Annotated in this window: 52 protein-coding genes and 1 tRNA gene (1 of these 53 only partly in view); 33 read left to right on the top strand and 20 right to left on the bottom strand. The window is 62.6% G+C overall.

All coding sequences use genetic code 11. The features are described from left to right. The 9 genes from GSQ75_RS08255 to GSQ75_RS08215 all read left to right on the top strand — a co-directional run. Positions 1–420 carry the 3' end of a hypothetical protein gene (locus GSQ75_RS08255; protein ID WP_158754080.1) on the top strand. It extends 645 nt beyond the left edge of the window, so only the last 420 of its 1065 coding nucleotides appear in the window; its start codon lies beyond the left edge, outside the window; its stop codon occupies positions 418–420. Positions 421–588: 168 nt separating this feature from the next. Further along, positions 589–1395, top strand: a complete 807-nt coding sequence (locus GSQ75_RS08250) for an SDR family oxidoreductase (protein WP_158754079.1) — start codon at positions 589–591, stop codon at positions 1393–1395. 31 nt (positions 1396–1426) lie between these two features. Continuing rightward, a complete protein-coding gene (gene thpR / locus GSQ75_RS08245) occupies positions 1427–2035 on the top strand; it encodes an RNA 2',3'-cyclic phosphodiesterase (protein ID WP_158754078.1) in 609 nt (202 codons plus the stop codon). Positions 2036–2245: 210 nt separating this feature from the next. After that, positions 2246–3076, top strand: a complete 831-nt coding sequence (locus GSQ75_RS08240) for an SAM-dependent methyltransferase (RefSeq protein ID WP_174236705.1) — start codon at positions 2246–2248, stop codon at positions 3074–3076. Between the two features lie 106 nt (positions 3077–3182). Beyond that, the gene (locus tag GSQ75_RS08235; protein WP_158754077.1) at positions 3183–3479 is read left to right on the top strand and encodes a hypothetical protein; all 297 of its coding nucleotides are present in this window, start codon (positions 3183–3185) and stop codon (positions 3477–3479) included. Between the two features lie 83 nt (positions 3480–3562). Next, positions 3563–5311 (top strand): GGDEF domain-containing protein, encoded by a 1749-nt coding sequence (locus tag GSQ75_RS08230; protein ID WP_254058504.1) that lies wholly within the window; start codon positions 3563–3565, stop codon positions 5309–5311. A gap of 295 nt (positions 5312–5606) precedes the next feature. Beyond that, positions 5607–5915: a hypothetical protein gene (locus GSQ75_RS08225; protein ID WP_158754075.1), complete on the top strand. Its 309-nt coding sequence runs from the start codon at positions 5607–5609 to the stop codon at positions 5913–5915. A 3-nt stretch (positions 5916–5918) separates the two neighbouring features. After that, positions 5919–7697: a GGDEF domain-containing protein gene (locus GSQ75_RS08220; RefSeq protein ID WP_254058503.1), complete on the top strand. Its 1779-nt coding sequence runs from the start codon at positions 5919–5921 to the stop codon at positions 7695–7697. Positions 7698–7822: 125 nt separating this feature from the next. After that, positions 7823–9526 (top strand): M28 family metallopeptidase, encoded by a 1704-nt coding sequence (locus GSQ75_RS08215; RefSeq protein ID WP_158754074.1) that lies wholly within the window; start codon positions 7823–7825, stop codon positions 9524–9526. 64 nt (positions 9527–9590) lie between these two features. Here GSQ75_RS08215 and GSQ75_RS08210 read toward each other — a convergent pair whose 3' ends face one another. Then, positions 9591–10199 carry a TetR/AcrR family transcriptional regulator gene (locus GSQ75_RS08210; RefSeq protein WP_158754073.1) on the bottom strand — a complete coding sequence of 203 codons (609 nt, stop codon included), beginning with the start codon at positions 10197–10199 and terminating at the stop codon, positions 9591–9593. Positions 10200–10296: 97 nt separating this feature from the next. On the opposite strand from GSQ75_RS08210, the gene GSQ75_RS08205 reads away from it, so the two are divergent. Continuing rightward, positions 10297–11478: an MBL fold metallo-hydrolase gene (locus GSQ75_RS08205; RefSeq protein WP_254058502.1), complete on the top strand. Its 1182-nt coding sequence runs from the start codon at positions 10297–10299 to the stop codon at positions 11476–11478. Between the two features lie 74 nt (positions 11479–11552). Here the strand turns inward: GSQ75_RS08205 and GSQ75_RS08200 are convergent, their stop codons facing one another. The 4 genes from GSQ75_RS08200 to GSQ75_RS08185 form a co-directional block, all read right to left on the bottom strand. Beyond that, on the bottom strand, positions 11553–14309 hold the full coding sequence (locus tag GSQ75_RS08200; protein ID WP_158754072.1) for a M14 family zinc carboxypeptidase: 2757 nt from the start codon (positions 14307–14309) through the stop codon (positions 11553–11555). 164 nt (positions 14310–14473) lie between these two features. Continuing rightward, on the bottom strand, positions 14474–16306 hold the full coding sequence (locus GSQ75_RS08195) for an alpha/beta fold hydrolase (RefSeq protein WP_254058501.1): 1833 nt from the start codon (positions 16304–16306) through the stop codon (positions 14474–14476). Positions 16307–16634: 328 nt separating this feature from the next. Continuing rightward, positions 16635–18938: a transferrin receptor-like dimerization domain-containing protein gene (locus GSQ75_RS08190; RefSeq protein WP_158754070.1), complete on the bottom strand. Its 2304-nt coding sequence runs from the start codon at positions 18936–18938 to the stop codon at positions 16635–16637. Positions 18939–19124: 186 nt separating this feature from the next. Next, positions 19125–20546 carry a hypothetical protein gene (locus GSQ75_RS08185; protein ID WP_254058500.1) on the bottom strand — a complete coding sequence of 474 codons (1422 nt, stop codon included), beginning with the start codon at positions 20544–20546 and terminating at the stop codon, positions 19125–19127. A gap of 224 nt (positions 20547–20770) precedes the next feature. Here GSQ75_RS08185 and GSQ75_RS08180 point away from each other — a divergent pair, with 224 nt between their 5' ends. The 4 genes from GSQ75_RS08180 (at position 20771) to GSQ75_RS08165 (ending at position 23156) form a co-directional block, all read left to right on the top strand. Then, a complete protein-coding gene (locus GSQ75_RS08180) occupies positions 20771–21544 on the top strand; it encodes a class I SAM-dependent methyltransferase (RefSeq protein WP_158754069.1) in 774 nt (257 codons plus the stop codon). A gap of 10 nt (positions 21545–21554) precedes the next feature. Beyond that, positions 21555–21746 (top strand): oxidoreductase-like domain-containing protein, encoded by a 192-nt coding sequence (locus GSQ75_RS08175; protein ID WP_158754068.1) that lies wholly within the window; start codon positions 21555–21557, stop codon positions 21744–21746. 36 nt (positions 21747–21782) lie between these two features. After that, positions 21783–22553 carry an arginine deiminase family protein gene (locus GSQ75_RS08170; RefSeq protein ID WP_158754067.1) on the top strand — a complete coding sequence of 257 codons (771 nt, stop codon included), beginning with the start codon at positions 21783–21785 and terminating at the stop codon, positions 22551–22553. A 93-nt stretch (positions 22554–22646) separates the two neighbouring features. Beyond that, positions 22647–23156: a DUF1993 domain-containing protein gene (locus GSQ75_RS08165; protein WP_158754066.1), complete on the top strand. Its 510-nt coding sequence runs from the start codon at positions 22647–22649 to the stop codon at positions 23154–23156. Between the two features lie 304 nt (positions 23157–23460). Here the strand turns inward: GSQ75_RS08165 and GSQ75_RS08155 are convergent, their stop codons facing one another. Next, complete coding sequence (locus tag GSQ75_RS08155) at positions 23461–24183, bottom strand: rRNA pseudouridine synthase (RefSeq protein WP_158754064.1); 723 nt, start codon at positions 24181–24183, stop codon at positions 23461–23463. A gap of 128 nt (positions 24184–24311) precedes the next feature. Here GSQ75_RS08155 and GSQ75_RS08150 point away from each other — a divergent pair, with 128 nt between their 5' ends. Next, on the top strand, positions 24312–25310 hold the full coding sequence (locus GSQ75_RS08150; RefSeq protein ID WP_158754063.1) for an LLM class flavin-dependent oxidoreductase: 999 nt from the start codon (positions 24312–24314) through the stop codon (positions 25308–25310). A gap of 84 nt (positions 25311–25394) precedes the next feature. Then, on the top strand, positions 25395–26252 hold the full coding sequence (locus GSQ75_RS08145) for a PA4780 family RIO1-like protein kinase (protein WP_158754062.1): 858 nt from the start codon (positions 25395–25397) through the stop codon (positions 26250–26252). A 40-nt stretch (positions 26253–26292) separates the two neighbouring features. Here the strand turns inward: GSQ75_RS08145 and GSQ75_RS08140 are convergent, their stop codons facing one another. Continuing rightward, positions 26293–26724, bottom strand: coding sequence for an FKBP-type peptidyl-prolyl cis-trans isomerase (locus tag GSQ75_RS08140; protein WP_158754061.1), 432 nt, complete (start codon positions 26722–26724; stop codon positions 26293–26295). Between the two features lie 97 nt (positions 26725–26821). Continuing rightward, on the bottom strand, positions 26822–27379 hold the full coding sequence (locus GSQ75_RS08135) for a YaeQ family protein (protein WP_158754060.1): 558 nt from the start codon (positions 27377–27379) through the stop codon (positions 26822–26824). Between the two features lie 86 nt (positions 27380–27465). Between GSQ75_RS08135 and GSQ75_RS08130 the strand changes: the two genes are divergently transcribed. From GSQ75_RS08130 to GSQ75_RS08110, 5 genes are all read left to right on the top strand, one after another. After that, entirely contained in the window at positions 27466–28353 is an 888-nt protein-coding gene (locus GSQ75_RS08130) for a pseudouridine synthase (protein ID WP_158754059.1), read from the top strand. A 109-nt stretch (positions 28354–28462) separates the two neighbouring features. Further along, complete coding sequence (locus GSQ75_RS08125; RefSeq protein WP_158754058.1) at positions 28463–30487, top strand: oligopeptide transporter, OPT family; 2025 nt, start codon at positions 28463–28465, stop codon at positions 30485–30487. A 184-nt stretch (positions 30488–30671) separates the two neighbouring features. Further along, positions 30672–33281 carry a bifunctional lysylphosphatidylglycerol flippase/synthetase MprF gene (gene mprF, locus GSQ75_RS08120; protein WP_254058499.1) on the top strand — a complete coding sequence of 870 codons (2610 nt, stop codon included), beginning with the start codon at positions 30672–30674 and terminating at the stop codon, positions 33279–33281. After that, positions 33278–34072, top strand: a complete 795-nt coding sequence (locus GSQ75_RS08115) for an AcvB/VirJ family lysyl-phosphatidylglycerol hydrolase (protein WP_158754057.1) — start codon at positions 33278–33280, stop codon at positions 34070–34072. Before mprF ends, GSQ75_RS08115 begins: the two co-directional genes overlap by 4 nt. A gap of 91 nt (positions 34073–34163) precedes the next feature. Then, positions 34164–34505 (top strand): carboxymuconolactone decarboxylase family protein, encoded by a 342-nt coding sequence (locus GSQ75_RS08110; RefSeq protein ID WP_158754056.1) that lies wholly within the window; start codon positions 34164–34166, stop codon positions 34503–34505. Between the two features lie 87 nt (positions 34506–34592). Here GSQ75_RS08110 and GSQ75_RS08105 read toward each other — a convergent pair whose 3' ends face one another. Then, a complete protein-coding gene (locus GSQ75_RS08105; RefSeq protein WP_158754055.1) occupies positions 34593–34970 on the bottom strand; it encodes a DUF4087 domain-containing protein in 378 nt (125 codons plus the stop codon). Between the two features lie 166 nt (positions 34971–35136). On the opposite strand from GSQ75_RS08105, the gene GSQ75_RS08100 reads away from it, so the two are divergent. Together GSQ75_RS08100 and GSQ75_RS08095 are read left to right on the top strand one after the other, a co-directional pair. Beyond that, positions 35137–36207, top strand: a complete 1071-nt coding sequence (locus tag GSQ75_RS08100) for a class I SAM-dependent methyltransferase (protein WP_158754054.1) — start codon at positions 35137–35139, stop codon at positions 36205–36207. Further along, a complete protein-coding gene (locus tag GSQ75_RS08095) occupies positions 36204–36911 on the top strand; it encodes a pseudouridine synthase (RefSeq protein ID WP_158754053.1) in 708 nt (235 codons plus the stop codon). The genes GSQ75_RS08100 and GSQ75_RS08095 overlap by 4 nt, the downstream gene beginning before the upstream one ends. Before the next feature lie 15 nt (positions 36912–36926). Here the strand turns inward: GSQ75_RS08095 and GSQ75_RS08090 are convergent, their stop codons facing one another. Next, positions 36927–37259 carry a YkgJ family cysteine cluster protein gene (locus GSQ75_RS08090; RefSeq protein WP_158754052.1) on the bottom strand — a complete coding sequence of 111 codons (333 nt, stop codon included), beginning with the start codon at positions 37257–37259 and terminating at the stop codon, positions 36927–36929. Between the two features lie 60 nt (positions 37260–37319). Beyond that, positions 37320–37913, bottom strand: coding sequence for a DUF1415 domain-containing protein (locus GSQ75_RS08085; RefSeq protein WP_158754051.1), 594 nt, complete (start codon positions 37911–37913; stop codon positions 37320–37322). Between the two features lie 121 nt (positions 37914–38034). Here GSQ75_RS08085 and GSQ75_RS08080 point away from each other — a divergent pair, with 121 nt between their 5' ends. Further along, positions 38035–39594 (top strand): YdiU family protein, encoded by a 1560-nt coding sequence (locus GSQ75_RS08080; protein ID WP_158754050.1) that lies wholly within the window; start codon positions 38035–38037, stop codon positions 39592–39594. Between the two features lie 47 nt (positions 39595–39641). Here the strand turns inward: GSQ75_RS08080 and GSQ75_RS08075 are convergent. After that, positions 39642–39718 (bottom strand) — tRNA-Arg (locus tag GSQ75_RS08075). Between the two features lie 142 nt (positions 39719–39860). On the opposite strand from GSQ75_RS08075, the gene GSQ75_RS08070 reads away from it, so the two are divergent. From GSQ75_RS08070 to murB, 6 genes are all read left to right on the top strand, one after another. Then, complete coding sequence (locus GSQ75_RS08070) at positions 39861–41396, top strand: aldehyde dehydrogenase family protein (protein ID WP_158754049.1); 1536 nt, start codon at positions 39861–39863, stop codon at positions 41394–41396. Between the two features lie 92 nt (positions 41397–41488). Further along, positions 41489–41800, top strand: a complete 312-nt coding sequence (locus GSQ75_RS08065; protein WP_158754048.1) for a DUF4190 domain-containing protein — start codon at positions 41489–41491, stop codon at positions 41798–41800. A gap of 4 nt (positions 41801–41804) precedes the next feature. Beyond that, entirely contained in the window at positions 41805–42581 is a 777-nt protein-coding gene (locus tag GSQ75_RS08060; protein ID WP_158754047.1) for an SDR family oxidoreductase, read from the top strand. A 19-nt stretch (positions 42582–42600) separates the two neighbouring features. Further along, positions 42601–43368 (top strand): class I SAM-dependent methyltransferase, encoded by a 768-nt coding sequence (locus GSQ75_RS08055; protein ID WP_158754046.1) that lies wholly within the window; start codon positions 42601–42603, stop codon positions 43366–43368. Positions 43369–43371: 3 nt separating this feature from the next. Continuing rightward, the gene (locus tag GSQ75_RS08050; RefSeq protein ID WP_158754045.1) at positions 43372–44409 is read left to right on the top strand and encodes a quinone-dependent dihydroorotate dehydrogenase; all 1038 of its coding nucleotides are present in this window, start codon (positions 43372–43374) and stop codon (positions 44407–44409) included. 10 nt (positions 44410–44419) lie between these two features. After that, positions 44420–45508, top strand: a complete 1089-nt coding sequence (gene murB, locus GSQ75_RS08045) for a UDP-N-acetylmuramate dehydrogenase (RefSeq protein WP_158754515.1) — start codon at positions 44420–44422, stop codon at positions 45506–45508. A gap of 186 nt (positions 45509–45694) precedes the next feature. Here the strand turns inward: murB and GSQ75_RS08040 are convergent, their stop codons facing one another. Then, positions 45695–46933, bottom strand: coding sequence for an MFS transporter (locus GSQ75_RS08040; RefSeq protein WP_158754044.1), 1239 nt, complete (start codon positions 46931–46933; stop codon positions 45695–45697). A gap of 133 nt (positions 46934–47066) precedes the next feature. Between GSQ75_RS08040 and GSQ75_RS08035 the strand changes: the two genes are divergently transcribed. Continuing rightward, on the top strand, positions 47067–47867 hold the full coding sequence (locus GSQ75_RS08035; protein ID WP_158754043.1) for a helix-turn-helix transcriptional regulator: 801 nt from the start codon (positions 47067–47069) through the stop codon (positions 47865–47867). A gap of 197 nt (positions 47868–48064) precedes the next feature. Further along, positions 48065–50230 (top strand): polyphosphate kinase 1, encoded by a 2166-nt coding sequence (gene ppk1 / locus GSQ75_RS08030; RefSeq protein ID WP_158754042.1) that lies wholly within the window; start codon positions 48065–48067, stop codon positions 50228–50230. A 42-nt stretch (positions 50231–50272) separates the two neighbouring features. Here the strand turns inward: ppk1 and GSQ75_RS08025 are convergent, their stop codons facing one another. Genes GSQ75_RS08025 through cyoA form a run of 5 tightly spaced genes read right to left on the bottom strand, consistent with a single transcriptional unit; the run spans position 50273 to position 55367 of the window. Then, positions 50273–51112 (bottom strand): SURF1 family protein, encoded by an 840-nt coding sequence (locus tag GSQ75_RS08025; RefSeq protein ID WP_158754041.1) that lies wholly within the window; start codon positions 51110–51112, stop codon positions 50273–50275. A 34-nt stretch (positions 51113–51146) separates the two neighbouring features. Next, on the bottom strand, positions 51147–51539 hold the full coding sequence (gene cyoD / locus GSQ75_RS08020) for a cytochrome o ubiquinol oxidase subunit IV (protein WP_158754040.1): 393 nt from the start codon (positions 51537–51539) through the stop codon (positions 51147–51149). Then, positions 51536–52153, bottom strand: a complete 618-nt coding sequence (gene cyoC, locus GSQ75_RS08015) for a cytochrome o ubiquinol oxidase subunit III (protein ID WP_254058519.1) — start codon at positions 52151–52153, stop codon at positions 51536–51538. The genes cyoD and cyoC overlap by 4 nt, the downstream gene beginning before the upstream one ends. A 13-nt stretch (positions 52154–52166) precedes the next feature. Continuing rightward, a complete protein-coding gene (cyoB, locus tag GSQ75_RS08010; protein WP_158754038.1) occupies positions 52167–54170 on the bottom strand; it encodes a cytochrome o ubiquinol oxidase subunit I in 2004 nt (667 codons plus the stop codon). Positions 54171–54218: 48 nt separating this feature from the next. Beyond that, positions 54219–55367: a ubiquinol oxidase subunit II gene (gene cyoA, locus GSQ75_RS08005; RefSeq protein WP_254058498.1), complete on the bottom strand. Its 1149-nt coding sequence runs from the start codon at positions 55365–55367 to the stop codon at positions 54219–54221. A 27-nt stretch (positions 55368–55394) separates the two neighbouring features. On the opposite strand from cyoA, the gene GSQ75_RS08000 reads away from it, so the two are divergent. Beyond that, the gene (locus GSQ75_RS08000) at positions 55395–56732 is read left to right on the top strand and encodes an MFS transporter (RefSeq protein WP_158754037.1); all 1338 of its coding nucleotides are present in this window, start codon (positions 55395–55397) and stop codon (positions 56730–56732) included. A 63-nt stretch (positions 56733–56795) separates the two neighbouring features. Here the strand turns inward: GSQ75_RS08000 and GSQ75_RS07995 are convergent, their stop codons facing one another. Further along, positions 56796–57251: a GNAT family N-acetyltransferase gene (locus GSQ75_RS07995; protein WP_158754036.1), complete on the bottom strand. Its 456-nt coding sequence runs from the start codon at positions 57249–57251 to the stop codon at positions 56796–56798. Between the two features lie 61 nt (positions 57252–57312). Continuing rightward, positions 57313–57671 (bottom strand): group II truncated hemoglobin (locus tag GSQ75_RS07990; protein ID WP_158754512.1); only part of this gene is annotated, 359 nt, incomplete at its 5' end.

Genomic DNA, 57671 nt, shown 5'->3' with positions numbered 1-57671 from the left:
CTCGATCGCGACGTGTTCCTCGGCGAAGGCGTGGCGCTGGTCCGCACCAAGGGGCACACCGAGGGCAACCACTCGATCGTCGCCTCCACCGACGGCGGCATCCATGTCACCAGCGAGAACGGCGTGTCGCTGGATGCGTATGCGCCGCTGCATTCGCGCGTGCCGGGCGTGGCCGAGTTCGCCCGCTATACCGGCGCCGAGGTGATCCTCAATGGCAACACGGTCGAGTACGGCGTGGATCAGTACATCTCGATGATCCAGGAGAAGGAGATCGCCGGACCATCGCCACGTTTCGACGGCTACCCGAACATGGCGCCCAGCTCGGAGGCGCAGGGGCACTGGCTGTTCCCGCGCACGCACCCCACGGTCAGCGTGGGCGATCTGCATTACGGCACGCTGCAAGCGCCGACGCGTGCGTAAGGGAACCTCGAACAACTCGTTTTTTGCTCGTCATTCCGGCGAAAACCGGGATCCAGTGCCTCTGATTTCAAATGCTTAAAGTCGCTGGATTCCTGCCTTCGCAGGAATGACGGCGGTTTTTCGAGGTTCCCGTAAGCGGCCCAGCCATCCTGGACGGAAACTGAAACGATGAAGACCTTTCTTGTCACCGGCGCCGCCTCCGGCATTGGCGCGCAACTGGCCGCGGCCTTGCTTCAGCGCGGCGAACGCGTCTGTGCGGTGGATATCAATCCGGCGCCGATGGAGGCACTCAAGGCTGCGGCCGCAACGCCCGAACAATTGTGGATTGCCTCACTGGACGTGCGTGATGCGGCAGCGTGGGACGCACTGCTTGATCAGCTGAAGCAGCGCTGGAGCCAGCTCGACGTATTGGTGAACGTAGCTGGCGTGCTCAAACCCGGTTATTGCCACGAATCCACCGCCGCAGAGGTGGATTTTCATATCGACATCAACACCAAGGGCACCATCCACGGCACGCGCGCAGCAGCACGGCTGATGAAGGCGCAGGGCCACGGCCATATAGTCAACATCGCCTCGCTCGCCGGCATTGCCGCGATCCCCGGGCTGTCCTTGTATAGCGCGTCCAAGTTTGCAGTGCGCGGCTATACGCTGGCGGTGGCGCAGGAGCTGCGCGATACCGGGGTCAAGGTCACGGTGGTTTGTCCCGATGCGGTGCAGACCCCGATGCTGGATCTGCAGGTCAACTACGACCAGGCGGCGCTGACGTTCTCCGGCAACCGCTCGCTGACCACGCAGGAAGTGGTGTCGGCCATCCTGGATCACGCGCTGACCAAGGCGCCACTCGAGATCACCCTGCCAGCCAGCCGAGGCTTCGTCAGCAAGCTGGCCAGCTTCTTCCCCGGCCTGAGCGCTTTGGTACTTGAGGGGCTGCTGAAAAAGGGGCGGCAGAAGCAACAGCAAGCCAAGCAACCCTAGCCACGCCTTCCGGGCGTGTTACATAGCATCCATGGCCATTCGACAAACCCTGCCTGACACCCACCAGTCCGATCTGCTCGGCGGCATCGCCTCGACCGAAGTGCACCGGCTGTTCTTCGCATTGATGCCCGACGCCAGCACTCGCGAGCGGCTGGCCGCCGTCGCTGCCGGGCTCAAGGCCGCACGCCCCGGATTGCGCGCTCGCTGGATCCACCCGGACCGCTATCACGCCACCCTGCGTTTCCTGGGCGATCACGCCGCGCTGCGGCCATCCCTGGTCGATGCCGCTGTGGCGGCTGCCGACAAGGTAAGCCTCGCGCCGTTTGCGTGGACGCTGGACAGCGCCGCCAGCTTCCGTGGCCGCGAGCCGCCCTGCGTGCTGCAAGCTGCCGAGGTTTCCGCGCCGCTGCAGCAGCTATGGCTTACGCTGGGAAAGACACTGGCGCTGGCTGGACAGGGTGCGCGCCTCGAACGCAGCTTCACACCGCATGTCACGCTGGCCTATAGCCATGGCACCATGCTCGAGACCGTGGAGGTCGGGCCTGTGACGTGGCCGGTGGCAGAGTTTGCGCTGGTCCATCACGTGGTCGGGCAGGGTGCGTATCAGCTCCTCGGGCACTGGTCGCTGGCAGAAAGCTAGCGGTGGAAAGGCGCAGGAGCGACAGTGCTTGCCCCTGTCTTGCCTTAAGGGATAACGTGGTCGAACTGAGACGTGGGAGGCACGGGTGTCTGCTACGTAGAGCAGGGGATTTCACCAGCATGAGTCAATGCCCCGGGATGCTTCCCGGGCAGTGATATGCGTGTGCTGCAAGACAACTCGACTTCAGATCAGCGACGAGCAAGCAAACAAATGAATTCAGCAAATTCCACTGGCAGCTTGGTCTGCGTGGGCCTCGGCATGACGCTTGGCTCCCACCTCGGGCCGCTGGCGCGCAGCCATATCGAGCAGTCCGACGTGGTGTTTGCAGGGGTCTCCGACGGCGTCGTGGAATTGTGGTTGCAGCGGATGCACGCGGATGTGCGCAGCCTGCAGCCCTACTACAGCGAGGGCACGTCGCGCATGCAGACCTACCGGCAGATGGTCGAGGCCATCCTCGCCGAGGTACGCGCGGGCAAGAAGGTCTGCGGGGTGTTCTACGGCCATCCCGGGGTGTTCGCCTGGGCGCCGCACAAGTCAATCGAGGCGGCCCGCAGCGAGGGTTATCCGGCGCATATGGAGCCGGGCATTTCCGCCGAGGATTGCCTTTACGCTGATCTCGGCATCGACCCAGGCCGCTTCGGTTGCCAGCACTACGAGGCCAGCCAGCTACTGTTCTACCAGCGCCGGATCGACCCGACCGCCTACCTGGTGCTGTGGCAGGTGGGTATCGTCGGCGACCAGTCGCTGGCGCGTTTCAGCACCGGCGCGGCCTACCGCGAGTTGCTGGTCGAAGTGCTGGCGCGCGACTACCCGCTGGAACATGAGCTGATCATCTATCGCACGGCGACGCTGCCGATCCAGCAGGCCAGCATCAGTCGGGTGGCGCTGGGCGATCTGCCAAAGGCGGAGATTGGCATGGCCGATACGGTGGTGGTCCCACCCGCGCGATCCATGCAGGTGAATCACGAGATGAGGAAGCGGCTGGATGTGCTGGACCGAGCGATGACTGATACCGTTCGCGATGCCAGTTGTACAGCCTGACGCAGCGTGTTGCGCCGTCGAGGCCATCGACGTTTTTGAGAACGTTCCGGATCGTTGTACGAGGCAAGTGGTTGGGTGGCAACAATCTACACAAGGGGATCATCAAATGTTCGACGTCATCGATTTTCTTGAAAGCGTGGGTCAGGATGCACAGCTGCGTTACGCTTCTTCGGAGGACGTCGCCGCCGTTCTGGCGGGGCAGTTCATCGATGCAAAGCTGCGCGATGTCATTCTTGCAAAGGATGGACAAGCACTTGGAGTGATGCTGGGGAAGGGGCCTTACTGCTGCTATATCGATCCAGGCAAGGAAGACGAGGGCGAGGAAAAAAAGAAAAAGGACGACAAAGGCAAGGATGACAAAGGTAAGGTCAAGGAAAGCCCGTCAAACCGGCCGAAAAAATGACTTTGATAGTCCCGGTTCTCGTACGGATGTGGGTGGCCCGGTAAATGTCCGGGCCGGGTACAAGGCACTGGCTGCTCTGCACCGTGTTGGCAATCGTGCTGCTTCCACTGGCAGAGGCGGCTGTCGCGGTCGAATTGCGACCTGCGCCTGTGCCCGAAGACCCTGCACAACTCCTCAAGCAGGCTGATGGCCTGGAGTCGTCTGATCCCAGTGCGTTCTCAGTACTCATGCGGCGGCTTGATGGCAGCAAGTTGAAGTTTTCGCCGCAGCAGGAGTTGCACCGGCGTTATCTTGATGCACGGGAAATCGCCTTCCGTGGGGACTTCAAGGCGGCCATTCCATTGATGCAGGTGATCGCGAATCAGTCTGTGGATCCCGTTCTCTCGATTCGGGCTGGCGCAACCGAAGTAGATTTGTTGCTGACGCAATCTCGATATGGGGAGGCGTTCGGACTATTGAGTTCACTTCTGGAAAAACTTCCGCAAATAACGGAAAAGTCGGTTCGCATACAGGTTCTTGGTGCTGCGTCGCAAATGTACTTCGAGGCTGGGCAATACGATTTGGCTGTCAGTTATGCGGAGTTGTTGATCAAGGAAAGCGATAGCCCGAAGGCGGCCTGCATCGGCTGGTTTGACAAGCTTGGCCCGCTTCTTCAAACGGGGCAGCTGCAGGCCGTGGGTGAGCAAATCAGCGACGGCAAGGCTGCCTGTAGTCGCGCTGGCGATGTCCTGATCGCTGACATGTTCAAAACGGTTGTCGCGAAGTTTGACATGCAGCGTGGGATGCCTACTGAAGCCATCAACCTGCTTCAAAACAGCTACGTAGAAGTTCAGCGCAAGCGCTTTCCGCCGCTTATTTCCGATGTTGACGAATTGCTGGCGCAGGCTTACTGGAAATCCGACGATACCAAGTCAGCGATGTTGTATGCGCTTCGCGTCATTGAAACCAACAGGGGCTTTGGCGGTGTATATCTCGCGACAACAGCGGGTGCTTATCAGGTTTTGTACCAGGCTGAGAAAAAGCAAGGCGACCTGGGCGCGGCGCTCGCCTATCACGAAAAATACGTGGCGTCCGACAAGGGCTACTTGACTGACGTCAGCGCCAAGGCGCTCGCCTACCAGACCGTCAAACAGCAGGTGCTGGCGAACAAGCTGCAGATCGAGACGCTGAACAAGCAGAATCAGATCCTCCAGCTGCAGCAGGCGCTCGCCAAAAAGGCAACGTTGGCCAGCCGGTTGTATATCGTCCTGCTGCTGCTGGTACTGGCAGCGATTGCCCTATGGACCTACCGGATCAAACGCTCGCAGCTGCGCTTCATGAAGCTGGCCCGACGCGATGGTCTTACCGGCATCTTCAACCGACAGCATTTCGTCAACGAGGCCGAGTTGCTGTTGCAGTACTGCCGGAAATCGTCGCGAGACGCCTGTCTGGTGCTGATCGACCTGGATCATTTCAAGGCCGTCAACGACACCCATGGCCATGCGGTGGGTGATCGCGTGTTGCAGCGCGCCGTTGCGGCCTGCAAGGGCTGCCTGCGTTCAACCGACATCTTCGGGCGCCTCGGCGGTGAGGAGTTCGGCATCCTGCTGCCCGAGTGCACGCTGGCACAGGTTCTTGTCGTGGCCGAGCAGATCCGCCTGACGATTTCGACCGCCTCGGCTGGCGAGGACGCTCCTGGCGTCCCCATCTCCGCCAGCTTTGGCATCTCCAGCGCGGCTCATTCCGGCTACGAACTGCGCCAGTTGCTGATCCATGCCGACGAGGCGCTGTATCAGGCCAAGCGCGAAGGCCGCAATCGGGTTAACGTGGCCGATTCCCCGGAATGTGCCTGACAGGTTGAATTTCCGGTGAGGCTGCTGGCGGCGTCGCCGACATTCGATTTTCAGGCGTTGCTATGGTGAAGCAAACGGCATACGGCTTTTGAACGAGCTTGGCGGAATGGAACACCATGTTGGCCCAGCGCTTATTGCCGGCGATATGTTGGAAACAAAGCTGTCGCCGGTAGGCACCCGTGATATGCCACAATTCGATATATCCGAGGGGATAGGGGCCTTTGTCGAACCTATCTGGTCAAATCTTTGACCATCGCAGTGTGTTTCAAAACAATCAACTGTCAGGGGGCAGGCAATGACGGACGTCATCGATTTTCTGGAAAGGATGGGACAGGACGCGCAGTTGCGTCATGCATCGCAGGATGAGGTAGAGCTGGCGCTGACCAGTGCGGAGATTGCCCCGGAGTTGCAGGCGGCCATTCTTGCCAACGACCCGGCACAGCTGGAAACGTTGTTGGGACATGTTCCCGCCTGCGGCTATTTGTTACCAGGCGAAGAGCCAGCTGAAGAAGAGGAAGGTGACGAGGACGAGGAGACCCCGTCCAGGGAGCCAGACAGCACTCTCGAGCGTGAAAGGATTCACGCCGTGATTCCGGCGGCCTAGTTGATGTTTTCTTCGGGCAGCCAGCGCCGGGCATGCCATGCCGGCTGGATCCTGCTCGTGGTCATGCTGATGGGCACGGCCGTTGCGGCCGTGCCCATCATTGGCGATCCTGCGCAATTGCTCAAGCAGGCGGACAGCGTCAAGACGTCGGATCATCCCGAGTTCGTGCAACTCATGAAGCGTCTCGGTGCAGAGGTGACCACGCTTTCCCCGCAGCAGCGCATGCGTCTGCGTTACCTCCAGGCATGGGAGGTCAGTTATCAAGGTGATTACGAGGCTGCCACACCGCTGTTGAATGCGGTCATCGCGGAATCCACGGATGCCACGTTGCGGTTTCGTGTGGGCACGACCCTGGTGAACATGCTTTCCAACGGATCCCACTACGAGGAAGCATTTGCGCAGATAAGCCAATTACTGGATCAGCTACCGCAGATTACCGAGAAGGATGCGCGCATACAGGCTCTCGGTGTTGCTGCAACGCTCTACAACGATGCAGGTCAATACGATCTTGGCTTGACCTATGCGAACCAGATGCTCCGGGAAAACCCGGGTGGTGATGGTGGCTGCAAAGCCAGGGTTTTCCAGGTCCAATCGCTGTATGAGAGTGGGAAGTTCGCGAGCGACGAGCAGTCCCGCGAAGCCATTGACGCCTGCAGCAAGGCATCAGAGTTCCTTTATGCCAACGGGGCCCGCCTCTACGTGGCAGGCTTTGATGTTCAACATGGTCAATCAGCCGAGGCGATCAAGCTTTTGCAGAAGCACTACGCCGAGGTTTTGCACATCGGCTATCCAGAGCTGGTCTCGCAGTTTGATTCCTTGCTGGCGCAGGCGTATTGGAACGAAGGCGAGTTGACCCTGGCGCAACAGTACGCCCTTGCTGCTGTTGATGGCGGCCTCAAGCATGAGTTCACCAAGTCGCGGACCAGCGCCTATGAGTTGCTCTATCTGATCAGCAAGAAGCAGGGCGACGTGGATGCCGCGCTGACCTACCATGAAAAATACATGGCGGCCGACAAGGGCTACCTGAACGAAGTGAGCGCAAAGGCGCTAGCCTTCCAGACCGTCAAGCAGCAGGTACTGGCAAAAAAGCTGCAGATCGACACGCTGAACAAGCAGAACCAGATCCTCACGCTGCAGCAGAAGCTTGCCAAGAAGGCGACGGAAACCAGCCGGTTATATATCGTGCTGCTGGTGCTGTTGCTGGCGTCGATTGCCTTGTGGACTTACAAGATCAAGCGTTCGCAACTGCGTTTCATGAAACTTGCTCGCCGTGATGGCCTCACCGGCATCTACAACCGGCAGCATTTCGTCAATGAGGCTGAGCTGCAGCTGCATTACTGCCGTAAATCGTCGCGCGAAGCCTGCCTGGTGCTGATCGATCTGGACCATTTCAAGGTCATCAACGATACCCATGGCCACGCCGTGGGTGATCGCGTGCTGCGGCGCGCCGTCGAAGCCTGCAAGGCGCATCTTCGTTCGACCGATATTTTTGGGCGCCTCGGCGGTGAGGAGTTCGGCATCCTGCTGCCCGAGTGTTCGCTGGATCAGGCCATCGCCCGTGCCGAGCAGATCCGCGTGGCCATTGCGACTGCTGCTGCGGGTGAGGATGCTCCCGGTGTACCCATCTCTGCCAGTTTCGGCGTTTCCAGCTCGGTCCACTCAGGTTACGAACTGCGTGATTTGCTGATGCACGCCGATGAGGCGCTGTACCGGGCCAAGCGCGAGGGCCGCAATCGCGTCAGCGCGAATGACAGCCCGGAAGCTTTTCTTAAAATGGCTTGATTCCTCCGCGTGTTGCCGAGAACTTGCGTCAGGGTCATTGCGGGTCTCTCTGGCATGCCATGCATGGACAGCGGCAGGTGGTCGCGCTAAAACAGCAGTTCGTCCCCCGATGCTGGAGTTCCCCGATGCGCGCCCTGACTACTGCTCTCCTCGTCGCCCTGAGTACGGGCGCGAGCTCGTTGATGGCGGCGGCGCCACCTGCTGCCGCGAATCCGCCGGCCGTCGCGCTGGCGTCGCAGATCAATGCCGCGGATTTCGCGCAGTTCGACAAGACGCTCAGTTCGGACGCGTTTGGCGGCCGCAAGCCCGGCACGATCGGCGGGCAGCGCACCACCGATTGGCTGGTCGAGCAGTTCAAGCGCATGGGTCTGCAACCAGGCAACCATGGCTCCTGGTACCAAGCGGTGCCGGCCGACTCCACCCAGTTGCTGAATACCGATGTGACGCTGGACATCACGGCGCACGGCAAGCCGGCGAAGTTCGCCTATCGCACCGACATGATGGCCGAGACACTGCAGGCGAAGGCCCGGGTCGATCTGAAGAACTCGCCGGTGGTGTTCATGGGCTACGGCGTCGATGCGCCGAACTGGCACTGGAACGATTACCAGGGCGTCGACGTGAAGGGCAAGACGGTAATCGTGCTGGTCAACGATCCCGGCTTTGCCACCGGCGATCCGAAACTGTTCAACGGTCGCGCGATGACCTACTACGGCCGCTGGACCTACAAGTATGCGGAGGCGGCACTGAAGGGCGCAGCTGCGTGCTTCATCGTGCATACCAGCGACGCGGCAGCCGGCTATCCGTTCAGCGTGCTGCAGAACAGCGGCAGCGGGCCGCAGTTGAGCCTGCCCGCCAGCGTCGACCCGTCGCCACGCCTGCCGGTGGCCGGCTGGCTGACCCGCGATGCCGCCACGCGACTGTTTGCCGACGCCGGCCTCGACTTCACCCAGCTGGAAAAGGCGGCGGCGAAGCCGGGCTTCAAACCGGTGTTGCTGGATGCCACAGCCTCGATCAGCCTGAGCAACAAGATCGGCCATCTCGAATCGAAGAATGTGGTGGCGATGGTCAAGGGCAGCAAGAAGCCCGACGAGGCAGTGATCTTCACCGCGCACTGGGATCACCTGGGCACCGATCCCACGCGCAAGGGACACCAGGTCTTCAGCGGTGCGATCGACAACGGCACCGGCCTGACCATGCTGCTGGAGCTGGCCGATGCGTTCGCCCACCAGAAGGCGCCGCCGCCACGCAGCGTGCTGTTCTTCATGCCCACGATGGAGGAGTCGGGCCTGCTCGGGTCGCAGTATTACGCGGCCAAGCCGGTGTTTCCGCTGGACAAGACGGTGGCCGATATCGCGGTCGATGCGCTGCCGATCATCGGCCGTGCCCGTGACATGACGGTGATCGGCATGGGCCAGTCGCAACTGGAGGACATGCTGGCCGATGTGCTGAAGACGCAGGGTCGGGTGACCTCGCTGGAAACCACGCCGGAGAACGGCTTCTACTTCCGTTCCGATCATTTCAGCTTCGCCAAGGCCGGCGTGCCGGCGATGCTGGCCAGCTCGGGTCTCGATCTGCTCGATGGCGGAAAAGCGGCGGGGCAGAAGGGGGCGGATGACTATACGGCGCACCACTATCACACGCCGAATGACGTGTTCAATCCGAACTGGGATTACTCCGGCATCCTCGAGGATACCCAGGCGCTGTATGAACTGGGTCAGCACCTCAGCCAGGTCGGCGTGTGGCCGCAGTGGTATCCCGACAGCCCGTTCCGCGCCAAGCGCGAGGCGATGATGCCGCACGACAAATCCGGCACCAGCGCGACGAAATGATGGATGGCGCCGGCCGCCGTGCCGGCGCCCGCTCTCTGTAGCAACGAGGAAAGAGCAGGCCCGCTCAGCGCAAGCGGACCTGCTCCAGCCGGCTCATAAGGGTGAGGCAGGCTTCGTCGATGACCCGCTTCTGCATTGCCTTGTTCGGTGCCGGTTGCCACCCGATCACCGAATGCCAGTAGGTGAATGACTTCAGCATCGCCACGAACATGTCAGCGATCAAGCGCGGATCGAGCTTGCCCAGCTTGCCGGCCTTGCCAGCTTCGCTGAACCAGCGGAACAGGCCGTTTTCCTTTTCACCGAACTGCGTGATCAGCTGCCGGCTGCGTTCTTCCGAGCGCATGCACTCGACCATCAGCACGCGGCTCAACCGCACGAAGTCCGGATCGCAGATCAGCTGCATTTCCTGCTCGGCGATTTCGCGCAACTGTTCAGCGAAATCGCGCTTTTTGTCGTAGTGCAGCTTGCCGAGCGGGTCGACCCGTTCGATCAGTAGCGCCAGCACCGCCTCGAACACCGCTTCCTTGGACGGGAAGTGCTTGTACAACGTGCGCTTGGAGACTTCGGCGCGGCCGGCGATGGATTCCATGCTGGCACCGGCCAGCCCATGCTCGGCGAGTTCGGCGATGCCGGCATCGAGCATGGCGTTGCGCTTGTTGAGGCTGCGGTTCAAAGGCTGTTTCCTGGAAAGTATACGGAGTAGTTTACTTTCTATGCGGGGGCGGCATAAAGTATACGACATCGTTTACTTGCTGACGGAGTTTCCCGTGATGGCAACTAGTCTTATGACAGCCGGTCTTCTCATCGTTGTTGTGCTGGGTCTCGCGCTTGCGGTGTGGCGCACGAGGGCGCGTCGTACACCCACAGACCCCAGCTACGCCGGCTCCACCGCCTGGCGCGCCGGCCGCTTCCGCAATGTGGCCGACACCCGCGCCGGCAGCCTGCGCGCGGTAATGCGCGAGTTCTGGGCGAATCGCGGTATCCGGCGCAAGCCACGCAGCTCGCTGCCGGTGACGCCGGTGCGTGCGGACGTGCTGAGCGGCCCGGCTTCGCAGGCACTGCAGGTGACCTGGCTCGGCCACTCCACTACGTTGATCGAGATCGACGGCCTGCGCCTGCTCACCGATCCGGTGCTGAGCGAGCGCGCCTCACCGCTGCCGTTCGCCGGGCCGAAGCGTTTCACGCCGCCCGCGCTGACCGTGGCGCAGCTGCCGCGGATCGACGCGGTGCTGCTGTCACACGATCATTTCGATCATCTGGATCGCGACACCATACGTGCGCTGGCGAGCAAGGTCGGTCGCTTCTACACGCCGCTGGGCGTGGGCCGGCGCCTGATCGCCTGGGGCATTGATGCCGAACGTGTGATCGAACTGGACTGGTGGCAGGAAGCGACGTTCGGTCCGCTCACCTTTGCGGCCACGCCGGCACAGCATTTCTCCGGTCGCGGTCTGCGTGATGGCAACTCGACGCTGTGGGCCTCTTGGACGGTGCTGGGCACGCGCGAGCGGCTGTTCTTCAGCGGCGACACCGGCATGCATGCAGGCTTTGCCGAGATCGGCGAACGCTACGGTCCATTCGACCTCACCCTGATCGAATGCGGCGCGTACAACGAACTATGGCCGGACGTGCACATGCAACCGGAGCAATCGATCGCTGCGCATCAGCTGGTGCGCGGCCGCACGATGATGCCGGTGCACTGGGGTACGTTCGATCTGGCCATGCACCGCTGGGACGAGCCGGCCGAGCGCGCCCGCGCGCTGGCCGCGGAGCAGGGCGTGCATCTGGTGCAGCCGCGCCCGGGCGAAACCGTGCGACCCGATTCGACGCTGCAGGCACCGTGGTGGCGTGCCTTCGAAACGGGGTTCGATGACAGACGCCTGGGCGGATCAGCGGATGATTTTTCTCAAAACGTCATTCCGGCACAGGCCGGAATCGCATCGCGTCGTCGTTGAAGTGCGATTCCGGCCTGCGCCGGAATGACGGAATTGTTGAAGGTGCTGAGGATTGACGGTGATGGTCGGTCAGTTCACGGCTTGGCCGGCGGCGTATCGAGCCGGTCATAGTTGACGATGGCATTGAATACCAGCGGATAGCTGCCGATGGTCTCGCCGCGCCAGATCGGATTGCTGGCGAACAGCAGCACGTGGCCCTTGCCGTAGCGTGCATTCACTACCGCAGCGCGTTCGGCCATCTCGTCACCGCCATCGAGCAGGCCGGCGATCAGCAGATGATCGGCCTCCGCGTAGCGCAGGATCACCTGCGGCTGCTGCTCGGCTGGAATCACCCAGGGGTTGTTGCGCATTTGCTCGGCATTCAGCGGCAGCGCCTGCCACGGCTTGGCATCGGGCAGGGCCGGTGGTTCGACCGAGGTACGCCCCTCCGGCGTATCGGTGTCGTGCGGGCCGCCGCGGCCAGTGGGGCGCTGGAAGTCCTTCGCGTTGGGTATGCCGCTGTCACCGGTCATCAGATGGGACACGGTGAACGACTGGCCGGCGGCGCTGTACAGGGCCAGCTCGTCACTCGTGTAACCCGTGGCGATCGGACTGCTGCGATCGACGAAGTTCGCCTGCAGCACGCTACCGACGACCTTGAGGTTGTGGGTGGGCGTGACGAATACGCCAGGCGCCAGGCCGGTGTCGATCGCGAACTTCGCGGTGTCCTCGGAGGTGACCAGCAGGCCGCCCGCACTCACGAATTGCTTGAGGTTGGCGAGACCGCTGGAACCGAGCCCGGGCCGGATGTCATCGGTGGAATCGATATGGCCGATGTTGGGCGTCAGCTTTGTGGTCTTCCACGGCATCGGGTTGCCCCACATCGGCAGGCCGTCGATGATCTGCTGCGAGCTGGTGTTGCCGATCGGGCCGAACAGGATCACGTCGTATTTCGCGCGCAGGTCGCTGGTCTTCGCTACGTCCTGAGTGCTGATGTAGCTGTACGGTACGTGCAGCTTGTCCAGCGCCATGCGCCACCAGCCCTCGGTCTGCGTATCCAGCCAGGTGTGCATCAGCGCGATGCGTGGCAGCTTGCCGCCGGGCATGTCGATCGCGGACAGGCCTTGCGGCACGGTGACCGGCTCGCTGACCAGGTCCATCGGTGCTTTCAGGATCGTGTTGTCGGTGACGCGCACGACCTGCACGTCGAACAGGTCGCCCATCGACCAGGCAGTGTCATCGTAGGGATGTTGCTGCGGATCTTTCGGCGACCAGTACTGGCGATCCAGCAGCGTGTCGGCGATGCGCGAATACGGCTGGTCCATGCGCACCACGTAGCTGCCGGCGGCAAACGTGCGCGATACCGGCTTGCCGACCTTGCCGTCGTCACCCTTCGGCGCAGGCAGGGTTACCGTGACCGGCGCCGTGAGGCGGCTGATCTCGGCATGCTGCAACTGCATGATGTGCAGTAGCTGCGCCTGCGAACCGGTGCGCCTGTCGTCGGCCGGAAATACGTAAGCGGCGGGGCCGGCTTCCTGCGGTTTCTCGATCGAGCGCTTGCTCTTCAGGTAGAAGTTCTTCAGGAACAGCTGGCTGTTGTCGGAGAAATAATTCAGGGCGGTGAGCAGGCCGGTCTGCTCGTAGTTGTTGTTGTCGCGCTGCGACCAGACGACTTCGGGCAGCGGTGGGTTCGGCTTGTACCAGGTGCGCTGGTAGTCGGCCGGATCAAGGATGCGCTTGACCGTATCGGCACCATCGTTGCCGAACGTCTCGTACAACCGGCTGACGCCGTTGTGCATGGCGGCGATGAACATCAGATAGCCCGGGCTCCAGGTATCGAAGTCGCCATGGGTGAACACGCCAGGCATGCCGAACTTGGTCAGCTGCTGCACATTGTCCCAGCCCAGCTGCTGCCACTCGCCGGTGAGGATCGGGTCGATCCATGCGTTGTACGGGCCGTCACCCACGGTGTTGTCGTACAGGAACGGCACCGATTCGTGCAGGTCGTGCAGCACCTGCGCATGCCAGCCGATATAGGTATCGGCGACATTGCGGGTGAGGTTGAGTGTCATCGCCATCGCGTCGCGATTGTTGTCGTGTGCGACGTAGTGACCCCAGTACATCAGCGGCGAATAGTTCTCACCGGGATGGGCTAGGTGCCAGTTGTACAGGTCGACCATGCGGTCACGGCCATCGACTTCGACTACCGGCGTGATCAGGGTGATCACATGTGAGCGGATGTGCTTCACGTACGGCGCGTCATCCACCGCGAGGCGATAGGCCAGTTCCATCAGCGCGGTGGGCGCGCCGGTTTCGGTGGAATGGATGGTACCGGTGATGTAGTAGACCGGCGTGGACTGCGCGATCAGTTGGTCGGCAGCGGCATCGTCCATGTTGATGCTGCGCGGATCGCCGAGCTTGGCCAGGCGCGCCTTGTTGACATCGAGGTCAGCCAGCAGGCTTTCGTCGGCAATCGCCACCGCGATCATCTCGCGACCTTCCTCGGTCTTGCCGATGGTGAACACCTTCACCCGCGGGCTGGCGGCGGCCAGCGCACGGAAGTAGCGGTAGACATCGGCCGAGTAGGGCAGGTAGTTCGGTGCACCGGAAATATGGCCGAGCACCTTTTCCGGCGTCGGCACGCTGGCCGAGGCGGGCAGGTAATCGGTCAGTGGCGAATTGAACGAGGGGTCCGTGGTGAACTTCAGGATCTGGTCGGTATAGCCCTGATCGATCGGCTGGTTCGGGTCGCGGGCGTAGGTCATCGATCCGTTCGGATCGGTCGCTGCGAGAACACTGGTAGTGGCGAGCGTCAGCAGGGTGACAAGTGAAAGCCGGATGGACACGCGCATGTTATGGATTCCCCTCGAGCCGCAGGCAACAGATCGCTGCACTGTGCCAGAACGGGGACGATCGCGCGTAGCCCATCAGTTGGGTGGGTCACCCAACTACGCTTGTCGTGCCGCAGGTGCGCTCCAGCCGAACGTGGGCGGGAGCACACTCTGCCAGCAGAAACTCAAGGTGCGGACTTGGCGCCTCCGGCAGCAGCTGCGTTCGTCGCAGTCGCGCCGGGACCAATACTGGAGCCGACGAATTGCACCAGCGTCGTATACAGCTCAGTCAGATTGGCCTCGCTGTAAAAGCCATGCATCTCTCCGGGCTTGTCCATCCACACGTGCGCGATATGGCGATTCAGCAGGGCATTGTGCAGATTGCTGCCCTGGATCGATGGCACGCGCCGATCCTCACCACCGACGACCAGCATGACGCGGGCCTTGAGGTGATCGAGTTGGTTGATCGGCGATCGTTGTGCCAACACGTTCATGTCATCGCCAAGGACACGCCGGAGATAATTCTCACCGAAAGTGGACTGTGGGATATCGCCGCGCTTGTACATCAGCGCCAGATCGTAGACGCCGACATAGCCGATCGCACACTTGTACAGGTCAGGCTCCTTCACCGCCCCCTCAAGCGCCGCATAGCCGCCATAACTGCCGCCGAAAATACAGATGCGTTGCGGGTCGGCAATGCCCTGCGCAATCGCCCAGTGGGTGGCATCGGTGACGTCGTCCTGCATCTTGCCGCCCCATTCGCCCCAGCCGGCATGCTCGAAGTTGTAGCCGTAGCCACCGGAGCCGCGATAGTTCACCTGCAGCACAGCGTAGCCATGGGTCGCCAACACCTGCACATAGGGGTCGTATTCCCAGCTGTCGCTTATGCCGTAGGGGCCACCATGCACAAACACCACCATCGGCAGGTGCTTTGCATTCTCCTTGCCCGGCGGAAAGCTGACATAGCCGTGCAGGTCCAGGCCGTCGCGCGCGGCAAACTCGAACGGCTGCTTGCCTGCCATCTGCTCTGGGTTGATCCACGATGCACGTGCCAGCAGACCGGTCAGCTTGTTGGTGCTGCGGTCGTAAAGGTAGAACGCGCCGGGGTCGGCATCGGCTTCGGCCAGCACGACGCTCAGGCTGCCATCGCGGGTGCCGGAAACGAATCGGACACTTTCGCCGGGCAGCTGTTTCATCAGCGCGATCAGGGTAGTTGCGTCTGCTGATTGGCTGTTGAAAAACGACAGGCCCGGGCGACCGTCCATGAAGCTCACCCCGATGATGTCGTCTTTGGCCATCCCGTAGACGAAGCCGTCCGGTGTAACCTTCGGGTTGCTCCACACCGTTGTCCAGGTGTTCTTCACCGGATCCCAGTTACATATGCCGAATCCACCATCGCTGGCCTTGCAAGCGAAGTACGCCACGCTGTCGTCGCGACTGAATGCCCACGGGTAGGCCCGCTCGTCATCGGCCTTCGAGACCACCTGCCAGCCGTCGCCATTGATCGGATGCGTGTACACCTTGACGTTGCCATTGACGTCTTCACCGTAGGCAAAACGTACATTCCCCTGATGGTCGGCGACGAATTCGACGTTGCGCATCGGTGCGGTGAGGATGCGCGCGAGGTTGCCGTCACGCACGTCCATGCGATAGACGATGGGCAGGAACCCTTCCTTGCCGGCCGCATCCCATGTGCTGATCGCGACCAGTACATGATTCGGGTCATCCGGAATCGAGGCGATGAATTCGCCGACGCCGCGATCGGCGACTGCCTTCTGGATGTGGGAACCGGTACTCATGCCACCGTTGCGGTAGCCATACAGCAATTTCGGGTTGCCGCCATCGGCATCGACCCCAAATAGCTCACCCGTGGCCAGTGGCGAGTCGTAGCCGCCCTGATGTTCGCCTACGGTGTACACCACACGCGTGGGCGAAGCCCACCAGAAATTAATGACATCGTTCCCTTCGCGAGGACTGACGACATTGCCCTTCTTGTCCGCGAGACGGATCAACGCCATCACGGTCTGGCCTTTGACAATCGCAGTCGCCGCCAAGTACTTCCCGTCAGGGGAAATCTTGACGTCCCTGTATTGATCATGGCGTGCAAGATCCGCCAAGGAGACTGATTCTGCATGCAGAACCGCCGTGCACAGCAACAACAACGCAACGATCCAGCGTCGCAAATTCATCATCTGATTCCCCTGTTTATGACGCACGACCGCACGTCATGCGCGGCAGTGTCCCCGGATCATTTATAGCGACACTCGGGCGTCGAGGCAATCAGACGAGCAAGGGGCGGCCCAGGATCGGCCGCCCCTTGCTGATCGAGCGTGGCGCTGTCTGCGGTTATGGTTTCAACAGTGCCGTCAGCTGGTCGAGCTGGGTGCGGTAGCGGTCGAGCACTTTCGCGGTGACCACGGCGTAGTGGTTAGCCTCGTCCCAACGGCGTGCTTCGAGCGCTTCTCGCACGCCGGGCACGGTCTTGACGCCGTAGCCGGTGAGCATGCCAGGTGCGTAGATGAAGTGCTTGAACCACTCGCGGCCGGGCAGCCCGGCCGGATCGGTCAGGGCCTGCTCCATACTGCCCATCTGCTGGTTCAGCTGCTGCTGTTGCGCGGCCGGCATATCGAAGCCGGTGCTGGCGCGCTTGGCATACGCAGCCTGGAACGCCTGGGCACTCTGCTTGAGCTGCTTTGCCGCCTGGTCCAGCGGGGCCAGATCAATCGCCGGTACGTCGGAGTCACGTGCTGGCGGTGCGAGTGGGCGAGTCGGGTCGGCATCGAGCGTGTAAGCATGCATGTCCAGCAGCTGGTGCTGCTGCTCGGTGGCCTTGCGGGTATCGTCGACCAGCTTGTGCAGTTCATCCACGTAGCGATCGAGCGTGCTGCTGAAATCGCCGAAGCGCAGCGGTAATACATTGGCATCGGCAGTGCGCAGCACGATATGGCCGGCCACCTTGGACAGGGCCACGCCGTACTCAAAGGTGGGATCGCCGAAGCGTACGTAGTGGTCGAACGAGTCGTAGCGCGAGTGGTAGATACCACCGTCGTCATCCTCGCCGCTGAAGCCGAGGTCGAGCGAGGCGATGCCCAGATGTTCCAGGAACGCGCTGTAGTCGGAGCCGGAGCCCAGCGCCTGGATCGGCACGTCACCGCCTTCCGCCGCCAGCTTGGCGTTTGCCTTGGCTTCGGGCTTCGCGTCCTTGCCGTAGCCGTTCACCAGCATGTGCGCACGCATGCGTTCACGCACGCTGGTGTGTGTTTCCGGATCGGTCACGCCTTCGGCGACCTGGTTGACCAGGTGCTGCAGTGAATGGCTGCCGCCGGCGTCGAGGAAGCCACGGCCGTTGGTATCCGAGTTGAGGTAAAGCACAGCCTTTTTCTGCAGTTCGGCGGCGTGCGTCTCGGCCCATTCGGTCGAGCCGAGCAGCCCTGGCTCCTCGCCGTCCCAGCTGGCGTAGACCAGGGTGCGTTGCGGCCGCCAGCCCTGTTTGACCAGGCCGCCGATCGCCTTGGCTTCGGCCATCAGCGCCACGTTGCCGGCGAGCGGATCCCAGGCGCCGAACACCCAGCCGTCGTGGTGATTGCCGCGTACGATCCACTGGTCCGGGGCAGTGGAGCCTTTGAGCGTGGCGATCACGTCATAGATCGGTTTCTGGCCCCAGTCCGATAGCACTGTCAGATGTGCCTTCGCCGTGCTGGGGCCCACGTGATAGGTGAACGGCAGCGAGCCGCGCCAGCTGGACGGTGCCACCGGCCCGGTCAGCGACTGCAGCAATGGCGTGGCGTCGGCGTAGGAGATCGGCAGTACTGGAATCTTCAGGATCGTTTTCGCGTCCTTGATCGCCAGCCGCTTGGCACCCGGGGTGGAACCGATGCCGGGGGTCAACGGGTCGCCGGGATACAGCTGCATGTCAGCTACCGAGCCGCGCTGCACGCCCTGCGCCGGACGCCAGCCGCCTTGCGGATAGGTATCGCCCTGGGCGTAGCCATCGTCGTGCGGATCCGAATAGATCAGGCAGCCGACTGCGCCGTGTTCCTGCGCGAGCTTGGGCTTCAAGCCGCGCCAACCACCGCCATAGCGGGTGATGACGATCTTGCCGCGCACGTCGATGCCGCGGCGGGCCAGCTCCTTGTAGTCGTCCGGCATGCCGTAGTTGGCATAGACCAGCTCCGCGGTAACGTCGCCGTCGCCGCCGTAGACGTTGTACGGCGGCAGCGCGCCCGGGAGGTCGGAGGTGTCATCACCGGGGATAGCCGGTTCGCGCAAGGTGGCGGTGTAGGGATGTGGCCCCAGCAGTTCCAGTCCAATCTTTTTCGGTGTCGGATACAGCACACTGAACGTCTCGATGTGCGCATCCCAGCCCCACTCTTGGAATTTCGCCAGCATGAACTCGGCATTCGCCTTGTCGTGCGGCGAGCCCACCTGGTTGGGTTCGGATGACATCTGCTTGAGCCAGCTGCGCTGGTCGGCGGGATCGAGCTGGGCATCGAAGCGCTGCTCCAGGCTTTGCTGGGCAGTGGCATTCGCGGGAGTGAAGCCGAGCATGGCGCCGTCGTCGCGATGGGCCTGGTCGGTTGCAGCGGCAGCAATGCAGGTAGCCAGTACACCAGCCAGCCCCAGCAGCGGGCGGATTTTCCATCGAGTCATCTGATCTTGCTCCCCATCGGTTGATCGTCGGGCGAATCACTGCGCTGGTCGGGTTGGACGTCCATCCGCCAGGTCGCATTCGCTTTGTTATACGCGCAGCTGGTGAAGCTTGCCTAGGACAGTAGTCATGTCCACGGCACACATGAGCCTTGGTCTGCCATGGTCAGAGAGGGATCAGGCCGCAGATTACGGGCCGGCTGAGCTCGTGGTTACCCCGGGTTTTTGCGATGCCTGAGGCGGCGCGGAATGGTCGGGTGACGCGGCTTGGTTTCCGTCCGGGACGGTAATGTCCTGTTGGAACAACAGATGGCTGTCTTGATCGCTGTAGGTCAGACTGTATTTACCCGGTCGCAGATAAAGGTCACTGACGGGCGCGCCTTGATGAAAACGAATACGTTCATCTTCCACGGCGTTCAGAGGTACTGGATCGAGCACCATGAGGTCAGCTGGAATCGCGTCGTCACCTTCGTTGGCATAGCGCGCCGCCACCAGGCATGGGTATGATCGATGACACCGGTCGCCAGTGACGAAATAGGGCATGCGCAAGCCGCCGAGGCTGGCCCATGTAGGGCGTCCATGCTGCATTTCCTGCGGCGGAAAGAACACGCTGACCTCATATCCTTGTCGCAGCGACCAAGGTTTGCCGGTTTTGTCCATGAACACGATGGGCATCTTGGGCTTCAGCTTTTGCATGACCGCAGCGTAATAAGGATGGTCATCGTCGCCGGACTGATGCGGGTACATCATGGTCTGTTCTACGGCAAGTGGGTCGATGCCGGAAACCTTGTGCAGATGCTCGGCCATGGAGGCGCCGTTGAGATAGACACCTGATTTCTGGATATGCGCATAGCCGGCATCAACCACGAGTCGCGCATTCGGGTCCTGCTTGAACACCTGCTTGTAGATGTTGCGCGCCTGTTCGGCTTCGCGGGCATCACCGGTGGCGTTTGAGGTTGCTTCGTAAGCGATCACCTTGAAGCCGAGCTTCAGGGCGGTGCGGACCATCTCGGCACAAATCGGTTCTTCGGTGTAAAAGCCACTGTCCTTGATCGGGTAACCGCGCGCTTGCAATCCGGTATCGGTCTGGTAGAGCGTTTCGGCCGCAAAGTAGTTGAAGCCCTCTGCTCGCAATTTGCTGAGCAGCTGCACGGTCAGCGTACGGGTGAGCGGGATGTTGTGTGCCTCGTTGAAGAACACGGCGCGGTAGTTTTTGGCCAATTCGGGGATCACCTCCAGCGCTGGACGGGCGGTGTAATCGGGGTTGTCCAGCGGTGAGGGGCGGTCGTCTGGCGACGCCGCCTGCCTGATCGAGAAGCTGGTCGCGGCGTCCGGGTAGTCGCCGATGAAGGTCTGGTACCAGCTCAGGTACTGGCCGAAGATGACCTGGAAGGCGGGGTCCTTGTTGTTGACATAGGCGTAGCGCATCACCTGGTACTGGGCCAGCAGGCTTTTGTGCTTGTTGGCCTCCTGCATGATCTGCTCGGACTTCTCGGAGGCAGCGACCTGGCGGGCCTGCCACTGCGAGGTTGATTGCGCGTGCCCCAACGTGGCTGCGCAGGCAAGTAGAAGGGTCCCGCTGAGCATGATTCCGGTACGAAAGTACGACATCAGCTTCTCCCGCGTCCGGCCCCGGCCAGACTGCATACGCTAGTTTTACCAGTGTGCGAGGCAGCTGTCGCGTATGGCTCGTTTGCTGCCAGCGGCGGCGCCCTGGCCCGCATGACCGAGCTTACGTGCCGCAGGCGGTTTACCGCACCCATGCCAAGCGGCACAGGGCCGTTCGGGGGATTCGGGAGCACAATTCGGGCACCTTGCCTATCGTGGAGTACGTCATGCGCCTGACTGTCCTTGCTGTGCTGATTGCATTCACGCTTCCTGCTGCTGCGCAGGCCCAGGTTTCGAATCTGCACACTGGCCCGATTTCCACCGTGGTGACCCGGGCGGTCGACGATCCGGCGCGACAGGCCGATCAATCCAGTGACGCCCGTCGCAAGGTGGCCCAGGTGATGATGTTCGCCGAGGTCAAGCCGGGCCAGAAAGTACTGGAGCTGATTCCCGGCAGCGGCTATTTCACCCGCGTATTCAGCGCGATCGTGGGATCGAAGGGCCATGTCTATGTGGTGTGGCCGAACGAATACGCCAAGGAAGATGTGGATGATCTGGCCGGTTCGCAGAAGCTGGCTACCGATCCGCACTACGCCAACGTCAGCGTGTTGACACAGCCGGCGAACCAGCTGAGCTCGCCCGAGCCGGTCGACGTGGTGTTCACTTCGCAGAATTATCACGATTACCCGGACAAGTTCATGGGGCAGGTCGATCCTGCGGTGCTCAACAAACAGGTATTTGACGCGCTGAAGCCCGGCGGCCTGTGGGTGATCATCGACCATGTCGCGCCGGCTGGTTCCGGCATGGCCGATACCGACACCTTGCACCGGATTGACCCGGCGATCGTGAAGAAACAGGTCGAAGCGGCCGGATTCGTCTTCGATGGCGAAAGCAATGCACTGCGCAACCCGGCCGACCCGCACACCATCAAGGTGTTCGACAAGTCGATACGCGGCCATACCGACCAGTTCATGTACCGTTTCCGCAAACCCATGAAATGAGCCTGCGGTCATGCCGTCACCGGAACACCCGCAGAACGATGACGTTGCGGAACCGGTCGACCCGCCGCCGCTGCAGCCGGTCGAACCGGATGCTGCTGACTGCTGCGGCGAGGGCTGTGCACGTTGCGTGTTCGATATCTATGAGGAAGCACTCGAACGTTATGAGGCCAGGCTGGCCGCATGGCGTGCCCGACAACGCTGATGCCGGCATCGCGACGCATCTGCCCAAGGAAGAACCATGTGGATTGCCGTCACCCGTGAAATCAGCCCCGCGCTTGGCAGCTGCGAGCTGTCGTACATCCCGCGCGACGCGATCGATCTGGTGCGTGCGCGCGAGCAGCATCGTGATTACCAACAGGCGCTGAAAGCGCTCGGTTGCCAGCTGCTGACGCTGCCAGCTGAGCCCGATCTGCCCGACTCGGTCTTCGTGGAGGACGTGGCGATCGTGCTGGACGAGATCGCGATCCTGACCCGGCCTGGCGCGTTGTCGCGCCGCGCCGAGGTGGCGAGCGTCGCCAACGTGCTGCGGCGATACCGAACGTTATTATCGATACAGGCCCCGGGCACGCTCGACGGTGGCGATGTGCTGCGTGTTGGCCGCACGCTGTACGTGGGCGAATCAGCGCGGAGCAATGCTGTGGGTATCGGGCAGTTGCGCGAGCTGTTGGCGGGCCATGGTTACGCAGTGCGGGGCGTGCCGACACGTGGCTGCCTGCACCTGAAATCGGCGGTGACGCAGCTCGATGACGATACCTTGCTGCTTCAGCCGGAATGGGTGGGCCGCGAGCAGTTCGCCGGCTTTCGCATCATCGGAGTCGATCCTGCCGAGCCGCATGCCGCCAACGTATTGCGCATTGGCGATGCGCTGGTGATGCCGGCCAGCTTCCCGCATACGCGGCAGCGCCTGCTCGATGCCGGCTTCAACGTCACGGCGGTAGATGTCTCCGAGCTGCAGAAAGCCGAAGGCGCGGTGACCTGCTGCAGCCTGGTATTTCGTGTAGTCGAATGAGTCGGGTGCAAAACTTAACCAGCATTGGGATGTGCCGTTGCAGGACTACACTGTGCCGACAACTTGTCGACACCCCTAATAAAGGAAAAGCCCGTGACTGACGCCATGTATGCCAGCTCCATTACCGTCTTCAAGCAGATGCTCGGCAGCCTCGATGCGATCCTGGCAAAAGCCGGGGCGCACGTGACAGAGAAGAAAATCGAACCTGCGGCGCTGACGCAGGCGCGGCTGTTTCCGGACATGTTTCCGCTGTGCAAGCAGGTGCAGATTGCCTGTGATTTTGCACGCGGCGTATCGGCGCGACTGGCTGGCGCCGAGGTGCCGAAGTACGAGGACAACGAGCAGACGTTTGATGAACTGCGCGGGTTGATTGCGCGCAGCCTCGATTTCATCGACAGCTTCAGCCCGGCGCAGTTTGTAGGTGCCGCGCAGCGCGAGATCGTGATACGGCCCGGTACGCCGAAAGAGCGTCACTTCACCGGTCAGGCTTACCTGCTGAGTTACGGCCTGCCGCAGTTCTTCTTCCACGTCACCACAGCGTATGCACTGCTGCGCCACAACGGCATCGAGATTGGCAAGCGGGATTACATGGGCCAGTACTGAGGGGTCAATGCCGACCCTGTGCCGGGCAGGTGCAGATACTGCCCGGCACGCGTTGACCTGGAAAGGCAGGGGCGTTACTTGCTCTTTTTCTTTTCCTGCTTGGCCGCCTTCTTTTCCTTCATGGTCTTGGCAGGTTTTTTCTTGTCGCTTTTCTTTGAATCCAAGCCCTTGCTCATGGCGTGCTCCTTTGGAAGTGTTGGTGGGATATCAAGCGTCTGCGGCAACCCGAGGTGCCGCGTGGGCGCGCAGGGAAGTCTAAGCTGTTCCGGCGACGGTTGGGCAGGGTCCGGTAGCGAGTAACTGCTCAGATGCGTTCGCCGGGAGCCAGGTAACGCCATTGCCCGGGTGGCAACTTGGCCAGCGGGATGCGGCCGACGCGCAGGCGCTTCATCGCCAGCACCTTGAGGCCGACCGCCAGGCACATCGGTTCGATCTGGCTCGGCTGCAAGACCTTGAACGCGAAGCGCAGCCGCTGCTCGCTCTGCCAGCTGACCTTGATCGGCGGCATCGCATAGTTGTTGAAGCGCAGGCCGTGATTGAGCAGGGCCAGTCCGTTCGGGATCAGCGTGCCCTCGACATCGACCACGAACTCCTGCTCGACCCGGTCGATATCCTCGGTGAGCTTGCGGGTGACGCGCCAGTCCTGGGTGAATATCAGCAAGCCGCTGGCCTGGGTCGGCAAGGACAACGGTGACGTCAATCGCATCAGGTGCCGCTTCAACGGGAGTACGCCGGAAGCATCATCCGGTGATCGGGTGTCGGGCGTGACCAGTGCGCTGGCCGGGTTTGGGCCGCCGTCGGTGTCGTAGCCGACCGGCTTGTGCAGCACCAGGGTGGCAGGTTCGGTGGGGATAAGTTTGGCGTTGGGATCGAGTTCAACGCTTTGCATGTCCACCATGAACTGTGGTTCTTCCACGACCTGTCCGTCGACCTTTACCCAGCCGCCCTCGATGTACTGCTCGGCCTCACGTCGCGAGCACTGGGTCAGCGCGACGACACGTTTGGCGAGGCGAACCGGTTCTGTCATCGAGGTGCCATTGAGCGAGGATGGGGCATTGTATGCGCCAGCCCGTGAGTTGATGGTTTATGCGTGAACCGGTGGCAATTCGCAGGACAGCCCCCAGATAGTCAGCTTCGTTATGGCGAGGCCCCAACATGATCCCCTTTTCCGTTCTTGACCTGGCACCGGTCACCGAGGGCAGTGACACCACGCAGGCGTTCCGCAATACGCTGGATCTGGCCCAGCACGCCGAGCGCCTCGGCTACCAGCGCTACTGGCTGGCCGAACACCACAACATGCCCGGTATCGCCAGTGCGGCAACGGCGGTGCTGATCGGCCACGTGGCCGGTGGTACTTCGACGATCCGCGTCGGCGCCGGCGGCATCATGCTGCCGAACCACGCACCGCTGCAGGTGGCCGAGCAGTTCGGCACGCTGGCGTCGCTGTATCCGGGCCGCATCGACCTGGGGCTGGGTCGCGCGCCGGGCACTGACCAGCCCACCGCGAAGGCGCTGCGTCGCTACTTCGACAGTGCTGATGCGTTTCCACACGACGTCGTCGAACTGCTTGGCTATTTCGAGCCTGCCAAACCTGGGCAGCAGGTGCGCGCCGTACCCGGTGCCGGCATCGAAGTGCCGGTATGGCTGCTCGGCTCCAGCCTGTTCAGCGCCACGCTGTCGGCGCAACTCGGCTTGCCGTTCGCATTCGCCTCGCACTTTGCGCCGGATGCGATGGACGAGGCCCTGGCGCTCTATCGACGTGATTTCCGGCCATCCGCACGACTGCAGCAGCCATACGCGATGCTCGGCATCAACGTGGTTGCCGCCGACAGCGATGCCGAGGCGCGGCGGCTGTTCACCACCCAGCAGCAGAGCTTCATCAATCTGCGCCGCGGCCGGCCGGGGCTGATCCCGCCGCCGATCGACGACATCGAGTCGTACTGGACACCGCCGGAAAAACTGATGGTTGAGCGTGCGCTGGCCTGTGCGGTGGTCGGCAATGCGGACACCGTCAGGGATGGTATCGAGACCTTCATTGCACGGCACAAGCCAGACGAATTGCTGATCACGGCCAACGTATTCGAGCATGCGGCGCGGCGACATTCGTTCGAGATCGCGGCGGCCGCGCGAGATCGGTTGATGGCTGCGAACTGACCGGCGTGGCCGCGAAAGACCGGGCAGGGCCGCCGATCGGCCATAATGGGCGTTATTCCACGAACCGTTGAAGCTTTCCCACGCATGAAAACACCCAAGGGCCTGCAGGCGCTGATCGATGAAGGTGTGATCGATCAGGTGCTTCGGCCGCTGAAGAGCGGCAAGGAAGCCTCCGTTTACGTCGTCCGCTCGGGCGAGGACATCCGTTGCGCCAAGGTCTACAAGGACATGGCGCAGCGCAGCTTCCAGGCACGCGTGCAGTATCAGGAAGGACGCAAGGTGCGCGGCAGTCGGCAGGCACGTGCGATGGGCAAGGCGACCAAGTTCGGCCGCAAGGAGGCCGAGGCTGCCTGGAAGAATGCCGAGGTCGACGCGCTGTACCAGCTCACCGCCGCTGGTGTGCGGGTGCCGAAGCCTTACGGTTACTTCAATGGCGTGCTGGTGATGGAACTGGTCACCGATGCGGACGGTTACTCGGCGCCGCGGCTGGGTGAGGTGGAGCTGTCAGCGGAGACCGCGCGCGAATACCACCGCTTCCTGATGCAGCAGGTGGCACGAATGCTCTGCGTCGGCCTGATCCACGGGGATCTTTCCGAATACAACGTGCTGGTCGGACCGGAAGGTCCGGTGATCATCGACCTGCCGCAGGCGGTCAGCGCGTCCGGCAACAACTCCGCGCGCGCCATGCTGCGGCGGGACGTGGGCAACATCACTATCAGCCTGTCGCGCTTCGCACCGGAACTGCTGGATACGTATTACGGTGAGGAGATGTGGGCATTGTTCGAGCTGGGTGAGCTGCATCCGGACAGCGAGCTCACAGGTCACTTCGAATTCGATGAAAGCATCGCCGATGTCGACAGCGTGATGCAGTCGATCATTGATGCCCGTGAGGAAGCGATCATCCGCCAGCAGGGCCGCGAGGCGGCAGCGCAGGAAGACTGAGCGCCGCGACTTGATCGCCGCGGCGTGATGATCGATCCGGTCAGTTGCCGACCTTCAGCAGCTCCACCTCGAACACCAGCGAGGCATTCGGCGGAATATCGTCGCCGGCGCCATTGGCACCATAACCGAGCGTTGCCGGGATCAGCAGGATGCGCTTGCCACCGACATGCATGCCAACGACGCCCTGATCCCAGCCGGCGATCACATTGCCCTGGCCGAGCATGAAGGAAAACGGTTCGTCGCGATCGCGCGAGCTGTCGAACTTCTTGCCATGCTTGTCTTTCGCGCTGTCGTCGTACAGCCAGCCGGTGTAATGCACCAACACCGTCATCCCGTCCTTCGCCTCCGCGCCGGTGCCGACCTTCTGGTCGATCACGGTGAGCTTGTCCACGCTTCCGGTGGCTTGCGCCGGCGGTGCGACAGTACAGGCGGCGAGAGTGAATACGGCGAACAGGGACAGCAACAAGCGCATGGAATGACTCCGGGAAAGAGGGATCAGGTTCGGATCGGGATTATCCAGTAAATGGTGACGACAGGTGCAGCCATCACCTTGTTCGCGATGAAGCTGATCAGTTCACCGTTTCGGCCGGTGCCATGCGCCGTAACGGATCCACGGCGACCGAGTCGGCATCGTTCATCAGCTGCAGCTGGCCATCCTGAATCAGGCATTGCAGGCGCATGCCACGCTGCAGCAATGCCACGAGCCCGGCGACGGTGGCGGCCGGGATGTCGAGTACAGTGAGGTTCTTGTTGCGCCCCAGCGCTGCACCGACCTTGTTCCACCAGATCTCCGCGACGTTACCGCCGTAATTGATCACCACCACCTGACGCGAACGTCCACAGGCCTTGCGGATGCGTGTCTCGTCCGGCTGGCCCACTTCGATCCACAGCTCGATCTCATCGGTGTACGCTTTGCGCCAAAGCGCCGGTTCGTCCTCGTCGCTGATGCCTTTGCCGAACTCCAGTCGATCGTCGGCATACAACGCGAACGCGAGCAGCCGCACCATCAGCCGCTCTTCGGTTTCCGATGGATGCCGTGCCAGGGTCAGCGCATGGGTCGCGTAATAATGCCGATCCATGTCACTGATCTGCAGTTCTACTTTGTAGATGGTGGAATTGAGGGCCATCGGGGGTGCCTTGGGACAACAACCGGCCATTCTACGCGCTCCGCGTGACAGGCTGCCCGATGGCGCGCATTAGACTGGGAACGACCATGACTCCACCCAGCCAGTTATTCATACGCGACACCCACGCCAGCACCGTGCACTTGCCTGCAGGCGCATGGGTGACGGTGCTCGATGGCCTGTGCTCGTATTTCAGTACGGTCAGCCGCGCGCAGTGGCTGGACCGCATCGCGCGTGGGCGGGTGCTGGACGGGCAGGGCAGCGCGATCACGCCGGATACGCCGTATCGGGCGGGACTGCGCATTCATTACTACCGCGAAGTAGCGGACGAGGTGCCGATCCCGTTCACCGAAACCGTGTTGCATGTCGACGAGCATCTGGTGGTGGCGGACAAGCCGCACTTCCTGCCGGTGACACCGGCAGGTGGCTTTGTCGAGCAGACCTTGCTGCGGCGGTTGATTCGTCGGCTGGACAATCCCGAGCTGGTGCCACTGCACCGGATCGACCGATTGACGGCTGGGCTGGTACTGTTTTCGGCGAACCGGGCCAGCCGTGCGCAGTATCAGGCGCTGTTTCGCGAACGCAATATCGACAAGCGTTATGAAGCCTTGGCCCCAGCGTTGCCCGGACTGGTGTTCCCGCTGCTACGCCATTCGCGCATTGTTGCGGGTGAGCCGTTCTTCCGCATGCAGGAGGTGGACGGCGAGCCCAACAGCGAGACACGGATCGAGGTGATCCAGTTCGGCGAGGATGGCTGGCGCTATGCGCTACATCCGGTCACTGGCAGGAAGCATCAACTGCGTGTGCACATGGCTGCACTGGGTGCACCAATCATCGGCGACACGCTGTATCCGGTGTTGGCTGGAGAGTCTGCCGACGATCATCAGCTACCGTTGAAGCTGCTGGCGCACAGCCTGGCGTTCCTCGATCCACTTACCGGCAAGTCGCGGCGGTTCGAGAGCCGATTGAGCCTTTGACGGGTCGGCGCGGGCCTGATCGAGGTCTGGCGCATCCTGTCAAGGGTAACCACGCACGGCCATTACACGCTATCTTCCGCAGCAGTATTTAGCCGGGGGAGAACCATTCGTGAGCGCACAGCCATCACCCATAGCGCCAGCACGCGCCGAATTGACCATACGCGGCCTGATCATCGGTATCTTGATCACCCTGGTGTTCACGGCGGCGAACGTCTATTTCGGCCTCAAGGCCGGTCTTACGTTTGCGACGTCGATCCCGGCGGCAGTGATCTCGATGGCCGTGCTGCGCTACTTCAAGGGCGCCACGATGCAGGAAAACAACATCGTGCAGACGGTCGCATCGGCGGCTGGCACCTTGTCGTCGATCATCTTCGTGCTGCCTGGCCTGATCCTGATTGGCTGGTGGACCGGCTTCAACTACTGGACGTCGTTCGCCATCTGCGCGCTGGGCGGCATCCTCGGCGTGATGTATTCGATCCCGCTGCGTCGCGCGCTGGTCACCAATTCCGATCTGCCGTATCCCGAAGGTGTTGCCTGCGCCGAGGTGCTGAAGGTTGGTGCCGGTGGCAGCGAGGGTGTTAGTGCCGAAGAGGCTGCCGAATCCAACCGCGCCGGCTTACTTGCTGTGCTGTGGGGTTCGATCGTCTCGGCGGTGTTCGCGGTGGTGGTGGCGACGCGGGTGTTTGCAGGCGATGTGGTGCATTACTTCCGTGTCGGTGGCGACAAGGGCGGTGTGACCGGGTTCGACTTCTTCCTCTCGTTCGCATTGTTCGGTATTGGCCATCTGGTCGGGTTATGGGTTGGCATCGCGATGCTGGTGGGTGCCCTGATCGGTTGGGGCTGGGGCGTGCCGCATTTTTCCGCGCTGGCGCCGGCAGCCAGTTCGATCGCGGATCTCGCCAACGCGACCTGGAGCCACAAGGTGCGCTTCGTCGGCGCCGGCACCATTGGTGTGGCTGCCATCTGGACCCTGGCCAAGCTGGTCAAGCCGGTTATCAGCGGATTGACCTCGGCCATGGCCGCTTCGCGCGCGCGCAGCGCCGGCAACGCCGCCTTGCTGCCGCGTACCGAGCAGGACATCCCGATCGGGCAGGTCGGCCTGATCTCGCTGGCTTGCCTGGTGCCGATCGGCTTCCTGATCCAGAATTTTGCGACGACCGCCGGCCATGGCCTGGGCGACCATATGCTGGCCCTGGTGGTCGGCGGACTGATCTTCGTGGTGCTGATGAGCTTCTTCGTGTCCGCCGTATGCGGCTACATGGCCGGCCTGATCGGTTCGTCGAACAGTCCGCTGTCGGGCATCGGCATCATCGTGGTGATCAGCGCGGCGCTGCTGCTGGTGTTCGGCATCCGCTCGACCCTGCCGGTCGGCAGCGAAAACGCGCTGGTCGCGTTCGCCCTGTTCATCACCTCGATCGTGTTCGCTGCCGCGGCGATCGCCAACAACAACCTGCAGGATCTGAAGACCGGACAACTGGTCGATGCGACGCCATCCAAGCAGCAATGGGCGCTGGTAATCGGCGTGCTTGCCGGCGCCGCGATCATTCCGCCGATCCTCGACCTGCTCAATCACGCCTATGGTTTTGTCGGCGCGCCGGGCCCGCAGCGCGACCATGCGCTGGCTGCGCCGCAGGCCGGCCTGATCTCGGCGCTGGCGCAGGGTGTGATCCAGAACAATATCGACTGGAGCCTGATCGAGATCGGTGGCGCGATCGGCGTGGTGATGATCATCATCGACGAGGTGTTGCGTCGCACGACCAAGTCCGCACATCTGTCGCCGCTGGCGGTGGGTCTGGGCATCTACCTGCCGACCCAGAGCACGCTGATGGTGGTGGTCGGTGCGGTCGCCGGCTGGTGGTTCGACCGCAATGCCGATCGCACATCGAAGAACCCCGAGGCGACCAAGCAACTCGGTGTGCTGCTGGCCTCCGGCATGATCGTCGGCGAGGGCTTGCTCGGCGTGGCCATCGCCGCCTTCGTGGCATTTTCCGGCAAGGACTATCCGCTCGCCCTGGTCGGCGACTCGTTCGCGAATGGCCCGGCGTTGTGGATCGGCGGCCTGGCGTTCGCCGTGGTGATGGTGCTGCTGTACCGTTGGGTGGGCCGCCTCGCGCGGTCGTCAACGAGCGCGTAACAGGGCAATGAGATGCCTCGTGGAAGGTGGCCCCGGACGGGCCGCCTTTCCGGGGGATGCCAACGGCGGCGGTGGCTGCACAGGCCATCGGAACTGGAGATCATGCGATCCGTTGGATCGCAAAAGATTGCCAGTCAGCTTCAATGTGGCAACCTACTAGGTCTTTACAAGGGGCGTTTGTCGCGTGGAGCAGGAAAAGGTCGAGCAGGTTCAGAGCGCCGAGGAAGCCCTGGCGCCACCGAGCCAGCGCATGGTGCTGTTGCGCAGGCTGGCCGGACCGTTGCTGTCAGCAGGCATGCTGTGTCTTGCGTTGTGGGCACTGCACCTGCTGGCCAGAGAAGTGAACTATCACCAGGTGCGGCATTACGTGCAGAGCATTTCGCGCGCGCGCCTGCTGCTTGCTGCACTGTTCACTTTGCTCGGCTATGCGGTGATGACGCTGTACGACCGTTTCGCACTGGTCTCGATCGGCCGGCAGTTGTCGTGGCGACGCGTCACGATGATCTCTTTCATCAGTTATGCCTTCAGCAATGCGGTGGGCATGTCGCTGCTGGTCTCCGGTTCGATCCGTTACCGCTTCTATATCCAGAATGGGCTGTCCACCGGTGAGGTGGCCAGGGTGGTGCTGTTCTGCACGACCAGTTTCTGGCTGGGCCTGCTGGCGTTGACCGGTGTGACCCTGGTGTTGGTGCCGCTGCCGCAGGATCTGCCGCTGGCGACATTCAGCCGGCCGCTGGGCATGCTACTGACTCTGCTGCCCTTGATGTGGCTGATTGCCGGGCGCGTGTTTCACCGGCCGCTGCGGCTGTTTCGCTGGCGCATCAACCTGCCGTCGCCGGTCACGGCGTTGCGGCAGATCCTGGTAGGTGCGGTCGACTGGGGACTGGCGGCGGCCGTGCTCTACATCCTGATGCCGGATGAGTTGAACAACGGTTTCGGGCATTTCCTGGCGATCTTCGTGATTGCGCAGATCATCGGCCTGATCAGCCATGTGCCAGGTGGCCTCGGCGTGTTCGAAGCAGTGATGCTGGCCGGCTTCGGCGCCACCGGCAACAAGGAGCTGGCGGCGCCGATCCTTGGTGCACTGGCTGCATTTCGTGTCATCTACTACCTGCTGCCGCTGTGTACGGCGACCGTGCTGATCCTGCAGCGGGAGGCGCGAGGGTTGCGCGAGAAATCCCTGCTGACGCCGTGGTTCACCGGCCTGCTGCCGTCATTCTTCGCCGGCTTGACCCTGGTCTCTGGCGCGGTGTTGCTGTTTTCCGGGGCGACCCGCGCATTGCCCGCGCGCATGGCGATCCTGCGTGACGTGTTGCCGCTGTCGGTGCTGGAGGTGTCACACCTTCTGGCGAGCGTGATCGGCATGTTGCTGCTGATCCTTGCCCGCGGCCTGCAACGCCGGCTGGATGCGGCCTATTGGCTGACCCTGGTGCTGCTGCTGGCCGGCGCGGTGTTCTCGCTGCTGAAAGGCATCGACTACGAAGAGGCGACCCTGCTTACCCTGCTGGCGATGGCGCTGGCGCCGGCGCATCGGCTGTTCTATCGGCGCGCCTCGTTGTTCACGACCAGCTTCTCGGTTGGCTGGATCGCCGCGATTGTGGCGATCCTCGGCTGCGCCGCGTGGCTGGTGGTTTTCAGCTACAAGCATGTCGAATACAGCAGCGACCTGTGGTGGGAGTTCAGCCTCTACCAGGGTGGCGCGCCGCGTGCGCTGCGCGCGCTGGTTGCCGCGGCAGCAGCAGGCATGCTGTTTGCGCTGGCCAGTCTGATCCGCCCGCATAAACTGCAGCATGAGCTGCCGAGCGAGGCGGAGCTGGCGCAGGCGCTGCCACTGATCAAGCAATGCTCCACGGCACAGGCGCATCTGGCACTGATGGGCGACAAGAGCCTGCTGTTCGGCACCGATAACAAGGCCTTTGTGATGTTCGATACCGAGGGGCGCAGCTGGGTGGCGATGGGTGACCCGGTAGGCACCGACGAGGATGCCCGGCGTGAGCTGGTGTGGTCGTTCCTCGAGCAGTGCGAGCGAGCTGGCGGCTGGCCGGTGTTTTATCAGGTGAGCCCGGCCGATCTGGACCTGTATCTGGAAGTGGGCCTGAACCTGCTGAAGATCGGCGAAGAGGCGCGCGTGCGGCTGGACAGCTTCAACCTCGATGGCAAGTCCAAGAAAGTGTTGCGCAACACGGTGAACAAGCTGACACGCGAAGGTCTGCGGATGGAGATCGTGCCGGCGGATGCGGTGGCACCGCTGCTGCCGCGACTGAAGGAAATATCCGACGCATGGATACGCGACAAGAATGTGCGTGAGAAGCGTTTCTCGCTTGGTTCGTTCGACTCACGCTATCTCATGCGCACGCCGATGGCGCTCGTGTGGCAGGGCGATCGGCTGGTGGCGTTCGCGAACCTGTTCCTCAACGAAACGAAGCAGGAGGCTTCGGTGGATCTGATGCGGCACCTGCCCGATGGCCCGGCCGGGATCATGGATTACCTTTTCGTGGAGCTGATGCTGTGGGCGCGCAGCGATGGATACCACTGGTTCAATCTTGGCATGGCACCTCTGGCCGGGCTGCATAACCGACGGCAGGCACCGCTGTGGAACCGCTTTGGCGCGCTGGTGTTCGGTCGTGGCGAGCGCTTCTACAACTTCCGCGGGCTGCAGCGTTACAAGGACAAGTTCGATCCGGAGTGGGAGCCGCGCTATATGGCGGTGCCTGGCGGCATCGCGTTGCCGATGATCCTGACCAACGTGGCCAGCCTGATCTCTGGTGGACTTTCAGGAGTAGTGCGCCGATGAAACGCAGGAGTTGGATAGCGCTGGGCCTGGTGGCTTTGTGCCTGCTGGGCATCGTGCTGGTCTGGAGTCCGTGGTCGCGGGTCAACCTCGAGCAGGTCACCGTGGTGCTTCCGGTAAGCAGCATCAGCGTGGCGCCACCCGCCGGCAAGGGTGAGGTGATGGCCATCATCTATTCCGGCGATGGCGGCTGGGCGGACCTGGACCGGCGGCTGGGCATCGCCTTCATCGATCGCGGCATTCCCGTGCTCGGTGTCAACACGTTCAAGTACTACTGGCGCGAGCGCACGCCGGAGGAGTCGGCGCAACAGCTCGATGCGCTGATGACGAAATATGCCACCGTGTGGGGCAAGAAGCGGATATGGCTGGTGGGATTCTCGTTTGGCGCTGATGTGCTGCCGACCATCATCGACAAGCTCAGCGCGGCCAATCGCGCACGGATCACCCAGTTGGTGCTGTTGTCGCCAAGCCGCGATACCACCTTCGAGATCGAGCTCGAGGGTTACATGATCAAGCAGGGCTGGTTCAAGGAACACGTCAAGACGCTGCTGCAATACATCAACCCGATCCAGCATTACGACACGATGCCGCCACTGCAGGCCATGCAGAACCAGCCGCCGACGGTCTGCTACTACGGCCTGGATGACAGCGACGACAGCATCTGCAGCGAACCGAGCCTGCCGACCTGGGTGAAGGTGCATGCCAAGAAAGGCGACCATCATTTCGACGGTGGTTATCAGCCGCTGGCTGCGCAGATGCTGCAGGAGCTGCCGGCCGCTGATAGCACTAACTGAATGGCTGATACCCGTTCTTGATCCGCTGGCGCATTATGGGCGACCACGGCCGGGCACGGTGTCTGGTCGCCACGTCAGCGAGGAGACTTCCATGTTGGATTGGCTGGGTTATCGCAAGGAACTGATCGGGCGCATCGGTGAAATCGGCAAGCTGAGTCCGGATACTCTGAGGGGTTACCAGACCCTGTCCGGCGCCGGCGAAAAGACCGGTCATCTGGACGCGAAGACGCGCGAACTGATCTCGCTGGCGGTGGCGGTAACCACTCGCTGCGATGGCTGCATCACTGTGCATACCGGTGAGGCACTGAAGCACGGAGCCACCCGCGAGGAAATCGCCGAAGCGCTCGGTGTGGCGATTGCGATGAATGCCGGCGCCGCGATGGTGTATTCGGCGCGGGTCATGGATGCGGTCAACGCGCACAGCGGTAGCTGAGGCGACACAACAGGCAGCCGTTATTGGCAGGTACTGAGCTGGCGTCTGCCTGTCATGCGGATCGGTTCGTGACGTCTGCCGCCAACGTCATTCTGGCTCCTTCAGCGCGCGGTCCCGGCGACATGTCGCAAGCGGTTTGGCGCGTGCTGCGGTGATGCGCACAACTTCGTGCGTGCGCGCAGAGACCACGGCGTCGAGGCAGGCGCAGCCATGTCCGTGATCACCGCTATTGGTGATCACCCACTGCGTGTCGCTGAATGTGGGCCATTCGCCTGAAGCCTGGTGGCCGCCCTGGATACCGATCACCCATTCGCCGTCACGGTCGATTAGCGAGGCGTTGCCCGGTGTCGGGTTGTCAAACCAGCCGCAGCGGGTTTGGGTCTTGGTGGGCGGGTACTGTGCCTGCGCCGTGGATGCGAACAGCACGGCGCACAGCAGGATCGGCAGAGCTTTCCAGTGGTTCATGGCTTTCCCGGTGGCGTCATGCGAATCGAATTTCGACCGGCGTGCTGCAGTGTTGGTGCCGGATGGCCGGATCATGCCACGACTACTACGGAGCGGCTCGACGCACGGGTGTCCGGGCTGGCAGCCACGTACAATGCCGCCACTGTGTGATGCTTGAAGAGATGACGTGACTGCTGCCGGTTTTTTCGCGGCCGCGCCGGATGCGGCGCTGGCGGCCCTGTTTGTTCCGTTCGAATCGGCAGAGTTGCGACTGCCGGCGGACGGCCGCGTGCTGTTCCTGCGTGCGCGGGCCGGCGTGCGTCTGCGTGAAATGGCCCAGCCCGGCTGGTTGTGCGAGCAGAGCTTCATGCCGTTTGCCGACGAGCTGGGCCGCAATGGCCTGCGCGTGGGCGAGCCGGCTGCCGATGAAGTATTCCCCCTGGTGCTGGTGTTGCCGCCGCGGCAGCGCGACGAGGCGCGCGCGTTGTTCGCCCGTGCGCTGCGCCACACGGCGCCAGGCGGTACGGTGCTGGCGTCGATGCCGAATACCGAAGGCGCGAAGTCGGGTGAGGCAGATCTGGCGAAACTGACCGGCGCCGCGCAGCACTTGTCGAAGCACAAGTGCCGGGTGTTCTGGAGCACGCCGAACGCAGCCGGGGCGGATCAGGCATTGCTGGCCGAATGGCTGGCGTTGGATGCGCCGCGTGCAATCGTCGACGGCTACGTCAGTCGTCCTGGACTGTTCGCCTGGGATCGCATCGACCGTGCCTCGGCGCTGCTGGCCGCGCATCTGCCGGATGATCTGCAGGGTCGCGTGGCCGACCTCGGTGCCGGTTATGGCTATCTCGCCAGCCAGGTCATCGCGCGCTGCCCGAGGGTCAGCGCGATCGATTTGTACGAGGCCGAGGCGCGTGCGCTGGAGCCGGCGCGGCTCAATCTGGCCAGGGCGCAGCGTGAATGCGGGCGCGAACTGAGTGTCGCGGTGCATTGGAATGACGTGACTCGCGGCCTGCCGAAGCGTTACGACGCCATCGTCAGCAACCCGCCGTTTCATCAGGGACGTGCTGATCTGCCGGAGCTGGGCCGCGCCTTCATCACAAGCGCAGCCGATGCGTTGCAGCCGGATGGTCGGTTGTGGCTGGTGGCGAACCGGCATCTGCCGTATGAGGCGATACTGACGGCACGTTTTCGTGAAGTACGCAGTGTGGTGGTGCAAGAGGGTTTCAAGGTGATCGAGGCAAATGGAGTGCGGCAATGAAACTGGTCAAACTTATCGCGAACCTGGGCTATGGCAGCCGCAAGGATGTAACGCAGTTGTTCCGCTCCGGCCGCATCACCGATGCCGATGGTGAAGTGCTCTACACCGATGACGTGGTGGCGTATGAAAGTATCCGCGTCGATGACGAACCGCTCGATCCGCCGGTCGGCCTGGTGCTGATGTTGAACAAGCCGTTTGGTGTCACCTGCTCACGCAAGGATCCCGGCCGGGTGGTATATGACCTGTTGCCGCCGCGCTACAACGTGCGCACGCCGGTACTGTCCAGCGTGGGCCGACTCGATCGTGATACCACGGGTTTGCTGCTGTTCACCGATGACGGTGCCTTGCTGCACCGGATCATTTCGCCGAAGGCACAGGTGGCCAAGGTCTACGAGGCTACGCTGGCGCAGGATCTGCGCGGCGACGAGGGCGCGTTGTTCGCCAGTGGCACGATGCTACTGGAAACCGAAAAGGAGCCACTGGCACCGGCCGTGCTCGAGGTGCTGGGTCCGCGCCATGCCCGGCTCACGGTCACCGAGGGCCGTTATCACCAGGTGCGGCGCATGTTCGCCGCCGCGGGCAATCACGTCGAGACGCTGCGACGCATTTCCGTTGGCGGACTCACGCTGGGCGAATTGCCCTTGGGCGAGTGGCGTGCGCTTGATGTCGACGAGATCGCGTCAATTTTCAGCAGCGCTGCCTGAACCCGGGGGGCCGGGTTACAGCAGATGCACCGCGGTAGGAATCGTGTCACCGAACCACTTGTGTCGTTCGTCGCGGCAGCTCGGGCTGCCCATCGCATACTTGCGGCAAATGGCTGGACGATCCTCGTAGATCGTGCAGCCGGATGTATTGGGATTGACGGCGACGCACCAGCCGTCCTCGCCCTTGGCCAGGGTTTCCATGCCGCGTTCGTCGCGATGGATCAGCCATTCCGGCACATGATCCTCGGGCATCAGAACCACGGTGAGGCGACAGCAGACCGCCTCGCAGGTCGTGCATTGCACGCTCGGGTCGACGCTTTCCGCGTAGGGATCGGGGAGGATATTCACTCGCCAGCATGACAGCATCGCCCGGCGCGAATGTGAACTGCGCGTTGCGAATGAGTGTGTTCAGTCCTTCGCGTCGCGCCACAACGCCTGCCAGCCATCGGTGCCCAGCCGTTGCAGTGTCTCGATATTGCGCCGGTAGATGCTGTCGGTATCACTCATCGCATCCATCGCGCGCTCGATGCTCGATTCGCGCAATAAATGCAGCGTAGGGTAGGGCGAGCGGTTGCTGAAGTTCTCGATGTCGTCCTTCGCGCTGTTGGCAAACTGGTAGTCGGGGTGGAAGCTGGCCACCTGCCATTCGCCTTCCAGCCCCAGCGTCTGCACCGCGGCATCGGCCACATCGAGGAAGTCGTTGTAGTCGAGAAAATCCGTCAGTACAAACGGATGGATCAGCAGGCCGGTTTCGCATTCGTCCGGCGTCAGCGCGTTGAGCGATTGCAATTCACCGCACAAGTCGTCCAGCAGCGCATCGGTATCGCGCGCCTGGCTCACCCGCAGGCGCAGCTTGCCCTGCACATGCGGCGCGCGGGCGAACGGGCACAGGTTGAGACCGATCACGGCCCGTTCCAGCCACAGCGTGGTGGCGGCGAGGTAGGGTGCATCCTCGGGCAGCGCATCGGCATTGAGGTTGCTGGGTGTCGGGGTATCGTTCATGCGGCTCTCGCGGTGGCTGGCGGCGCCGACTATAACGCCATGTGGTTTAGCTGCCGCGCTCTTGCATGAAGTACTGCGCGCCCGGATATAGGATCAGTCTACCCAGTCGCGTCGTGCCCCCATGTTCAAACTCCACTTCGACAACGCCTTCGTCCGTGACCTGCCCGGTGATCCGGAGCAGGGCGCGCGTCTGCGCCAGGTCGAGGGCGCACTGTACTCACGGGTTGATCCCACGCCGGTCGCCGCACCGCGTGTGCTGGCGTATTCGGCCGAGATGGCGGCGACGCTGGGTTTCAGCGAGGCCGAGATCGCCACACCGGAATTTGCGCAAGTGTTTGGCGGCAATGCCCTGCTGGACGACATGCAGCCGTACGCAGCGAATTATGGTGGCCATCAGTTCGGCAACTGGGCCGGTCAGCTCGGCGATGGACGGGCGATTTCATTGGGTGAGACGATCAATGCTGCCGGCGAGCGCTGGGAACTGCAGCTGAAAGGCGCTGGACTGACACCGTATTCGCGTGGGGCAGACGGGCGCGCGGTGCTGCGCTCGTCGGTGCGCGAGTTCCTGTGCAGCGAGGCGATGCATCACCTCGGCGTGCCCACCACCCGTGCACTGAGCCTGGTCGATATCGGCGAGCCGGTCGTGCGTGACATGTTCTACGACGGCAACGCCGCAGCGGAGCGCGGCGCAATCGTCTGTCGCGTGGCGCCCTCATTCATCCGCTTCGGCAATTTCGAGCTGCCTGCATCGCGCGGCGAAACCGCACTGCTGAAGCAGCTGGTCGACTTCACCATTCGTCGCGACTTCCCGGAACTCGGTGGCCAGGGCGAGGCGCTTTATGCGGAGTGGTTCGCGCAGGTATGCGAACGCACTGCGACGATGATCGCGCACTGGATGCGCGTGGGTTTTGTGCACGGTGTGATGAACACCGACAATATGTCGATCCTCGGCCTCACCATCGACTATGGCCCTTACGGTTGGGTCGACAACTACGATCCGGAGTGGACGCCGAACACCACCGACGCACAACGCCGCCGCTACCGTTTCGGCCAACAGCCGAACGTGGCGTGGTGGAACCTGAGTCGCCTCGCCGGCGCCCTGGCGCCAATGTTTGCCGGCGTCGAACCGTTGCAGGCTGGGCTGGATCGTTACGCAGCGGCTTATGCCGCCGCCGATCGCACGAATATCGCCGCCAAGCTCGGCCTGGTCGAGTGTCGCGATGACGATGTGGTGCTGATGCAGTCGCTGCAGTCGCTGATGCAGCACGCCGAGATCGACATGACGCTGTGGTTTCGCGCGCTGGCCGATATCGATGTGCAGACACCGACGCTTGAGCCGCTTAACGAGACGTTTTACGACGAGGCGAAACGACGCGCGGCTGAGCCGGTACTCAACGACTGGCTGCTGCGTTATGTCGCGCGGCTTGCCGCGGACCCGCTATCAGTTTCGCAACGCCGCGAACAGATGCGTACGGCCAATCCTCGCTATGTACTGCGCAATTATCTGGCGCAGCAGGCGATCGATCGGGCCGAACAGGGCGACCCCGGCGGCGTCGCCGAGCTGCTCGACGTGATGCGCCACCCGTATGACGACCAGCCCGGTCGCGAGGCGTTCGCGCAGAAGCGCCCGGACTGGGCGCGGCACAAGGCCGGTTGCTCGATGCTCTCGTGCAGCTCGTGAACCGGGAAGCACAAAGGCCGGCATGGCCGGCCTTTGGTTTTCAAAAATGGTGCCCTCGAGACGATTCGAACGTCCGACCTGCCCCTTAGGAGGGGGCCGCTCTATCCAACTGAGCTACGAGGGCAGCGGCGGGATTTTCGCATGGATCCCGCGCTGGCGCGATCCGGCCGGCTTTAATCAGGAAGGACCGGGCGGCCTGCTAGAATGAGCGTTTACCCGCCTTCCTCACGGCGCCCGCGGGCGCCACGCAAGTCCAGGAGACATCCATGTCGCATGCAATCCTCCAGGCTCTGGGCCTTCACGGCGACCAGTCCGGTACGTACCTCGGCCAGGGCGAGTGGTCGAAGACCACCGACGCTGGCGTGCTGAAGCCGGTGAATCCGGCTACCGGCGACGTGCTCGGTACCGTGCATGCCTCCAGTGCTGCCGACTATGAAGTGATTGTCAAGCGTGCGCAGGAAGCTTTCAAGATCTGGCGTACCACGCCGGCACCGCTGCGCGGTGAAGCAGTGCGCCTGTGCGGTGTAGCACTGCGCGAGCACAAGGATGCACTGGGTTCGCTGGTTGCGCTGGAGATGGGCAAGATCAAGCCCGAGGGCGACGGCGAAGTACAGGAGATGATCGATATCGCCGACTTCGCGGTGGGCCAGAGCCGCATGATGTACGGCGCCACCATGCACTCGGAGCGCCCGGGCCATCGCATGTACGACCAGTACCACCCGCTGGGTCTGGTTGGCATCATCAGCGCGTTCAACTTCCCGGTCGCGGTGTGGGCATGGAACTCGTTCCTCGCCACCATCGCCGGCGACATCTGCATCTGGAAGCCGTCGCCGAAGACACCGCTGTCGGCAATCGCCACCATCCGCATCTGCAACGAGGCGCTGAAGGCTGGCGGCTTCCCCGACCTGTTCTTCCTGTTCAACGATGCCGGCACCGAGCTGTCGCAGGGCTTCGTCGACGACAAGCGCATCCCGCTGATCAGCTTCACCGGTTCGACCAAGGTCGGTCGCATGGTCGGCGAGCGCGTGGCGCAGCGCATGGGCCGCTCGCTGCTGGAGCTGGGCGGCAACAACGCGATCATCCTCGATGAAAGTGCCGACCTGAAGCTGGCGATCCCGGGCATCGTGTTCGGCGCCGTCGGCACCGCCGGCCAGCGCTGCACCACCACGCGCCGCCTGTTCGTGCACGAATCGATCTACAAGAACGTGCTGGAGACCCTGGTCAAGGCGTACAAGCAGGTCGAGGGCAAGATCGGCGATCCGAACCTGTCGACCACGCTGATGGGGCCGCTCAACAGCCCGGAAGCGGTGCAGGGTTACCTTGCCGCGGTCGAAAAGGCCAAGGCCGCGGGCGGCACGATCGCCACCGGCGGTGCAGCGCTGACCGACCGCAAGGGTAACTTCGTGCTGCCCACGATCGTCACCGGCATCGCAAACTCGCACGAAGTCGTGCAGACCGAAACGTTCGCGCCGATCCTCTACGTGATGCCGTTCAAGACGCTGGACGAGGCGATCGAGATGCAGAACGACGTGCCGCAGGGCTTGTCCTCGTCGATCTTCACCAACAACCTGCGCGCGGGCGAGCAGTTCCTGTCGGCAGCTGGTTCGGATTGCGGCATTGCCAACGTCAACATCGGCACCTCGGGTGCGGAGATCGGCGGCGCGTTCGGTGGTGAGAAGGAAACCGGCGGCGGTCGCGAGTCGGGCTCCGATGCATGGAAGGTCTACATGCGCCGCCAGACCAATACCATCAACTATTCGGACTCGCTGCCGCTGGCACAAGGCATCAAGTTCGACCTGTAAGCGATGCAATACGGTCACGGGCAGTTCGCTGCCCGTGACCGTTGGCAAGACGTGTCGGCACCTTCGTAACCCACATAGCGAGTGCAGCGGCGATGAGCTATCAACCTGCGTATCAGCCAGTTCCACGTACCAGCTCACTGGCGATCGTGAGCCTGGTGTTCGGCATCCTCAGCTGGTGTCTTTTGCCATTTATCGGCGCGATCGTGGCTGTCATCTGTGGCCACATGGCGCGCGGCGAGATCCGTCGCGCCCCCGCTGGCACGGCCATCGAGGGTGATGGCATGGCGATTGCCGGCCTAATCCTGGGCTATGCGCATCTGGTCCTGGTCATGCTCGCGGTGATGTTTGTGCTTGGTGTGCTCTTCCTCAGTCTCGGCGCGCACTGGCCTTGGCACTGGCATTGAGCCCATGACGCCGACGTCGCTGTTCCCGCCTTTTGATTTTCACGGTTACCGCGTGGTGGTGGCCGGCGGCAGTCGTGGTATCGGCCGCAGCATGGCGCTGGCGTTTGCGCAGAGTGGTGCCGCCGTGTCGATCTGTGCTCGCAGTGCGGATGCACTCGAACTGACCCGGCAGGAAGTCGCTGGGCATGGAGTCACCGCGCACGCGCAGTCGTGCGACCTGGCCAGCGCCGCGGCCATCGAGGGCTATATCGCGAATGCCGCCAGCGCGCTCGGTGGCATCGACGTGCTGGTCAACAACGCCAGCGGTTACGGCTTCGGCGACAACGATGAAGCGTGGCTGGCTGACTTCAATGTCGACCTGATGGCCGCGGTGCGCGCTTCGCGAGTGGCGCTGCCGTATCTGGAAAAGTCGGCACACGCCAGCATCCTGCACACCAGTTCGATCGCGGCATTGCGACCGCGAGCTGCTGGTCCGTCCTACGCAGCGATGAAGGCTGCGCTGAGTCACTACACCACGTCACAGGCGTTGGCACTGGCTGCGCAGCGGATTCGCGTCAACGCGATTGCCCCCGGCTCGATCGATTTTGCCGACGGCATGTGGGATCGCTGCAAGCACGAGGATCCGGCGCGCTATGCCGCCGTACTGGCAAAAATCCCGTTCGGCCGCTACGGCACGCCGGAAGAAGTCGCATACGCCGCACTGTTCCTCGCCTCGCCGTGGGCTGGCTGGATCACTGGACAGACCCTGGCCGTCGATGGCGGCCAGATGCTCAATGGCTGAGTGAAGCGGAGTTGATGACATGAGCGACCTGCATTCCACTGCGCGTTTCAGCGATCGCGTCGACGACTACGTGCGCTACCGGCCGGACTATCCAGTGGCGTTGCTTGAATGGCTACAGCGCGAGCTAGGCGTCGATCGTAGTTGGCGGGTGGCCGATATCGGCGCGGGTACCGGCATCTCGTCGAAGATGTTTCTCGATGCCGGTTATCGCGTGACGGCGGTGGAGCCGAACGCGCCAATGCGCGCGGCGGCCGAACAGTGGCTGCATGCCTACGATGGATTTCATGCGGTCGACGGCACCGCGACTGCAACGGGACTTGCCGATGCCAGCGTGGATCTGGCCACAGTGGCGCAGGCGTTCCACTGGTTCGACGAGGAGGCGACGCGGCGCGAGTTCTCGCGCATCCTGCGGCCAAGCGGGCTGGCAGCGATCTGGTGGAATTCGCGCCGGCTGATCGGTACGCGCTTTCTCGAAGGCTACGAAGCGCTTCTGCAGGCTTATGGTACTGACTACACCAGCGTCGCCGAGCGTTATGCGGACGATGCGCGGATGCACGCCTGGTTCGGTGACGGTTATCGTGGCAGCGCTAGCTTCGAGCATGGCCAGCGGCTGGATTTCGAGGCCCTGCGCGGAAGGCTGATGTCCTCGTCCTATGCGCCGCAGGCCGGTCATCCCAAACATGAGCCGATGCTGCATGCGCTGCGCGAACTGTTCGACGCCTGCGCCGAGCACGGCACGGTAAGCTTCGATTACGACACCCGCATCTTTGCCGGACATATGGCCTGATCCATGTACGACTACCTGCGTCCGCTGCTGTTCAAGCTCGATCCTGAAACCGCGCATCACGTCACCCTGTACGGGCTGGGCGTGGCCCAGCGCAGTAATTTCGCGCAGTGGATCGCCAAGCCACCGGCGGATTTGCCAACGACGGCATTTGGCATCACGTTTCCGAATCCGGTCGGGCTCGCTGCTGGACTGGACAAGAATGCCGAACACCTCGACGCGCTCAACGCGCTCGGGTTCGGCTTCATCGAAGTCGGCACGGTGACGCCGCTGCCGCAGCCGGGCAACGACAAACCGCGCATGTTCCGACTGCCGCAGCACGAGGGAATCATCAACCGGCTCGGCTTCAACAATGGTGGTGTCGAGGCCCTGGTGCGCAACGTGCAACAGTCCGGCTATCACGGCGTGCTCGGCATCAACATCGGCAAGAACAAGGACACGCCGAACGAGAAGGCTGTCAACGATTACCTCACCTGTCTCACTCGCGTGTACGAACACGCCAGTTACATCACCGTCAATATTTCCTCACCGAATACCCAGGGCCTGCGCGACCTGCAGGAAGAAGCCATGCTGCGCCGCTTCATCTCGGTCCTGCGTGAGGCGCAGGAACGACTCGGTTCGCAGCATGGCCGGCGCAAGCCGATGCTGTTGAAGATCGCGCCGGATCTCACCGAGGCCGAGCTGGATGCGATTGCCGAAGTGCTGCTGAGTACCGGCATCGATGGCGTGATCTGCAGCAATACCACGATCGACCATGCCGCCGTCGCCGACGATCCGCGTGGTGGCGAAACCGGCGGCTTGTCCGGCAGGCCGCTGTTCGAGCGCTCCACCGCGGTATTGGCCGGCATGCATAAGCGCCTGCAGGGGCGCATTCCGTTGATCGGCGTGGGTGGCATCCTTGAAGGCAGTAATGCGGCTGAGAAGATCGATGCAGGCGCCTTGCTGGTACAGGTCTATTCGGGCCTGATCTACCGTGGGCCGCATCTGATCGGCGAATGCGTCAACGAGCTCCGCCGCCAGCGCGAGGCTGCAAATGTTGCCTGAACGCACGGACATGGGCGGCTATACGCTCATCGAAAACGCCTCGCTGGCCAACCGCAACACGTTGCGCGTGGCCGCAAGGGCGAAGCTGTTGGCGGAGATCCGCGATGCCAGCAAGTTGCCCGAGCTGCTCGACTTTCCCGCCGTGCGCAACGGGCGTTTGCTGGTGCTGGGCGAGGGTAGCAACGTGCTGTTCACCAACGATTTCGACGGCACGGTGCTGGCGATGGAAACCCGTGGCGTCCATGTCGAGACGCTTGCCACAAGTGGCGTCCATGTCGAGACGCTTGCCACAAGTGGCGTCCAAGTGGAAAGCGATGGCGACAGTGCACGCATCGCCGTGGCCGCCGGCGAGCGATGGGACGACTTCGTGCGCTGGACCCTGGGCCAGGGCTACGCCGGCCTGGAAAACCTGATCCTGATACCCGGCACCGTTGGTGCTGCACCGATCCAGAACATCGGTGCCTATGGTTGCGAAGTGGCTGAGTTCATCGAAAGTGTGGAAGCATGGGATATCCGCGAACGTCGCGTGGTGACGCTCGATCATGCGACCTGTGCGTTCGCTTATCGCGACTCGCTGTTCAAGCATGAGCCCGGCCGTTACATCGTCACCGCCGTGCGCTTCGTGCTGCCGCGCAGCCGTCCGCTACGCACCGACTACGCCGGCATCAACGAGCAACTGGCACGGATGGGCGTGGACAAGCCCGCACCGTTCCACGTGGCCGAAGCTGTGGTGCACTTGCGCACCAGCAAACTGCCTGATCCGATGGTGATCGGCAACGCGGGCAGCTTCTTCAAGAATCCGATTCTCGACGCTGCGCTGGCGGATGCACTCAAGCGCGAACATGCCGGACTGGCTGCGTGGCCGCAGCCGGACGGCCGTTGCAAAGTATCCGCCGCCTGGATGATCGAGGCCGCCGGTTTCAAGGGTGTCCGTGAAGGTGATGCCGGCATCTCCAATCGGCATGCGCTGGTGCTGGTCAATCATGGGGAGGCGACAGGGCCGCAACTGTGGGCGCTGGCGCAACAGGTGATACACGGGGTACGCGAAAAATTCGGCGTTGCGCTGGAGCCAGAGCCGGTAGTCATCGGCGCACTCTGAAACTTCCCAATGTCGTCATTCCGGCGCAGGCCGGACTCGCTTGCAATAGCGAGGCTGGCAATTGCTGCATCATGGCGATGCTCGTCAGCCGTGATGCCGTCGTTGTGACGCAATCCCGGCCTGCGCCGGGACGACGACAAAAACGGGTTGGTCCGAGGCTTGTCGAAGTCATACTCGCAACAAATCTCAGGCGTGAGCCCGCTTCTCGATATTGGGCAAAAACACCGTAATCAATCCCATCAACGGCAGATACGCACACAACCGGTAGACGTACTCGATGCCATGCGCATCCGCCAGCCCGCCGAGTACGGCGGCACCGATGCCGCCCATGCCGAACGCGAAGCCGAAGAACAAACCGGAGATCATGCCGACCCGGCCAGGAATCAGTTCCTGCGCGTAGACCAGGATCGCCGAGAACGCCGAGGCCAGGATCAGGCCGATGATCACCGTCAGCACGCCGGTCCACATCAGGTTCGCGTGCGGTAGCAGCAGGGTGAAAGGCGCCACGCCGAGGATCGATACCCAGATCACCCACTTGCGTCCGATGCGGTCGCCGATCGGGCCGCCGATCAGCGAGCCGGCGGCCACCGCGAACAGGAACACGAACAGATGCACCTGTGCGCTTTGCACCGAGAGGCCGAACTTGTGGATCAGGTAGAAGGTGTAATAGCTGCTGAGGCTGGCCAGGTAGAAATACTTGGAGAAGATCAGCAGGCCGAGGATTGCCAGTGCACCGATGATCTGGTTGCGCGACAGCGCCACCACGGTCAGATGTCGCGCCGCCGACTTGCTGCGCGCGACGTGATGCTGCGCATACCAGCGGCCAACCTGTAGCAGCACCACGATCGCCAGCAGCGCCGCCAGCGAGAACCACGCTACGCTGCCGCGCCCGTACGGCACGATGATCCACGCAGCCAGCAGCGGTCCCAGCGACGAGCCGGTGTTGCCACCGACCTGGAACAGCGACTGCGCCAGGCCATGTCGGCCACCCGAAGCCATCCGCGCCACCCGCGAGGATTCCGGATGGAAGATGGACGAGCCGGTGCCGACCAGTGCGGCGGCTACCAGCAGGATCGGAAAATTCGGCGCCACCGCCAGCAGCAACAGGCCGCACAGGGTGAAGCCCATGCCCCCCGGCAACGAATACGGCATCGGCCGGCGGTCGGTGACCATGCCGACCAGCGGTTGCAGCATCGAGGCGGTCAGCTGGTAGGTCAGGGTGATCAGGCCGACCTGGGCAAAGCTCAGGTGGAAATCGCTTTTCAGGATCGGATAGATCGCCAGGATCAGCGACTGGATCATGTCGTTGAGCATGTGCGCGAAGCTGATGCCGCCAAGCACGCCGAAGGCGGTGCCATCGGCGTGCTGCACTGGAGTCGTCATCGGTTGAATCGGCAAACTTGCCTCGTCGACGCGGGTATCCATGGAAAACTCTCGGGGATAGGGAAGTCTCTGGCGCGTATTGCACCGCCAAGACCGTCACTTTAGAGTGGGTGGCGTCGGCCCGCATGCATCAGTGGGTCAAATACTGTCGAATTCGGGCCAACTCCCGTTTACCATGCGCAATACACGCGTCACCCACTACGAAGACACCCCGCGCGATGTCGTGATTACCGGCAACGACTATCTGCCGCATTACGTCTTGCCCCGGCACGCCCACAAGCGCGGCCAGCTGCTGTACGCGGCCACCGGCGTGGTCACGGTGATCACCGACGAAGGCAGCTGGGTGGTACCGCCGCGCCGCGCGTTGTGGATTCCTGCCGGGGTCGCGCACGAGGTGCGCATGAGCGGTGCGGTGTCCACCCGCAGCGCTTATGTGAGGGATAAGGCTGCCGGGCAGCTGCCGCCGCATTGCCGTGTGATCGGGGTTTCGCTGCTGCTGCATGCCTTGCTGCTGGAGGCGGTGGATCTGCCGGCCGAGTACACGCTGGATGGTCGCGACGGCCGGGTGATGGCGCTGCTGCTGGACGAGATCGCCGTGATGCCGGCGCTCGCGTTGAATACGCCGCTGCCGCGTGATCCGCGGCTGGCCCGCCTGTGCCGCGCCCTGATCGCGGCGCCGGCATTGGAAATCGACATCGACGCGATGGCGCACAAGGCCGGCATGAGCCGCCGCAGCTTCACCCGTTTGTTCCGCCAGCAGACCGGCATGAGTTTCAGTGCATGGCGCCAGCAGGCCTGCCTGCTGGCCGCGCTGACCCGGCTGGGTGGTGGCGAATCGATCACCCAGGTCGCGGTCGATCTGGGTTACAGCAGCGCCAGCGCGTTCACCGCGGCGTTCCGGCGGGTCCTTGGTGCCGCGCCCAGTCGTTATCTGGCGTTGCGCGAGCGCATCGCTCACACCGGTGCCGACGTGTGAGCGCGCGCGCGAATGGCGGCGATCGTAAGGCCTGCCGCCCCGGTCACCGGCCTGTCAAAGTGGGATGCCAAGCTGAGCAGGCCCTGAGTTCGCCCTGTCATATCACCGCGACCATGCAGACAGCGGGTTACCATGCCTGTTGATATAACGGTCTCCCGGACGCACGACCTTCCTGACTGGATCATGGATTTGTACCAATGAACAGCCGCATCATCCGCGATAGCTTGCCCGCCGACGCCTCTGCGCCCGCCGCCAACGATGCGTTGCCATCCGCAGCGCCGACGGTGGATCTCGGCGACAACCGGCTGTACATCCACCGCGAGCTGTCGCAGCTGCAATTCAACATCCGTGTGCTGGATCAGGCGCTGGACGAGCGCACGCCGCTACTGGAGCGACTGAAGTTCCTGTTGATCTTCTCGCGCAACATGGACGAGTTCTTCGAGATCCGCGTCGCTGGTCTGAAAGGCCAGGTCGCACTGGATCACGAGCTGATCGGGCCGGATGGCATCTCGCCACGCCGCGCGCTGGCCGAGATCAGCGAGATCGCGCACAAGCAAATCGAACGGCAGTACGCGATCCTCAACGAGCGCATCCTGCCGGAACTGGTTGCGCACGGCATCCGCATCGTCCGTCGCACTCAGTGGACGCACAAGCAGAAGCTGTGGGTGCGTCGCTATTTCCGCGAGGAAGTGGCGCCGCTGATCACGCCGATTGGGCTCGACCCGACCCATCCGTTCCCGTTGCTGGTCAACAAGAGCCTGAACTTCATCGTGCGGCTGGATGGCGTCGATGCGTTCGGCCGCGATTCCGGCCTGGCGATCGTGCCCGCCCCGCGCGTGCTGCCGCGATTGATTCGCTTGCCGCAGGAAATCTGCGAGGGTGGTGACAACTACGTACTGCTGTCCTCGATGATCCATGCGCATGCGGAAGAACTGTTTCCCGGCATGCAGGTGCTCGGCTGCTATCAGTTCCGGTTGACCCGCAACGCCGACCTCACGCTCGATCCCGAGGACGTCGAGGATCTGGCGCTGGCGCTGCGCGGCGAACTGTACTCGCGCCGCTTCGGCGACGCGGTGCGACTGGAGGTGGCCGACAATTGTCCTCGAGATCTGGCTGACTATCTGCTCAAGCAGTTCGGTCTGGCAGAGTCGGAGCTATACGAGGTGAACGGCCCGGTGAACCTGGCACGCTTGTTCCGCATCGCCAGTGAGGCGGGTTATCCGCAGCTGCAATATCCGCCGTTCACTCCGGTGCTGCCCAAGGCGCTCAAGCACGTCGAGGATCTGTTCCAGGTGATCAGCAAGCAGGACGTGCTGCTGCTGCATCCTTATGAATCGTTTTCGCCGGTAGTGGATTTGCTGCGCCAGGCGGCGAAGGACCCGCAGGTGCTGGCGATCAAGCAGACCTTGTACCGCACCAACGCGAATTCGGAAATCGTCGATGCGCTGGTCGACGCGGCGCGTGCCGGCAAGGAAGTGACGGCCGTAGTCGAGCTGCGCGCGCGCTTCGACGAGGAGTCCAACCTCACGCTCGCCTCGCGCCTGCAACAGGCTGGTGCGATGGTGATCTACGGCGTGGTCGGCATCAAGACACACGCCAAGCTGATGCTGATCCAGCGTCGCGAGGGCAGCGAGCTGGTGCGCTACGCACACATGGGTACCGGCAACTACCACACCGGCAATGCGCGGCTGTATACCGATTACAGCCTGCTTACCTCGGACGAGGCCTTGTGCGAGGACGTGCACAAGCTGTTCAGCCAGCTCACCGGCATGGGCAAGGTACTGCGCATGAAGAAGCTGCTGCATGCACCGTTCACGCTGAAGAAGGCGCTGCTCGAGCTGATCGCGCGCGAGACCGCGCATGCGGCGGCAGGCAAGCCGGCGCAGATCATCATCAAGGTCAATGCACTGACCGAGCCGAAGGTGATCCGCGCGCTGTACAAGGCCAGCATCGCCGGCGTGCAGATCGACCTGATCGTGCGCGGCGTCTGCTGCCTGCGTCCCGGTATGGAAGGTGTCTCCGAAAATATCCGGGTGCGTTCGATCATTGGACGCTTCCTCGAGCACAGCCGGGTCTACTGGTTCGCCAACGACGGCGATCCGCAGATGTACCTGTCCAGCGCCGACCTGATGGAACGCAACCTCGATCGCCGCGTCGAGAGTGCGTTCCCGATCGAAGGCAAGAAGCTGCAGCAACGCGTGCACAACGCGCTGGGACTTTACCTCGCCGACAATACCAGTGCGTCGCTGCTGCAGGCCGATGGCCAGTACCTGCGCCCACCCGTGGCCAAAGGCGAGCCTGCGCGCGACGTACAGGCCGAGTTGCTGGAAAAACTGTGCGGGACCGTGGGCGCCCGCGGCTGATGGCAAATCAGGCAAGCCTCACGCTGCGATAGCGCCGGCGCGTCAGGGTACGACGGAAGGCGGTGAGCTGGATGCCACGGCCGTAGCTGCAACATTGCGCGCACGACGACGCAGGCGGTATTCGGTGCGGCCCACATACCAGGTGCCGACAGCCACCATCAGGGCGAGCAGATACCAGGTAATCAGGTAGACGAGATGATTGTTGGGGAAATCAATCACCGTCAGACCGCCTTCGGGCCATGACGCGTTGCTGCCGGACGCGCCGGTCAGGGCGGCATCCGCATCGACGAAGTAGGGCGCGACACTGGTCAATCCGCGGGCGGCAGCGATCGCCTGCACGTCACGCGAATACCAGCGATCATGCGCAGGGTCGTTATGGCGCAGGAAGGCATACGTCTCGGGCATGCGTAACAGCCCGTTGACCGTCGTTTCGCCGGTCGGCCCTGCGGCACACCGTCCCGTGCGGCCACACCAGTCAGTTGGCACGAAGCCGCGGTTGACCAGGACTGTGGTGCCGCCTGCGGTGCGCAAGGGGGTGAGTACCCAGAAGCCGTTGCCCGCATCCGTACTCGCCCAGACCAGGGTCTGGCGATCGTGCAGGAAAACACCGGTCAGGCGCACATGCAAGTACTCGTCCGTGGCGGCGGTTACTTGCGACCACTGCTCAGGCCCAGGTGCCGCGGTCGCCGGTGCATGCACCCGCTGGTCAACCCGGGCGATCAGATCGAGCTTCCACGCGCGGCGTTCGACTTGCCACGTTCCTAAGGCGACGAATCCGAAGAACAGCACAGCCGCAAGGATCACCAGCAGGGTCAGCGCAAACGGGCCACGCGGACCACGCTCGGCGTCATCCGGCGATCGCGCGTTTGCTACCGGGGGCATGGTCCAGCGGTGACCGTACTGCGCTTTCGCAAGATCAAGGCAGGTTCCTTGGATCCTGCATCATCGACGGCATCATGTTGTGGTTGAGGTGGTACATGATCCAGATCGATCCGCTCAGCGTGATCACGACCAGCACCAGCGTGAAGATGAGCGCCAGCATGTTCCAGCCGCCCTGCGACTTGGTGTCCATGTGCAGGAAATAGATCACGTGCACGACGATCTGCACCGTGGCAAAAGCCAGCACCACGATGGCCGTCGTGCTGGATTTTTCGAACCCGCCGCTCATCACCAGCCAGAACGGGATGATGGTCAGGATGGCAGCAAGCACGAAGCCGGTGAGATAGCCCCGCAGCGTGGCATGGCTGGCACCATCGTCATGGTCATGCTCGTCATCATGGCCGTGCTGGACATCGGTGTGCGCGCTCATGGCAACACTCCCATCAGATAGACAAAGCTGAACACACCGATCCACACCACATCCAGGAAGTGCCAGAACATCGACAGGCACATCAGCCGGCGCTTGTTGGCGGAAATCAGACCCTTCTTGCGGATCTGCACCATCAAGGTAACCAGCCAGACGATGCCGAACGTCACGTGCAGTCCGTGCGTGCCGACCAGGGTAAAGAACGACGACAGGAAGGCGCTGCGTTGCGGTCCGTCGCCCAGCGCGATCAGGTGCGCAAATTCGCGCAACTCCAAGCCGATGAAGCCGGCGCCGAGCAAGCCCGTAACCGCCAGCCAGATCAGCGTCCCGCGCTGACGGTTGCGCTGCATCTCCAGCATGGCAAAGCCGTAGGTGATTGACGACAGCAGCAGCAACGAGGTGTTGACCGCCACGGCGGGCAGTTCGAGAACCTCCGCGCCGGTGGGGCCTCCGGCGTAGCTTCGGCCCAGCACGCCGTAGGCGGCGAACAGGCAGGCGAAGATGAGGCAGTCGCTCATCAGGTACAGCCAGAAGCCCAGCAGCGTGCCGTTTTCAGGATGATGTTCTTCCGCCACGTAGAAGCGGAGTTCTTCGGGCGCACCGGCATCGCCGGTCATGGCGAGTGATGTATCAGACATGGCTGGCTAACTGCTCCGTACGCAACGCCTCGACGCGGGTCACTTCGTCGGCCGGGATGTAGTAATCACGCTCGTAGTTGAAGGTGTGGCCGATCGCCACCACCAGCAGTGCGAGGAACGACAGCGCGACCAGCAGCCACATATGCCAGATCATGGCAAAGCCGAACACCATGCTGATGCCGGCGAGGATGATGCCCGCGCCGGTATTCTTCGGCATGTGGATGGCGAGGAACCCGTCCACTGGCCGGCGGTAGTTGTGCTGCTTCATCTGCCACCACGCGTCGGTGTCATGGATCTGCGGCGTGAACGCGAAGTTGTATACCGGCGGCGGCGAGGACGTGGACCATTCCAGCGTGCGGGCATCCCACGGATCGCCGGTGTGGTCGCGCAACGCTTCGCGCCGACGGAAGCTGACATAGAACTGGATGAGCATGCACAGGATACCCAGCGCGATCAGGACGGCGCCGAAGGCCGCGATCTGGAACCAGATCTGCAGCGACGGATCGTCAAAGTGGCTCAGGCGTCGCGTCACGCCCATCATGCCGAGCACGTACAGCGGCATGAAGGCGAAATAGAAACCGGTCACCCAGAACCAGAACGAGCACTTGCCCCAGAACGGATCGAGCCTGAAACCGAATGCCTTCGGGAACCAGAAATTGATGCCGGCAAACAGGCCGAACAGCACGCCGCCGATGATCACGTTATGGAAGTGCGCAACCAGGAACAAGCTGTTGTGCAGGGCAAAGTCCGCCGGCGGCACTGCCAGCATCACGCCGGTCATGCCGCCGAGCGTGAACGTCACCATGAATGCAATCGTCCACAGCATCGGCACTTCGAAAGTGATGCGGCCGCGGTACATGGTGAACAGCCAGTTGAAGAGTTTCGCACCCGTGGGGATCGAGATGATCATCGTGGTGATGCCGAAAAACGAATTCACACTGGCGCCCGAACCCATCGTGAAGAAATGGTGCAGCCAAACGAGATAGGCCAGTACCGTGATCACCACCGACGCGTACACCATCGAGGCATAACCGAACAGGCGCTTGCGACTGAAGGTGGGGACCACCTCGGAAAAAATGCCGAACGCAGGCAGGATCAGGATATAGACCTCCGGGTGACCCCAGATCCAGATCAGGTTCACGTACATCATGGCGTTGCCGCCAAGCACCGTGGTGAAGAAATTGGTGCCCACGTAGCGGTCCAGTGCCAGCAGGGCGAGCACGGCCGTCAGTACCGGAAACGCGGCAACGATCAATACGTTGGTGCACAGCGCCGTCCAGACGAACATCGGCATCTTCATCAGGCGCATGCCGGGCGCACGCATCTTCACGATCGTCACCAGCAGATTGATGCCCGACAGCAAGGTGCCGACGCCGGCAATCTGCAGCGCCCAGATGTAGTAATCCACCCCGACATCCGGACTTTGCGCGATGCCGGAAAGCGGCGGATACGCCAGCCAGCCGGTGCGCGCGAATTCGCCGACGAACAGCGACATCATTACCAGCAGCGCGCCGGCGGTAGTCATCCAGAAGCTGAAATTATTGAGGAACGGGAACGCCACATCGCGCGCACCGATCTGCAGCGGCACCACATAATTCATGATGCCGGTGACCAGCGGCATCGCCACGAACAGGATCATGATCACGCCGTGCGCGGTGAAGATCTGGTCGTAGTGCTCCGGCGGCAGATAGCCCACCGAATGGCCGAAGGAAATGGCCTGCTGCAGGCGCATCATGATCGCGTCGGCAAATCCGCGCAGCAGCATCACCAGGCCGAGCACGATGTACATGATGCCGATCTTCTTGTGGTCGATGCTGGTGAACCACTCGCGCCACAGATAGCCCCACAGACGGAAATATGTCAGCGCGCCAAGCACCGCCACGGCACCGAGCATCACCGCGATGAAGGTCCACAGCAGGATCGGCACATGCAGCGGGATCGCGTCCCAGGTAAGACGGCCGAAAATCAGCGTGGTGAGGTCGGGGGACTTAGACATCGTGGGTACCGGAACGTGGAGCACAGCGCAAAAGGTCGGGAAGGCATGTCATAGCGGACGACTCGCAGGCATGGCGGCTGTGGTATCGGCCTCGCTGGCAGAGGAGTGCCCGGTGCTGTCCTTCGCCGACGTCATCGTGCTCATCGGGTGTTCGCTCATCGCAGGCATGTTGTTAGCAGCACCGGCGCTTGGGGCGGCCATGCCGTCGATGCACACGGCATCCGGGCGCACGCAGCCATCGACGATCGTCTCGAACAGCCCTGGCGCCACGCTGGCGTAGCGGCTTACCGGGTCGTTCTCGCTGGGATGGGCAAGCTCCAGGTACTGCTCGCGATTCAAGGCCCCCCCCGCCTTCGCCTGCTGGACCCACTGCGCGAATTGGTCTTCGCTCATCCCGCGGAACGTGAAGCGCATGCCGGAAAAGCCCGCGCCGCTGTAATTGGCCGAAAAGCCCTCGAAGTCACCGGGCTTGTTGATGACCGCCTGCAGCTTGGTTTCCATGCCGGGCATGGCGTAGATCTGGCCGGCCAGGGCCGGGATGAAGAACGAATTCATCACGGTCGAGGCGGTTATCTTGAACTCGATCGGCCGGTCCACCGGCGCCGCCACCTCGTTCACCGTGGCGATGCCTTGTTCGGGATAGATGAACAGCCACTTCCAGTCGAGCGCGACCACGTCGACGGTCAGCGGCTTGACGCCTGTTGGCACCGGATGCCCCGCGGAGAGGCGATCGAGCGGGCGGTACGGGTCCAGCTTGTGCGTGCTGACCCAGGTCAGCGCCCCCAGTGCAATGATGATCAGCAACGGCGCCGACCAGATCAGCAACTCGAGCATGGTGGAATGATCCCATTCCGGATCGTAAGCGGCGGCCTTGTTGGACGCCCGGTAGCGCCAGGCGAACAGCAAGGTCAGCGCAATCACCGGCACAATGATGATCAACATCAACAGCGTGGAGGTGACGATCAGGTCGCGCTGCTGCAGCGCGACGTCACCAGAGGGCGACATGAGCACGGTATTACAACCCGTCAGTACAGCAACGGCAGGCAGTAACAGCCCGCGGAGAGCCTTGATGGACATGACCGGCGACGGAACCAGAGGGGAGAGCGCTGAAAAGGTACGCCGATCCGTGCGCGACCGGAAGAGGACATTTTGTCCCATGGTCGCGGAGACGCCACGGTGCGATGCTATGCGCGCCACGTCCTCATCCATCCCCGAGTAACGACGATGTCGAGCACATTTCCGGAACATCACCCCTCTTCGCCCGGCGTCATCGCGGACGGCGTCAGGCCTCTTCATGCGGACCATGCGCAAGTCGCGCCGGGCGAGATCGCTATCGGCGTCGTGATTGGGCGGGCCTCCGAATATTTCGATTTCTTTGTGTTCGGGATTGCCTGCGTGCTGGTCTTTCCCTCGGTGTTCTTCCCGTTCGAGACCCGTCTGGACGGCATGCTGCTCTCGTTCGTGATCTTTTCGCTGGCGTTTATCGCGCGCCCGATCGGCACCACGCTATTCATGTCATTGCAGCGACGCTGGAGTCGCGGCACGAAGCTCACCGCAGCGCTGTTCCTGCTGGGTACCGCGACGGTGGGCATGGCATTTCTGCCAGGTTATGAGGCACTCGGCGGCCGCGCCATCGCGCTGCTGGCGATTTTCCGTTTTCTCCAGGGTGTGGCACTGGGCGGCTCCTGGGATGGCCTGCCGTCCCTGCTGGCCCTGAACACCCCTCCCGGGCGCCGTGGCTGGTACGCGATGCTGGGTCAGCTGGGTGCACCGATCGGTTTCATGATCGCCAGTGCGCTGTTCCTGTTCCTGCACACCAACCTCTCCAGCGACGACTTCCTCGACTGGGGCTGGCGCTATCCCTTCTTCGTCGCGTTCGCGATCAACGTGGTGGCCTTGTTCGCGCGTCTGCGCCTGGTGGTGACCGAGGAATACACCAAGCTGCTGGAAGAACGCGAACTGGAGCCGATCGGCTTCATCGAAATATTCCGCGCGCAGGGCTACAACATCTTCCTCGGTGCCTTCGCATCGTTGGCGAGCTATGCGCTGTTCCACCTCGTCACGGTCTTTCCGTTGTCGTGGATCGTGCTGGGTACAACGCAATCCGTCGACAATGTGCTCGTGGTGCAGATCGTCGGCGCCGTGGTAGGTATCCTCGGCACGATCGCCTCCGGATTCATCGCCGACCGCATCGGCCGGCGCACCACGCTCGGTTCGCTGGCCGTCCTGATCGGTATCTTCAGCCTCTTCGCACCCTGGCTGCTGGGGGGCAGCCGCGCGGCGCAGGACGCGTTCATCCTGGTCGGATTCGCGCTGCTGGGTCTGTCGTATGGCCAAGCGGCCGGCAGTGTCACGTCGAATTTCGGGCCCCGTTTCCGCTATACCGGCGCCGCGCTGACCTCCGACTTCGCTTGGCTTATCGGCGCCGGATTCGCGCCGCTGGTCGCACTTGGGTTGTCATCCCGGTTCGGGTTGGTGGCCGTGAGCGCTTACCTGCTTTCCGGTGCGGCTTGCACGATGGTGGCGCTGCGGGTCAATCGTGCGCTGGCGGAGCGCGACTGACACTGCGATCGCCGTGCCCAGTTGCGATGCCAAAGCTTAAGCGTTGTCGGCCTCGTGCCGTCACTACATTTCTCTTGTCATGAATACACTGAACGGATCTTCCACGTAGTCAGCAAACGGGCCGCAAGCCTTGAACCCAAAACTGGCATAGAGGCGGTGAGCCGGTGTGAAGGCCTCGGCGGAGCCGGTTTCCAGACTCAGTCGGCGATATGAGCGGCGCTGCGCCTCTTTCAGAATATGCCGCATAAGGAGTGCCGCAACGCCCTTGCGCAGGTGGGACGAGGCCGTACGCATCGACTTGATCTCGCCATGCAGGGCGTCAAGTTGCTTGATCGCGCCACACCCCATCAATTCAGCGTTCTGCCACACCGCCCAGAAGGTGATTTCCGGCTGACGCAGGGCATCGAGGTCAAGCGCATGAATACTCTCTGGCGGAGAGTGCAGGGCCATGCCTTGCAAATGCTCGCGCAACAACTGGATAACCGCCGGGCTGCTCAAATCATCTACACGGATTTCCATGGGGTCTGCACCTCAAGCTAACGCTTTGGCTTGAATGATTTGTTAGTCCATATATGTATGCTCAGCCCGTATACGGCCCTTTGACCTCACCCCAACCCCATTTTGGCATTGGTGCATCCTTGTCCGCGGTAGCACCCGGCTGCGAATTGATGACTGCCAAGCGAGAACCCCACTCTAAATAACCGACCAACGCAGAGCGGAACTCTGGATCATCCGGCATGCCAAGCTCGTCCGCTGTTTCCAGCAGTAGCCCCACCCAGCGTCGCCTCTGATCTTGACTTAGGTGGCGGTTGAGATGTTGCTGAATCATGTGCGGATGACCGCCATGCTGTGTGGAGTACGTGTCTGGACCGCCAAAGACCTCTGCTAGAAAAGCGGCGACGTGACTCGGATGATCTGCGCCCATGTGCGCAAAGATAG

It is taken from the genome of Dyella sp. S184, assembly GCF_009766065.1.
Taxonomy (GTDB): Bacteria; Pseudomonadota; Gammaproteobacteria; order Xanthomonadales; family Rhodanobacteraceae; genus Rhodanobacter.
This window is presented reverse-complemented; position numbering and strand designations above follow the sequence as displayed.

What these genes read in the sequence shown, in the direction of transcription:
- GSQ75_RS08225 (WP_158754075.1), top strand. Translation starts at nt 5,607, where the DNA reads ATGACGGACGTCATCGATTTTCTGGAAAGGATGGGACAGGACGCGCAG.
- GSQ75_RS08185 (WP_254058500.1), bottom strand. Translation starts at nt 20,546, where the DNA reads ATGTCGTACTTTCGTACCGGAATCATGCTCAGCGGGACCCTTCTACTT.
- GSQ75_RS08060 (WP_158754047.1), top strand. Translation starts at nt 41,805, where the DNA reads ATGACGCCGACGTCGCTGTTCCCGCCTTTTGATTTTCACGGTTACCGC.
- GSQ75_RS08155 (WP_158754064.1), bottom strand. Translation starts at nt 24,183, where the DNA reads ATGACAGAACCGGTTCGCCTCGCCAAACGTGTCGTCGCGCTGACCCAG.
- cyoC (WP_254058519.1), bottom strand. Translation starts at nt 52,153, where the DNA reads ATGACCGGCGATGCCGGTGCGCCCGAAGAACTCCGCTTCTACGTGGCG.
- GSQ75_RS08135 (WP_158754060.1), bottom strand. Translation starts at nt 27,379, where the DNA reads ATGGCCCTCAATTCCACCATCTACAAAGTAGAACTGCAGATCAGTGAC.
- ppk1 (WP_158754042.1), top strand. Translation starts at nt 48,065, where the DNA reads ATGAACAGCCGCATCATCCGCGATAGCTTGCCCGCCGACGCCTCTGCG.
- GSQ75_RS08095 (WP_158754053.1), top strand. Translation starts at nt 36,204, where the DNA reads ATGAAACTGGTCAAACTTATCGCGAACCTGGGCTATGGCAGCCGCAAG.
- GSQ75_RS08080 (WP_158754050.1), top strand. Translation starts at nt 38,035, where the DNA reads ATGTTCAAACTCCACTTCGACAACGCCTTCGTCCGTGACCTGCCCGGT.
- cyoD (WP_158754040.1), bottom strand. Translation starts at nt 51,539, where the DNA reads ATGAGCGCGCACACCGATGTCCAGCACGGCCATGATGACGAGCATGAC.
- GSQ75_RS08200 (WP_158754072.1), bottom strand. Translation starts at nt 14,309, where the DNA reads ATGCGCGTGTCCATCCGGCTTTCACTTGTCACCCTGCTGACGCTCGCC.
- GSQ75_RS08065 (WP_158754048.1), top strand. Translation starts at nt 41,489, where the DNA reads ATGAGCTATCAACCTGCGTATCAGCCAGTTCCACGTACCAGCTCACTG.
- GSQ75_RS08070 (WP_158754049.1), top strand. Translation starts at nt 39,861, where the DNA reads ATGTCGCATGCAATCCTCCAGGCTCTGGGCCTTCACGGCGACCAGTCC.
- GSQ75_RS08000 (WP_158754037.1), top strand. Translation starts at nt 55,395, where the DNA reads ATGTCGAGCACATTTCCGGAACATCACCCCTCTTCGCCCGGCGTCATC.
- GSQ75_RS08040 (WP_158754044.1), bottom strand. Translation starts at nt 46,933, where the DNA reads ATGGATACCCGCGTCGACGAGGCAAGTTTGCCGATTCAACCGATGACG.
- GSQ75_RS08150 (WP_158754063.1), top strand. Translation starts at nt 24,312, where the DNA reads ATGATCCCCTTTTCCGTTCTTGACCTGGCACCGGTCACCGAGGGCAGT.
- GSQ75_RS08215 (WP_158754074.1), top strand. Translation starts at nt 7,823, where the DNA reads ATGCGCGCCCTGACTACTGCTCTCCTCGTCGCCCTGAGTACGGGCGCG.
- GSQ75_RS08055 (WP_158754046.1), top strand. Translation starts at nt 42,601, where the DNA reads ATGAGCGACCTGCATTCCACTGCGCGTTTCAGCGATCGCGTCGACGAC.
- GSQ75_RS08110 (WP_158754056.1), top strand. Translation starts at nt 34,164, where the DNA reads ATGTTGGATTGGCTGGGTTATCGCAAGGAACTGATCGGGCGCATCGGT.
- GSQ75_RS08220 (WP_254058503.1), top strand. Translation starts at nt 5,919, where the DNA reads ATGTTTTCTTCGGGCAGCCAGCGCCGGGCATGCCATGCCGGCTGGATC.
- murB (WP_158754515.1), top strand. Translation starts at nt 44,420, where the DNA reads ATGGGCGGCTATACGCTCATCGAAAACGCCTCGCTGGCCAACCGCAAC.
- GSQ75_RS08050 (WP_158754045.1), top strand. Translation starts at nt 43,372, where the DNA reads ATGTACGACTACCTGCGTCCGCTGCTGTTCAAGCTCGATCCTGAAACC.
- GSQ75_RS08025 (WP_158754041.1), bottom strand. Translation starts at nt 51,112, where the DNA reads ATGCCCCCGGTAGCAAACGCGCGATCGCCGGATGACGCCGAGCGTGGT.
- GSQ75_RS08190 (WP_158754070.1), bottom strand. Translation starts at nt 18,938, where the DNA reads ATGACTCGATGGAAAATCCGCCCGCTGCTGGGGCTGGCTGGTGTACTG.
- GSQ75_RS08085 (WP_158754051.1), bottom strand. Translation starts at nt 37,913, where the DNA reads ATGAACGATACCCCGACACCCAGCAACCTCAATGCCGATGCGCTGCCC.
- GSQ75_RS08235 (WP_158754077.1), top strand. Translation starts at nt 3,183, where the DNA reads ATGTTCGACGTCATCGATTTTCTTGAAAGCGTGGGTCAGGATGCACAG.
- GSQ75_RS08195 (WP_254058501.1), bottom strand. Translation starts at nt 16,306, where the DNA reads ATGGCGTTGATCCGTCTCGCGGACAAGAAGGGCAATGTCGTCAGTCCT.
- GSQ75_RS08170 (WP_158754067.1), top strand. Translation starts at nt 21,783, where the DNA reads ATGTGGATTGCCGTCACCCGTGAAATCAGCCCCGCGCTTGGCAGCTGC.
- cyoB (WP_158754038.1), bottom strand. Translation starts at nt 54,170, where the DNA reads ATGTCTAAGTCCCCCGACCTCACCACGCTGATTTTCGGCCGTCTTACC.
- thpR (WP_158754078.1), top strand. Translation starts at nt 1,427, where the DNA reads ATGGCCATTCGACAAACCCTGCCTGACACCCACCAGTCCGATCTGCTC.
- GSQ75_RS08240 (WP_174236705.1), top strand. Translation starts at nt 2,246, where the DNA reads ATGAATTCAGCAAATTCCACTGGCAGCTTGGTCTGCGTGGGCCTCGGC.
- GSQ75_RS08145 (WP_158754062.1), top strand. Translation starts at nt 25,395, where the DNA reads ATGAAAACACCCAAGGGCCTGCAGGCGCTGATCGATGAAGGTGTGATC.
- GSQ75_RS08180 (WP_158754069.1), top strand. Translation starts at nt 20,771, where the DNA reads ATGCGCCTGACTGTCCTTGCTGTGCTGATTGCATTCACGCTTCCTGCT.
- GSQ75_RS08175 (WP_158754068.1), top strand. Translation starts at nt 21,555, where the DNA reads ATGCCGTCACCGGAACACCCGCAGAACGATGACGTTGCGGAACCGGTC.
- GSQ75_RS08115 (WP_158754057.1), top strand. Translation starts at nt 33,278, where the DNA reads ATGAAACGCAGGAGTTGGATAGCGCTGGGCCTGGTGGCTTTGTGCCTG.
- GSQ75_RS08250 (WP_158754079.1), top strand. Translation starts at nt 589, where the DNA reads ATGAAGACCTTTCTTGTCACCGGCGCCGCCTCCGGCATTGGCGCGCAA.
- GSQ75_RS08105 (WP_158754055.1), bottom strand. Translation starts at nt 34,970, where the DNA reads ATGAACCACTGGAAAGCTCTGCCGATCCTGCTGTGCGCCGTGCTGTTC.
- GSQ75_RS07995 (WP_158754036.1), bottom strand. Translation starts at nt 57,251, where the DNA reads ATGGAAATCCGTGTAGATGATTTGAGCAGCCCGGCGGTTATCCAGTTG.
- GSQ75_RS08035 (WP_158754043.1), top strand. Translation starts at nt 47,067, where the DNA reads ATGCGCAATACACGCGTCACCCACTACGAAGACACCCCGCGCGATGTC.
- GSQ75_RS08130 (WP_158754059.1), top strand. Translation starts at nt 27,466, where the DNA reads ATGACTCCACCCAGCCAGTTATTCATACGCGACACCCACGCCAGCACC.
- GSQ75_RS08140 (WP_158754061.1), bottom strand. Translation starts at nt 26,724, where the DNA reads ATGCGCTTGTTGCTGTCCCTGTTCGCCGTATTCACTCTCGCCGCCTGT.
- GSQ75_RS08205 (WP_254058502.1), top strand. Translation starts at nt 10,297, where the DNA reads ATGGCAACTAGTCTTATGACAGCCGGTCTTCTCATCGTTGTTGTGCTG.